This window comes from Streptomyces sp. NPDC055189 (assembly GCF_053606765.1).
The window spans coordinates 1-55,827 of sequence record NZ_JBSGSG010000033.1 but is presented as its reverse complement, the minus strand read 5'-3'; the positions used below and the strand labels follow the sequence as shown (position 1 = coordinate 55,827).

Sequence of the window (55,827 nt, the reverse complement as noted above, 5' to 3'; positions counted from 1 at the left end):
AAGTACCTGTACTGGTCCAACTAGTCTCGTCCGGAGATCCACACATTCCGTTAATGGGGGGTTTCTCATGGCGCTGTTCGGAAACGCGCACACGATCAATCCGGCGACCGCGCAGCAGGACTACGCGCGCCTGCTGGGCCACGGCGAGCAGGTGCAGGCGGCGTTCCTGCTGATCCGCGACACCATGCTCTTCACCGACCGCCGTCTCGTCCTCGTCGACAAGCAGGGGATAACCGGCAAGAAGGTCGAGTACCACTCGGTCCCGTACCGCAGCATCACGCATTTCTCGGTGGAGACCGCCGGGCACTTCGACCTGGACGCCGAGCTCAAGATCTGGATCTCCGGAACCCACGAGCCGATCCAGAAGACCTTCACCAAGGGCGTCGACATCTACGAGGTGCAGGCGATCCTTACGCAGTACGTGGCTCGCTGAGCAAACGGGAACACGAACCCCAGCAGTAGTTCGTAGTGCGAATGTCCGCTCTTCCTTTGCTGCCTTATTCTGGGCCGATGGGTAATACCGAGGCTGCCGAGGAAGAGCGGATGGGGGTCGCCGCCGCGCTGGTGCGTTCCTCGTTCCTGGTGAACGCCGTGTACGCCGAGTCGGCCAGGGAGTTCGGACTGACCGCCCAGCAGGGGCAGTTGCTCTGCGTACTGATGGGCCAGGCGTACGGCATGAGCGAGCTCGGCGCGGTCCTCGGACTCGCCAAATCGAGCCTCACCGGCCTGGTCGACCGCAGCGCCCAGCACGGCCTGGTCCGGCGCGAGCCGGACCCGCGGGACGGGCGGGCCGTGCAGGTCGTGCTCACCGCCAAGGGCAGCAACCTCGCCGACGAGTTCTACGCGGAGACCTGCCGCCGGATCGACCGGCTGCCCGCGGGCTTCGGCGACACAGATCGCGCGAAGCTCGCGGAGCTGCTCAGCCGGGTCGTGCGGGACAACAAGGTGCCCGTGGTCTTCGCCGACTAGCCCGGCCATAGCCATACGAGCGGGTCATGTCGTGCCGAACAGCTCCGCGAAGCGGCCCGTCAGGAGGTCCGTCCCCTTGTACTCGCTGACCGCCTCCGCGGGCAGCACCGTCGCCCCGTCGGGCGCTCCCATCTGGCCGATGCCGCCCTTCGGGCCCAGCGGGACCAGGATCGAGGGGTGGGGCGCCGGCCGGTACACGGCGGCCGGGCGCTCGCCGCGCACCCGGGCGCGGATGTTCTCCGCGATCACGTCGGCGTGCTTCATCGCGTTCGCCGCCATCTTGGCCTCGGCGAGGTCCGTGAGGTCACCGAGCGCGTAGATGTTGCTGTGGCCCTCGACGTTGAGCGACTCCGTCACCCTCACCTGGCCCTGCGGGGTGCGGGCGGCTGCCAGCGTCCCGCCGAGATAGTCGCCGTTGAGGCTCACTCCGTAGCAGCGGAACCAGATGTCGGCTGTGATCTCTCCCCCAGGCTCCCTCGTGGCGACGGTGAAGTTCTTCGTCTCGCCCGGCTGCGTCGGCGGCTCCTCCACCAGTCCCGTTCCCAGTCGTACGGTCACGCCCAACTCGGCCAACTGCCGGTGCAGTTCCGTACGTACCTCGGGCAGGAAACCCGGCATCAGCTGCTCGGCCGGATCGACGATCGTCACGTGCTTGTCCGGCCAGACCGCCGCTATCTCACCCGCGAGCTCCAGGCCGACCGGTCCCGCGCCGAGCAGCAACACCCGTTCGGCGCGGTCGAGTTCGCCGTGCGTGGCCCGCAGCTTCTCCAGCGCCTCGCTGGTCACGTCGGTGTCCGGCTTGGCGGGGAAGGGGTAGCCGGATCCCGACGCCAGGACCACGTAATCGGCGTCGATCCGCGCCCCCGAGGCGAGGATGACGCCCTCGCCGTCCACCGAGGCCGCCCGCTCGCGCACGACCCTGCCGCGCCGCAGCAGCTTGTCGTACGGGAAGAACATGTTGCCCGCCCAGTCCGGCTGGACCAGGGCCCGCAGCGATCCGGCCGCGTGCACGAACGCGTCCTTGGGCTCGACGAGCACTACATCGGTCTCCGCATCCAGGGCCTTGGCCACGGCGGAACCTCCGTAGCCTCCGCCGATGACAGCGACAGTACGAGTGACGGTACGAGTCATGACGTCCACTCCCATCCCAGCAATCAAGAAAGTAGTTCGCCCCACGAACAATATTAGTTCGTGGGGCGAACTTCAATCATGAATCCGGGAGCGGCGCGTCCGCTCAGGCCGTCGGCACGCGGTCCAGGAACCCGTGGACGGTACGGATCCGGCCGTCGTCGGCCAGCGTGATCACGTCGAATCCGGCGACGGGCGCGGACCCGTCCGCGGGCGACACGAGCTCCCACCCGAAGCGCGCGATGTCGTGGTGCCCGTCGACAGTGCCGAGTTGACGGAACTCGAACCCCGGGAACTGTTCGTGGGCTCCCTTGATCACGGCGGCGAGGGACGCGTGCCCGGAGACGTCGGCCAGCGGGTCCGTGTAGCTGCCGTCCTCGGTCCAGGCGGCGGCCACGGCCTTGTCGATGTTGTCGGCGCCCTCCACGTTCCAGGCCTCGAAGTAGCGGGCGACGGCGGTCTCGTACGCGGCGGTGTCGTGTGCGGTCATGGCGGGTCAGCCTCCTGTGAGGTGGTTGTTTCGTCGTGCCGGGGCGATGCCCCAAGACTGCCGAGTGGCCGCGCGGGGGTCGATTACGTCCGGGGTAATGCGGGTCGACTGCGGGTCGCTGGCGGTCCGGAAGCGTTCCCCGTGTCTTCTCACGCGGGTGCGTCTGTGCTTGCCTTAGGGCCCTTTGGGGGCTCTTTCGGTCGGCTGGACGGGAGTTGGGGTATGCGCAGGGCGTGGGTGGGCGGGGTGCTGGCCGCTGTGCTGCTCCTCGGGGCGTGCGGAGACCCCGGGTCGGACGGGGGCGAGCCTGCGGCCGCCCCGAAAGCGCCGGCCGCGGACCGCACCCCGGCTCCGCGCGACGCCCCCACCGGGTCGCCGTCGTCGACGACCCGGCAGCGTGTCGCAGAAAAGTCCCGCACAAAAGCCCCAAAAGTGCTCTATCTCGGGGACTCTCTTGCAATGGAGAACCAGACCGTCCTCGGCGACCAGCTCCGCGCCGAGCTCGGTGCCCGCTACACCAGCGCGCCCTACTCCGGCACCACCCTCTGCGACTACCTCGACGGCACCGGCAAGGACTCCCTCGTCCCCGACAAGGACAAGGCCGCCGCGCTGGTGCGCGAGCAGCGGCCCGACTACGTGGTGCTCCAGTTCTGGGGCAACGCGTGGGGCTATACGCCGTGCATGGACGGCATCACGTACGACAAGGCGCCCGCCAAGTACTTCGACCGGTACACCGCCGACGCGAAGGAGCTTGCCTCGCAGATCCGCGGCGCGGGCGGGTCGAGCCCGCCGCGCATCGTGTGGGTGCTGCAAGGCCCCGACCCGATCACGCCGGATCGCGTACGGCGCGTCAACGGCATCTACGAGGCGCAGGCCCGGGCCGCGGGCGGGATCGTCGCCGACGCGGGCCGCGCGGTCGCACCGGCGTCGGGCCGGCACACCTGGGTGGAGAAACTGCCGTGCACGTCGTACGAACGTGAGCACCCGGCGTACTGCACGGAGCCGGGCCGGGGTCGCACGGCGCTGCATCGCGGCGACGACTATCTGCACTTCTGCCTGGCGCCCACCACGGCCAAGTCCCGGCCCTGCCCGGCTCGTTCGCCGGGTATCCGGCGGATGGCCGCCGAGATCACCAAGGCTGTGGGGGCGGTGTCCTAGCGGCTACTTCAGGGTGTTGTTCGCTGCGGCTGCCACGAAGGTCGCGAAGGCGCGGGGGGTTGTGGTGAGGGCGGGGCCTTCGGGGTTTTTGCTGTCGCGGAGGGCTATGGCTCCTTCGCCGGGGGCGAATTCGATGCATTCGCCGCCGGTGTTGCCGCTGTACGTCGACTTACGCCATGCCGTGCCGTTGAGGGGGGCGCATTCGATGCATTCGCCGCCGCTGCTTCCGCTGTAGGACGACTTACGCCACCGCGCGCCCGTCAGGTCCTGGCTGGTCCCCATAACGTTCCTCCATCACGCGAGCGATCAGCGTGGCTGACTTCTCCCGCGAGAGGGCCGCGCCTTGCAGGCGAGCGTAGCCGAGCGAACGCTCCCAGATGACTTGCGGGTTGGCAGTCATGTGACCTGAGTCGTAGCTCTCCGAGTAGAACAAGTCGGGATCGCTCTCGAAGCGCAGAAGAGTGAACGACCCCATTACGGCTGCGTGTTGCCCAATGGAGAACGGCAGCACCTGGAGGTGCAGCCAAGGGCTGTCCCGGAAGGCCAACAAATGGTCGAGTTGCTCTCGCATGACCTCGTGACCCCCGATCTCACGGTGCAGCACTGCCTCGTCGAGGACGACGAACAGGGCAGGTGGACGCCCCCGCCCCAAGATCCGTTGCCGTTCCATACGCGCTGCCAGCAGCTCATCGAGCCGGTCCTGGTGCTCCACACCGAGAACCGCCCGCGCATAGCCTTCCGTCTGCAGGAGCCCGTAGACCAGTTGGCACTGATAGGCGGAGATGAACGTTGCCTTCGCCTCCATCTCGGCGAACGCCTGAAACCACGTAGGCAGCTGGCTCTTCAGCACCAACCCCACCAACCGCGAAAACACCCCGCCAGTCCCCAGCGCCGCATCCACGCGCTCGGAGAAATCCCTGGTCGGTACCTTCCTCGCCGTCTCGATCTGGCCCACCAGCGAGGCCGTACAGAAGATGCAGCCGCCCAGCTGGCCCTGGCTGAGGCCCGCCGCCTCGCGCAGGCGGCGGAGTTCTGCGCCGTAGTAGTCCAGCGGCGACGCGCTGGGGTCGAGGTCGCGGATGTTGACCATGCGGGGGCCACCCCTTCAACTCAACCAACGCCGTGCGGCGTGCAGTTCATCTGGTAGCCCAGCGTAATCAGTTGATTGCGATCCGGTGACGTGAATCACGTAAATGCCGAGGACCGAGGGGTAACCCGTTCGGCCCAATCCCGCTCGCGAGCCCCGTACGGCTGTCACACGCTGTGAATTCCTGGCGACACGAGAAGAGGTGCTCATGAGCGGCGACAGCGGCAGCAGCAAGGGCAGCCCGGGCAACGAAAGCGCATGGGCGTCGGGCGGGACGATGTTCGCCGGTGTCCTGATGCTGGTCAACGGCATCCTCGGCATCTTCGAGGGCATCGCGGGCATCGCGAAGGACGACGTCTACACGCGCATCGGGGACTACGTCTACAAGTTCAACCTCACCGCGTGGGGCTGGGTGCATCTGATCCTCGGCATCCTCGTGGCCGTGACCGGCTACGGGATTCTCAAGGGTGCGGCATGGGGCCGGGCGAGCGGTATCGCGCTGGCTTCGCTTGCCGTGGTCCTGCAGTTCCTGTGGCTGCCGTACCAGCCGATCTGGGCGCTGATCTCGATCGCGATCGCCCTCTTCGTCATCTGGGCGCTCTGCACGGACCACCCGGACCGTCACGCGGGCCACGGCGTACCGCCGGGCGGCGGGGCGGGGGCCGGTGGCTGGGGACCCAGGCCCACCTCCAGCGGGCCCGGTCCGTTCGCCGAAGGCCCCAGCGGCACCAATCCCGGCGGTACGGGCCCCACGCCTCCTCCCGCCGCCCACTGACCGGACCGCGAGGCAGTGGCAGCCACGGAGAAGCAGCCCCTGACGCCGCAGGCCCGCGCGCTGCTGCCGCTCGTCGTACCCGCCCTGCTCGTGGGGGTGGGGTCCAGCCTGATCCTGCTGCTGCTCAGCGTGGTCGCCGAGCGGTTGCAGGATCTGCTGTGGGACACGCTGCCGGACGCGGTGGGGGCCTCCGGGACATCGGCGGGGTGGATCATCGGGGTCCTTACGGCGGCGGGGTTCGTCGTCGGGCTCATCGTGTGGAAGGTGCCCGGGCACGCCGGGCCCGATCCGGCGACGCTGGGCCTTGTCGATCCGCCGCTGCCGGTGCGGGTGCTGCCGGGCATCGCGCTGGCCGTCGTGGTGGGCCTCGCGGGCGGCGTCAGTCTCGGCCCGGAGAACCCGATCACGGCGATCAACATCGCCCTCGCCTACGCGCTGGGCATGAAGGCCATGCCGCGTACGCCCGCGAGCGACTGGGTGGCCCTCGCGGCGGCCGGGACCATCGGCGCCCTCTTCGGTACGCCGGTCGCGGCGGCGCTCATCCTCTCCGAGACCGTCACCGCTCCGGGGCCCGATCCGAGACCGCTGTGGGACCGGCTGTTCGCGCCGCTGGTGGCGGCGGGTGCTGGGGCGCTGACCACGGTGCTCATCGCGCACCCGACGTTCCAGATCGACGTCGAGGCGTACGCGGGTCCGCGCTGGGGCGACGTGCTCTCCGCGATGGTCGTCAGTACAGGGGCGGCGGCGGCCGGGCTGTGCGCGGTGTACGCGTTCCCCTACCTCCACCGCGTCTTCCACCAGCTCGGACACCCCGTACTGATGCTGACCGTGGGCGGTCTCGTACTCGGCGTCCTGGGTGCGCTCGGCGGCCATCTGACGCTCTTCAAGGGCCTGGACGAGATGAAGGAGCTGACCGCGCACGCCGCCGAGCACGACGCGGGCAATCTGCTCCTTCTCGCCGTGGTCAAGCTGCTCGCGCTCTGCGTGGCCGCCACCTGCGGATTCCGGGGCGGACGGATCTTCCCCGCGGTCTTCGTGGGCGCGGCGCTCGGCATGCTCGCGCACGCCCTCGTCGACTCGGTGCCGCCCGCCCTCGCGATCACCTGCGCCATCCTCGGCGTCCTGCTCGCCACGACGCGGCAGGGGTGGCTGAGCCTGTTCACGGCGGCGGCCGTGGTGATGGACCTGGAGCTGCTGCCGGTGCTGTGCGTGGCGGCGCTGCCCGCGTGGCTGCTTGTGACGGGGCGGCCGGAGATGCTGATCAAGAGGGGCGGGCGGGAGCAGCCGGTGGCATGAGGGGGTTGCCTCCCGCCTCCGCGTCCCCGCGTCCCCGCGTCCCCGCGTCCCCGCAGCCCTCCCGTCCGGCTTTTGTGCCGTCAGAACGGGGCCGGGCCGCCGTTCGCCGCGACGGCGTCACGGACCGCTCGTACGAACTCCTCCAGGCGCGGGGTGCCTGCCGCGGCCGTACGCGAGATGAGCGCGACGTCGGCCGTCGGGACGTCGTGCAGGGGGACGAAGACGATGTCCGGCCGTGAGTAGTACTTCTCCACGGACGCGATGACCGGCGACACCCCCTGACCGGTGGCGACCAGCGTCATCAGCTCCTGGAACCCGGCGACCGACTGGCCGCGGCGGATCGGGAGCCCGCTGGGGGTGCGGGGCGGGACGTGGAAGTCCCACCAGTAGGCGGGGGCGCCGTTGACGACGCCGAAGAAGGTCTCGCCCGCGCACTCTTCGAGGGAGACGCTGGCGCGACCGGCGAAACGGTGGCCGAGGGGTACGGCGAGCATACGGGGTTCGTTGATCACGACGGGCCCGACGGTGAGGTCGGGCTCCTCCACGGGCAGGCAGGTGAACAGCACGTCGGCCTCGCCGCCGCGCAGCGCGCCGAGCGGGTCGCCGAACTGCGTCTCCCGCATCCGGACGTCGCAGTGCGGGCAGCGCTCGCGGAACTTCGCCAGGATCGCGGAGGTCAGCGAGCCGGCGCCCGACCCGAGGAAGGCGACGGTCAGCTCGCCGTCGACGCCGCGGGCCATGTCCTTGGCACGGGCGACGGCGGCTTCCATGCGCACGTGCAGCGGCGCCAGATCGTCGTAGAGCTGACGGCCCAGCGGGGACATCTCCACCTTGCGGCTCGTGCGCTCGAAGAGCGGGGCGCCGATCTTGCGCTCCAGCCTCTTCACGGTCTGGCTGACGCGGGCCTGGGAGAGGAGGAGGCGGTCGGCGGTGCGGCCGAAGTGGAGCTCTTCGGCGAGCGTCAGGAAGGTTTCCAGCTCTTGCCGTTCCATGTCCCTGCGCCACCCCGTCCGGCTGCGGTACGTCTGCCACGTGCCTGTTGTACGCCTCTGACCTGCATCTATAAGTCTGAGCGTGCCAATCGTTTCACGGATCGTCGTTGATCGGGGGTTGGCGGGGGCGGATCTTTGAGGAGTCCGGTCGAACGGACGGCGTTCCGCGTCTTCATCGCCTCAACTCCCTGGAGATTTTCATGCTTTCGCGTACTCGTACATCTGCTGCTGTTGCTGTTGCTGCCGCGCTCGCCCTGACGGCTGGTGTCGCTGTGACCGGCGCGCATGCTTCGGGCTCGGGTTCCGGCTCGGGTTCCGGCTCCGGGTCCGGGCCCGCCTGGTCCGCCGCCTGGGCCGCGTCGCCGCAGCGCGCCAGTACCGGCTTCAAGCCCAACTGGTCGGAGGACGGCTTCTCCGGGCAGACCCTGCGGCAGGTCGTGCGGGTGACCGCGGGCGGCGACAGAGCCCGCATCCGGCTCTCCAACGCGTACGGGACCTCGCCGTTGCACATCGCGGGGGCGACCATCGCGCGGACGGAGAAAGGGGCCGCCGTCGAGGAAGGCTCGGTGCGGAGGCTCACCTTCGGGGGGAGGCAGGGGGTGTCGATACCGGCGCACGGACAACTCTCCAGTGATGCGGCGAGCTTGGGGCTCAAGGCCTTCGAGTCGGTCACCGTGACGTTGCATCTGGCCCGTACGACAGGGCCCGCGACCTTCCACGCGCAGTCGTTCGCGACGAGTTACCGGGCGGAGGGGGAGCACACCGGGGACGTGGGGGCGGGGGCGTTCGATGAGACTTCGGAGTCCTGGTACTTCCTGTCGGGGGTGGATGTCACCGGTGCCACCGGCAAGAAGACGCGCCGTGGGAGTGGGAGTGGGGGCGAGGGTGGTGGGGGTGGTGGTGTCGTGCTGTTCGGCGACTCCATCACGGACGGCTTCGCCTCCTCCACCGATCGCAATCGCCGGTGGTCCGATGCGCTGGCCGAACGCCTTGCGCGGGCGGGGTCGCCCCGGCCGGTTCTGAACGCCGGTATCGGCGGGAATCTCGTCCTCAATGACTCGGCCTGGTACGGGGAGAGGGGGACGGCCCGGTTCGGTCGGGATGCGTTGGATCTGCCGGGGGTGGGGACTGTGGTTGTTCTTGAGGGGCTCAACGACATCGGGTTCAGCGAGAGCGATACGCCTACGTATAAGCCTGCGCCGGTGGTCAGCGCGGCTGAACTCATAGCGGGGCACCGGAAGTTGATCCGGGCCGCGAAGGCGAAGGGGGTTCGGGTGGTGGGGGCTACTCTGCTGCCGCTCGGGGGGTCTGATCACTATGGGGAGCGGGCGGCGAAGGTGAGCGATGAGTTCAATGAGTGGGTGCGGAATTCCGGGGAGTACGACGGGGTCGTGGACTTTGACCGGGCGTTGGCGGACCCTGCCGACGGGGAGCGGATTGCGCCTGAGTTCGACAGTGGGGATCACCTGCATCCGAATGATGCGGGGTATCGGGCGATGGCCCACGCGGTAGACCCGGCAGTGCTTTAGCCCCAGCCCCGCCCCTTCCCGGCTGCATCCAATTGCGGCTGCGCCGCGGGCCGCTCGGCGCAGGGGCCCGTGCCTTGTGCGTACCGTCATCACCGGCTTCGCCTAGTTCGTCCTCAAACGCCGGACGGGCTGGAAGTATCCGGCCGGGCTGGATACTTCCAGCCCGTACCCCGCTACCTCGGCGAGGCGATCGCCCTCGCGGCCACTACCTCCTGGCGGAGAGGTTCCAGGACGCTGTCCTGGGGGCCCGTGACGGTGAAGGACGTCGAGACCTTCTCCAGGGTTTCCGAGTCGCGCAGGCCCGTGGCCAGCTCGCGGAGTTGGCGGGCCACCTCACCCACCTCCGTGAGGGTCGGCTCCGCCGCCCCGTGGCGGATGCGGACCCGCGCTGCCGTGGTCGCGTCCACGATCCGCTCGACGGCGATGACCAGCGGCCACCACGCCGCCGCCCTCGCCCCCATGGGCGGTGGCTCGGTCAGGGCTCGTTGGAACTCCGTGCGGATGGTGGAGAGGTCCCGGTACAGGCCGCGCCGCATCCGCGCCCGCTCCGCCACGTCCACCGCCGTACCGAACGCGCTCTCCACGTACGACGCCACATCGGCGACCGCGTCCGCGAGGCGGTCGCCGATCCGCGTGTGCCAGCTCTCCGGCCACAGCAAGTACCCCGCCACCAGCGAAATCCCGCAGCCGATCAGGCTGTCGAGGAGGCGTGGTGCCACCAGGCCGAGGCCCTGGTGGTTCAGGACGTCCGACACGAGCAGGATCACCGGGGTGATCGCCGCCGTCTGGTAGCCGTAGCCGCGTGGTGTGAGCGCCGGGATCAGAGGCGCGAGGACCAGCATCACCGGTACGTCCCACCAGCCCCGCGGCACCTGGGAAAGTACCGCCGCCGCCACCACGAGCCCCGCCGCCGTGCCCAGCGCCCGCAGCACCGCCCGCGAGAACACCGAGCCGAAGTCGGGCTTGAGGACGAAGGTGACGGTGAGCGCCACCCAGTACGAGCGGGGCACCTCGATCAGGGACACCAGTGACTGCGCGATGCCGATGCAGAGGGCGAGGCGCAGGCCGTAGCGCCAGGATGCGCCGGAGAGGATGACGTTGCGGGCGGCTCGGCGCGCTCTGACGCGCAGGGCCGCCGGACGGCCCAGGCGGTCGTCGACGTTCACGATGCCGTGCGGGTCGGAGTCGTTGAGGAGTTCGGCGACGTGGCGCAGGGCGTGGGCGACCGCGTCCGCGGAGGGGTCCGGGGGTGGCGGGAGCACCGGATCGGCGATCGGGGTCGCCCTTGCCACCGCGTCCGCCAGGCGCCGCACCTCCGCGGGGAACTCCGGCGGCATCGGCACCCCGCACTGGTGCGCGGCGGGCGCGGCCTCGATGACGGGCGTGATCGCGTTCAACTGGGCGACCAGGCGGACCAGGTCCGGGTTACGGCCGTGGGCGCGGGTGCGGCGGGCCAGGACCAGGTCGTAGGACTGGTTGAGGGAGGCGGTGACTGCGGTGCGCGCCTCGTCGTAGCGCTCGGTGCCCGCCGCTTCGAGCAGCGCGGCGACGCTGCGGTAGGTCGCGGCGACGGCTGCCCGCTCGGGGATGCCGGACCGCAGCGGCCAGGCGAGGAGCGCGAGGAGGAGGACGAGCAGGCCGCCGCTCGTCATCAGGGCCGGGGCCAGCCACCATTCCCCCGGCATCGGAAGCCCCGCGCCCACCACGGAGTTGAGCAGCAGGAGCAGACCGGCGACGGACGCCACGGCGCCGATCGTGGACATCATCCCGGAGACCAGGGCGACCAGCGTGACGACGCCGACCGCGACCCAGCCGTGGCCGAAGACGAGCGAGCCGATGGTGACGCCGATCGCGCCGAAGAGCTGCGGGACCGCGATGTTGAAGATCCGCATGCGGTACGCGTCCGCCGTGTCGCCGATGACTCCGGACAGGGCGCCCATCGAGGCGAGCGCGCCGTACTCGGGCCGTCCCGCCGCGAGGCCGATGAGGAGGGGCAGGGTGAGGGCGATGGACGCGCGTGCCACCGCGGCCCACGGGATCGGCGCCGCCTGCGGCTTGAGCGTCCTGACCAGCCAGGGGGGTGGGGCGAGGGCGCTCAGCGCGCGAGGGCCCGGTGGGGCGGGTGGGTCGCGGCGGGGCATGGGGTCATTATTGCCGCTTCCGTTGCCGCTTTGCCCGGCCTGACCTGCGGCTGGGCTACGGCTCCGCGGCTTACTGCTTCGGCCTGTGCAGTGTCAGGTCCACCACCAGTGCCCGGTGGTCCGTGTCGCCGATGTCCAGGAAGCGGGCGTCGCTCGCCGAGAAGTCCGGGGTGGCCAGGACGTGGTCGATCTGGGTGCCGAGCGGCGACATCAGGTCCGCGGGCCAGCTTGCGGTGCGGGCGGAACCCGCGAGGCGGGCGGCATCGCGTACGCCGCCGGTGTCCAGGATGTCGCGGAACGCCGCGTGGTCCTGCGTGGCGTTGAAGTCCCCCGCGATGATGGTGGAGCGGTTCGCGCGCTTGCCCTCGGCGGCGTAGTCGCGGAGTTCGGCGAGTTCGGTGCGCCAGGTGCCGAGTTGCTTGGGCAGCGGCGGCATGGGGTGGGCGAGCTGTATGCGGACCTGGTGGCCGTCGTCCAGTTCGGCCACGGCACCGGGCATGCCGAGGGTGCCCGCGAGGCCGCTCGTCTTCTTCAGGGGCAGCTTGCTGACGATGACCGAGCCCTCGGCGCCGCCGGCCTCGCTCGCGGTGCGGTACGGGTAGTCGGAGCGGGGCAGTTCGTCGCGCAGGGTGTCCGAGCAGGTGTAGTCGCACTCCGGGACGAAGAGCAGGTCCGGCTTCTCCTCGCGGACGGCCTTGAGCAGGCCGCGGGTGGCCTGGCCGAACTGCACGTTCGACGCCATGACGCGTACGTCGGCCACTGCGGGGCCCTTCGGGTCGTCCGCCTTGCCGTACGGCTCCAGGAACCAGGCGACTCCGCCGAGGGCGATGACTCCCCAGACGAGGCCTACTCGCCAGCGGGACAGTGCGGAGAGGAGGAGGGCGGCGATGGTGGGGGCGAGGAGGAGGGGGAGGAAGGCGAGGAGTTGGGGGATGGGGGTGGGGCCGTCGGAGTCGGCGGTGCGGAAAGCTAGGAGGGTGGTTGTGCCTGCCAGCAGCAGGGCTGCCAGCCAGGCTGAGGGGCGGTGCCTTGGTCGCCTCTTCGCCTCCGGCTCGGGCCAGTCCTCTTGGGGTGCCGTCCTCGCTGCCGTTGCGCTGTCCAAGGCCGGCCTCTCCGTCTGGTCCGTCTGGCCCGACTGGGTCCTGCGTGGAATCTTCCCTTAGAGACGGCGGCGGGCCGGGGAGGGTTGCATTTTCCCCAACCCCGCCCCTTCCCGGCTGCATCCAATTGCGGCTGCGCCGCGGGCCGCTCGGCGCAGGGGCCCTGTGCCTTGTACGTACCGTCATCACCGGCTCCGCCGAGTTCGTCCTCAAACGCCGGACGGGCTGGAAGCACGGGATCACTCAGCCTGTCCGGCGATTGAGGACGAGCTCGGCGCAGCCGGTGATGGCGGGCGCCGAAAACGGGCCAGCAGCCACGTCGCCAGGGCCACTGCCAGACCCACCCCCAGGATTACCCACGCCGCCACGCTCAGCGACGACGTCAGCGCGTCGTACACCGCCTCCGCGGCCGGGCGGGAGACGTCCTTCGGGAGGTCGTCGAGGGTGAGGCCCCGGCCCACCGCTACCGCGATGGCCAGGACCGCCCCGCCGAGGGCCGCGCCCAGCGCCGTACCGATGACCGCCCTGCGGCGGCGTACCGCCAGGAAGATGCCGGCCACGGCAAGAAGCACCGCGGCGACCGGCAGCCAGAGGCCCGCGACCTGGAGCATGTGGAAGCCCTTTCCGAAGGGACCGAGGTCCGAGGACTGCATGAGCGTCACTTCGGTGTGCGTGACCGGGATACGGTCCGCGAACGGCACGCCGTCGTCGGCCAGTTGCTTCTTGACCTGCTCGGTGATGGGCGCGAGGTCGATGGTGACGGCGCCGCCGTCGGACTGGTCGGTCAGGGCCTCCTGCACTGCGGCATGCGCCTCGCGGTTGGCGGTCTTCCAGGCCGTCCTGAACGCCGGGGTCCCGGTGAAGGACCGCACCGCGTCCCGTACGAACGACTCGACGGTGCCCTGCAGCGGGCCCACGTCGATCTCCTTCATCGCCGCGTCCGTGACCGCGTCCGCCACCGCGTCCTGCACCGCGGAGTCCGAGGCGAGCGGCGCCATGGTGGCGACGTACTGATCGGCGTCCTCGATCTCGTACTTCGCCCAGGTGGAGAGCGCGCCGAGCGGCACCAGGACACAGGCGAGCACGAGCAGCACGGTGGACAGCGATCGTCTGAGCACGCACCCAAGATGAAACCCCGGCCGCGTGGAGCGCGACCGGGGTGCGTGCAGATGGGGCAACCATCTCCCACTCGGGGGATCTCCTACTTGCGGTTGTACAGGCGCATCGTCACCGGGCCGAAGACCGCCACGAGCAGCACCACCCAGCCCAGCGCCCACGCGAGGGACGCGTCCGGTGCCGTGCCCGCCATCAGTTCGCGGACCGCCGACGCGAGGTGCGTGATGGGGTTGTTGTTGACGAAGGCCTGCAGCCAGCCCGGCATCGTCTCGGGCTTCACGAAGATGTCGCTGAGGAACGTCAGCGGGAAGATCACCATCATGCTGACGCCCATCACGGACTTCTCGGTGCGCAGGAGGAGACCGAACATCGTCCATACCCAGGAGAACGCGAAGGAGAAGACCAGGAGCAGCAGTACGCCGCCCAGGACGCCGAGGACGCCGCCGTCCGGCCTGAAGCCCAGGATGATGCCGACCGTCAGCATGACGACGGACGCGATCGCGTAGCGCAGGGCGTCGCCCAGGAGGTAGCCGACCATCACCGACGGGCGCCAGATCGGCAGCGTACGGAAGCGGTCGAAGACGCCCTTCTCGATGTCGGTGTTGACCGAGACGCCCGTGTACATCGTGATCATGACGACGGACATCACGAGGATGCCGGGCAGCAGGTACTGGATGTACTCGGTCGGTGATCCGGCGAGCGCGCCCCCGAAGAGGTACGTGTACATCAGCACCATCATGATCGGGAACGCCGTCACGTCGAAGAGCTGCTCCGGCACATGCTTGATCTTGAGCATGGCCCGCCAGCCGAACGTCAGGGACGCGGCGAGCGCGCTGGGGCGCGGCGGCCGGTCACCGGCGATGAGCAGTTCGGCGAGGGACTCGGTGCTTACCGGCGCCAGATCCCGGGCCTCGGTGGGAGTGGTCGCAGTGCTCATGCCCTTGCCTCTTCCTTCGCCGTCGCCGTCTCCGTCGCTGTCTTCGTTGCGTGCCCGGGACTGCCCGTCAGGGCCAGGAACACCTCGTCCAGGCTGGGCTGGCCCAGCGCGAAGTTGTCCACGGTGATCCCCGCGCGGGCCAGTTCGGCCAGGGCGCGCGCCGCCTTCTCGGCGGCGCCCTTGTCGTCGCGCTCGCCGTCGCCGACGCGGGCGGTGAGGGCGACCGGGTCGGCCTCCAGCTGGACCTCCGCGTCGAGCGCGATCCGCAGCACCTGCGCGGCTTCCGCCCGCTGCCCGGCGTCGCGCAGCCGTACGTGCACCGAGCCCGCGCCGACCGATGCCTTCAGCTCGCCCTTGGTGCCCTCGGCGATGACCTTGCCGTCGTCGATGACGGCGATGCGGGACGCGAGGTGGTCGACCTCGTCCAGATACTGCGTGGTCAGCAGGACCGTCGTGCCGTGCGCGACGACCGCGCGGACGATGTCCCAGACCTGGTTGCGGCTCCGCGGGTCGAGGCCCGTCGTCGGCTCGTCGAGAAAGAGCAGGTCAGGGGTGTTGAGGATGGACGCGGCGATGTCGATGCGGCGGCGCATGCCGCCCGAGTAGTTCTTCACCTGGCGGGCGGCGGCGTCGCTCAGGCCGAAGGCTTCGAGGAGCTGTCCGGCCCTGCTGTACGCCGCCTTCTTGCCGTGGCCGGTGAGGCGGGCGAGGAGCACCAGGTTCTCGGTGCCTGTCAGGTCCTCGTCGACCGAGGCGTACTGCCCGGTGAGGCTGACCCTGCTGCGTACGGCGTCGGCTTCGCGCACGACGTCGTGGCCGAAGACGTGGGCGTCGCCGCCGTCCGGGCGCAGCAGGGTGGCGAGCATCTTCACGGTGGTGGTCTTGCCCGCGCCGTTCGGCCCGAGCAGGCCGTAGACCGTGCCGGCGGGGACGGTGAGGTCCACGCCGTCGACGGCGCGGTTGTCCCCGAAGGTCTTCACCAGGCCCGCGGTCTCGATGGCCACGCTGTTCATGTCGTACGCCCTCTCTGCGTCTCTCCGGGTCTCCGGGTCGTTACGAAGGCAGACCGTCCGCGAGGCGCAAACTCATCGTCCGGTGGAGCGTTGGCCCGAACGGGTGTTTGCTGGAGGTGGGGAGGAGAGGCGGAGGGGGGCGGGGGGAAAGAGGAGGTCGATCATGCGGACCACTCCGGCCCCGGGCCCGGGAAAGACCCGGGCCGCCCTGGGAACTCTTGCCACCGCGCTCCTGACCGCGGGCGCGCTGTCCCTCGGAGGTGCTTCCCCGGCATCCGCCGCGGCGCCACCCGCGCACAACGACCACGACGTGATCTGGGGGACGATCGTCGCCCCCTACGACCTGAAGATCCGGGACGCGCCGTCCACCGGCGCCTCGATCGTCGCGAAGCTGCCCGCGGAGAGCCAGGACCGCGTCGAGTGCCAGACGCGGGGATCGAGTGTCTGGGGCGATTCGACCTGGTACTGGCTGGGCGGGGTGCAGGGCTGGGCCAGCGCCGCGTACGTGGATGTCGGCGGGCAGCATGTGCCCAGCTGTGCGTCCTCCGACCCGTGCCAGGAGTACAAGCCGTGCTGGGACACGTGCCAGGGCGGCTACAACCGCTACCACTGAAGTCTGGAGGAACCGTCATGGCTCACACGGCACCCACCTCAGCGGCGGTACCGCACCTGTCCGGCGGCTCCGCCGTCAGCCGGCTCGGCACGGCCGCCCTGCTGCTCGGCGTCGTCTACGGCATCTGGGCGGCGGGCATCGCGCGCGACGCCGGGCCCATCACCACGGGCAACGTCCTGCTCGGCGTCGTGGCCGGAATCGTGGCCGCCGCGGTCTTCGTGGGCCTGCGCATGATCGCGCCGGGGCTTCCGCGCGAACTGCGGGCGGCTGCCTGGGCCGCCTTCGCCGGGATCGCGTTCGGCTATCTGTACAGCCTGACGGACGCGACCGTCCTGCGGTCCGTGTTCATGGCGCTCGGCGTGACGGGCGGGGTGTTCGCGTTCATGTTCTACCGGTACTACACGAGCGAGAAGTCGTAGAACGCCGCTGTGCCCGTCGGCGCCGAGCGCGCCGACGGGCACAGTGATCACTGCTTACGGACGGTCCGAGCCGAGGCTCAGCCGACCTTCTCCATTCTGTCCAGCTTGTCCAGCGCCTTCGCGAGACCGTTGGCCCACAACTGGTTGACCTTGGCCTTCTCGTTCGCGTCCGGCTGCGAGTTGGTGCACGAGGTGCCGGGGCCGCCGCCCGACATCAGCTCGCTGCACGGGCCTTCGTAGTGGTCGGGAAGGCCGAGGACGTGACCCGTCTCGTGCGCCGTCACACGGGTCGAGTCGTACTGCTGGTTCTGCGCGTAGTCGAGGAAGATGTAGCCGCTGCCGTGGCCGTCCGTGCTCGCGTACGAGCCGCGGGAGTCGTTGCCCTCGCGGTACTCGAAGCTCGCACCGCTGCTGCCCTCCTGGAGCTTCACGTTGGAGACGGCGCTGTTCCAGATGGAGGTGCTGCTGGCTATCTGCTGCGCGAAGGTCGGGGCACCGGAGGCGTCGTACACCACCGTGACCTGCTTCGTGCCGGGGTTGGCGGCGCGCTTCTCGGCGACCGACTTCAGGACGGCGTCGAAGAACGCCTTGTTGGCCGCCGCTTCCTCGCCGGACCCGGCGTAGTTCGCGTATCCGGCAGTGGTGGACGGCGCGGTGGGGGTCGCGGCCGTCGCGGATGTCGTGCCGAGGCCGGCGGCTGCGAGGCCGAGGACGGCAACGGCGGACAGGTAACGCTTGCTCATGTGGGGGGCTCCCTACTCGTTCCGTGAAAGGTGAACGGTTCGGTAACGGGAGTGTCGGGGAGCCCGGGGCCTCCGGGGATGATGGCAAGTGGTGATAGTGCCGGGCTATCGCCCTCCGTCCGCCAACCTTCCGGCGGGCTCCTCGTGTGCCCAACTCAGGTGGGTCACGTGGGGTTTGTGAGTCTGGTGCGGGGCCCTTTGCCGCTCTACGCTCACAGCCATGGAGCTCGAGGTGAGGCACCTCCGCGCGCTGTGCGCCATCGCCGACACCGGCAGTCTGCACAAGGCTGCGCGTCAACTCGGCATGAGCCAACCCTCGTTGACGACTCAGCTGCGCCGTATCGAGCAGGAGATCGGCGGCCAGCTCTTCGCCCGCGAGCGCACCGGCTGCCGCCCGACCCCGCTCGGCCGCATGGCCCTCAGCCGCGCCCGCCCCCTCGTCAGCGAGATGCGGGCGCTCATCAGCGAGACCAAGGCCGCCGCCGCGCACGCCGCCGAGGGCCCGCAGCTGCGCATCGGCTCCACGGCCAGCCGTGCCATACCGGGCTGGCTGCGCCGGCTTCGCGTGCGGCTGCCCGCCGCCACCGAGACCTCGCTCCAGATGGACGTCTCCGCGAACGCGCTGCTGCGCATGGTCGCGGGCGGGCAGCTCGACGTGGCCTTCGTGCACGAGGTGGAGGGGAGTCCGCTGCGGATGCCGGAGGGGCTGCGGTGGCGCGTACTGGTCGAGCGGGAGCCGCAGTTCGTCTTCCTCGCCGCCGATCATCCGGCCGCCGCGCAGCCCGTCGTCCGTCTCACCGACCTGGCCGCCGACCGCTGGATGGTGGACCCGACGGTGGACGGCGAGTGGGACGGGCTGATCCGGGTGCTCCGCGAGGCCGGGCTCAGCCCCCGTGTCCTGCACGGCGACTACCTCACCGCGGCCTCCCTGGTCGCCACCGGCGAGGTCGTCACGGTCTGCCAGCCGACCTCGCACGCGAGACCCGACATGGTGGTCCGGCCGCTGCACGGCGACCCGCTCGGCGTACGGCTGCTCGTGGCGGCCCGTACGGAGGGGGAGCTCGACGCGGTGTACGGGGAGCTGGAGGCCTCGTACTGGGAGGCGGCACGGCAGTCGCCCGCGTACGGGGAGTGGCTTGCGGGGAGAGCGGCGGCGGCGTGATCCCGGTGGCTCCGGTGGTCGTCGGGCGGCTCCGGTGACCTAAGTCCCCGACAACTGGTGACCTTCGGCCACACCGCATCTGACCTGCACTTTTAACCGTTTCACGGTTCCGCGTGACCATATGCGGCCGGTTGTTACGTTCCCTACGGATGACGCACACACGGCGCCCGTAGCTTCATGTCTGTCGCCGCCGCAAAGAGGCATAAAGACGGACAGTTCGACCGACCAGTCACAAGGGATCCGCTATGCGCGCCACCCGCCGTACCTTCCGCACCGCCGCCATCGCCACCGGAGCGATCGCCGCTCTCGCCGTCCCGACGACGGCGGCCTTCGCCGCCGACACCCCGCCGAACCCGCAGGGCCAGGTCGCGCCGGACGACCAGAACGGCCAGGACCAGACGGGGCAGGATCAGACGGGACAGGATCAGACGGGGCAGGACCAGGACAAGTCCAAGGACGCGAACGCGGACAAGGACGCCGACACGGGCACGGACACGGGCAGGGACACGGACACCGACACGCCTGAGCCCGGCAGCTGGGAGTCGCTCGGCGCCACGGACCTCGGCAAGGGCTGGACCGCGGACGTCGAGGTGAACGCCTCCGCGCGCACCGCCAAGGCCACGATCTCCCTGGACGGCGCCGCCAAGGGCTCGCTCACCGCCTACGAGAAGTCCGCGAGCACCACCATCGACGGCAACACCTTCACCCTGACCCCGGACGGCAAGGCCACCGCCAAGCTCGTGGACAAGGACAAGGACAAAGAGAAGGACAAGGACAAGCCCGTCCCCGGCGGCTGGGTCTCCAAGGGCACCACCGACCTCGGCAAGGGATGGACCGCGGACGTCGAGGTGAACGCGTCCGCACGCAGCGCCAAGGCCGAGATACGCCACGACGACTCCGCCAAGGGATCCCTGAAGGCGTACATCGACCCGGCGAAGACCAAGATCGACGGCAACACCTTCACGCTCTCCGCCGACGGCACCATCACCAGGACCGGTGCCAAGCCGACCCCGCCGAAGCCGGAGCCCAAGCCCAAGCCGGACCACAAGCGCACCCTGGTCCGCCAGTACACGAACCTCGGCGGCAGCGGCTTCGACGCGAAGGTCTACAAGGTCAAGAGCGGCTACGAGGCCGACATGATCGCCAAGTCCCCCGACACCGGCAAGAAGACCGTCTGGGACACCATCAAGCAGTCGGGGCACAAGCCCGCGTACGGCCAGCACAACGGCGCGCACTTCGTGCTCAACCCGGACGGCACCATGAAGGGCTGGACCGAGGGCAAGAGGCAGCACCACCAGAACGAGAACCAGAACCAGAACCAGACTCACACCCGGCCGCAGACCCCGCCGAAGAACGGCACCTCACACGTCGTCCCGAAGGGCGGCGTCAAGGCGGGCGCCGAGGGCGTGCACCCGGCGGGCGACAGCGCCCCGCTCATGGCGGCCGGCGGCGGAATGGCGGCGCTCGGCGCGGCGGGCCTCGGCTTCGCGCTGTACCGCGGCAAGCGGAACGACTGACCTGGCGGAAGCGGCGGTACGAGGATGGGGCACCCCCTTTAAGAGGGGGTGCCCCAGACGCGTACTACGGACGTGCGTCCCGCCCTCAGACGCCGATGTCGCTTCCGTCCTTGCGCCAGACGGAGACGACCGACGGACGGACGATCTTGCCCGCCCCGTCGGGCCACGCGCTCGCGGGCTTCTCGACGGACGCGCCGTCGACCTCGCCCGGGTGCTGCACGGAGACGAGCACGCGGCGGTCCTGGACCAGCGGGCCACAGGTCTCCGCGCCGGTCGGCATGGTCAGGAACTGCTTGAGCTCACCGCGCCGGTCGCCCTTGGTCGCGACGCCGAACAGGCCGTCGTGCGAGCCGAGTTGGTTGCCGTCGGTGGAGATCCACAGGTTGCCGTGCGGGTCGAAGGCGACGTTGTCCGGGCAGGAGATCGGGCTGACCTTGTCCTTCGGGAAGCCCGCGAAGTACGTGGCCGGGTCCTCGGGGTCGCCCGCGACGAGGAAGAGCGACCAGGCGAAGGTGGTCGATTCCGGGCGGTTGCGACGCTCGGTCAGTTCAAGAATCTGCCCGTGCTTGTTGAGGTTGCGCGGGTTGGCCTCGTCGGCGGCGGCCTTGCCCGCCTTGCCGCGGTCGGAGTTGTTCGTGAGCGCGACGTAGACCTTGCCGGTGTGCGGGGACGGCTCGATGTCCTCGGGGCGGTCCATCTTGGTGGCGCCGACCTTGTCACCGGCCTGGCGCGTGAAGACGTACACCTCTTCGGCGGTCATGCCCTCGACGTGCGAGACGGCGTGGCCCTTGGGGCCCGCGGTGGCGAGCGGGATCCAGACGCCGCTGCCGTCGAACTCGCCGTCGGCAGGGAGCTTGCCGGTGCCGTCGATGTCGCCCGCCGGGGAGTCGCCGGTCAGCTTGGCGACGTACAGGGTGCCCTCGTCGAGGAGCGTGAGGTTGTGCGCGTGCGCGGCCCGCGATTTCCCCTTGGCGACGCGCTTGCTGCTGACGAACTTGTAGAAGTAGTCGAACTTCTCGTCGTCGCCCATGTAGACCACGGGGCGACCGTCGTGCGTGAGACGCGGCTGCGCGGCCTCGTGCTTGAAGCGGCCGAGCGCGGTGCGCTTGCGCGGGGTCGATTCGGGGTCGTACGGGTCGAGTTCGACGACCCAGCCGAAGCGGTTGGCCTCGTTGGGCTCCTTGGCGAGGTCGAAGCGGTCGTCGAACCGCTCCCACTTGCGCTCGGAGGCGGCGCCGATGACGCCGTATCGCTTGAGGCGTGCGGCGGCGGTGGGCTCGGTGACCTTCTCCGCGTTGGCGAAGTACTGGTTGAAGTTCTCCTCGCCGTGCAGGGTCGTGCCCCACGGGGTGGTGCCGCCCGCGCAGTTGTTGAGGGTGCCGAGGACGGTGGTGCCGCGCCGGTCGGCCTTCGTACGGACGTACTCGCTGCCCGCGGCGGGGCCGGTGAGCCGGAACTCGCTGGTGACGGTGAGGCGGCGGTTGAGCTGATGCCGGCTGACGGCGCTCAGCTTGCCGCTCTTGCGCTCCTCCTCGACGACCACGACGGAGAGGCCGTGGGCGGCCCAGGCGATCTCGACCTGCTCGCGGGTGGGGTTCGCGGCGTCGTACCCCTTGAACATCAAAATCTCGTCGGTGTACTCGTGGTTGGCCACGAGGACCTGACGCCCGCGCTCGCGGTGCAGCGGAAGCAGGGAGAGGAAGTCGTTGTTGTACCCGAACTGTCCGGCCTGCGCCTTCGCGGTCTGCTTGTCCGGGTCGAAGGCGGGGGCGCCGCGGAGGATGGGCTCGCCCCAGCGGATGACGACGTTCTGGGCGTAGCCGTCCGGGATCGTGACGGTGTCGGCGGTGTTGGGCGCGACGGGCGTGAAGCGGAGACCGCGCGCCCCTTTTTTGCTCTTGTGCGACTCGGGTTTCTGAGGCGCGGCGGCCGTGGCCTCCGGGGCGGCGGGGTCGGCGATGACGGCGCTGCCCGCGGCGGTCGCCACGGTCACGACCGCGGCGGCGCGCATGATCGAGCGGCGGCTGAGCGCGCCCGCTATGACGTCGCCGACGTACTCGTTGTCGCTGGTGTTGGGCACCTCGTGGAAGCAGGCATCACCACACCGGAACCGGCAGGTCATGGCGGAACGGCCGCCGCTCCCCTGGTGCGAGGTGATGATCGGCAGCAGCTTGCGCACGGTTCCTCCGTTGTGTGGCGTTGCTCGAGCGTGGCTTGATTCCGCCGTGACGCTAGGCGCGGAGGTCGGCAGGGCGACGGCCTGAGAATGAACGGGAGGTGAACCGAGAGCGCACATAGGGCAGTTGACGTGCGGTTGACGTGCGACTGACGTGCGACTGACGTGCGGCGGAGGGTCTCGTGCGCGGTGCGGGTGACGGTTGGGCGACCCTCACCAAGATCGCCTATTGCGGCGGCTAACCTTACGTGTCCGCCCTGGCCAGGGGTTATCGGGAATCAACTCACGCGAAGGGGTGCACCCATGGGCATTCTGAGTGTCCTGCGGAACGCGTTCGGACGGTCTTCACGCAAGGGGGAGCAGGCTCCGGAGCCCGAGGCAGTTGCCTCGGAGGCTCCGGGGAGCACGGAGACCCCGGAGACCCGGGAGACCCGGGAGGCCACGGAGGCTGCCGCCTCCGCGAAGGTTCCGGCGCCGTCTTCCGAGCGGGTGCCTCCGGCGGTCGAGCCGAAGCCGGCTGTTCCGGCGCCGGCGTCCGAGCCTTCGCCTTCGGCGGTGGATGATCTTGTCGCTGCCGCGTTCGATCGCGACCGGGTTTCGGTCCCGTCCCCTTCTCCGGAGCCGGATCTCTCCTCTCCGGAGCGGGGGGCGGCGGCGCCTGAGCCTGAGCCGGAAACTGCTGCTTCCGAGCCGGAGGCTGCCCCCGAGGCGGTCACCCCGGAGCCGGAGCCGGAGCCGGAGCCTGAGCCCGCGGCTGCCGCCCCCGAGCCCGTGGCCCCGGAGCCCGAGGCCGTCGCCCCGGAGCCGAAGCCTGAACCGGAGACTGTCGCCCCCGAGGCAGTTCTTGCCGACGCCGCTGCCCCGGAACCGTCAGTTGTGCCCACCCGTCCCGCCGTGCGGGACGATTGCCCACAACAGGACACCCCCGCCGCTGCCGCCACCGAAACCACGCCGGAAGAGGCCGCGCCCGCTGTGGCCTCGCCCGAGGATGCCGCGCCCGCTGTGGGCAATCGTCCCGCTGGGCGGGACGGGTGGGCACAGCCCTCGACGCCGGGTGCCGATGAAGCGGCGGAAGCACCCGTGACCTCGGCGGAGCCGAAAACGCCGGTTGCCGATGAAGCAGCCGAGGCGCCCGCACCCCCGGCAGAGCCGGAGACGCCGGTTGCCGCGGAAGAGGCAGAAGCACCCGCACCCCCGGCAGAGCCGGAAACGCCGGTTGCCGCGGAAAAGACAGAAACCCCCGCCAGCCTCGCCACCGCGTACAAGGCGGCCGGCGCAGCTCTGAAGGAGAGGGAGCTGACCGGGGTCCGCGCCCCCGTGTACCTCGTGCTCGACCGCTCCGGCTCCATGCGCTCGTACTACAAGGACGGCTCCGCCCAGAGCCTGGGCGAGCAGGTCCTGGCCCTGGCCACGCACACCGACCCCGAAGCCAAGGTCAACGTCGTCTTCTTCTCCACCGAGATCGACGGCACCGGCACCCTCACGCTCCCCGAGCACGAGGGCCGTATCGACGAGATGCACGCGGCAGCGGGCCGAATGGGCCGCACCAGCTACCACGTCGCGATCGAAGAGGTCGTGGCCCACTACGAGAAGTCGGAGCACAAGGGCAGCCCCGCCCTCGTCGTCTTCCAGACGGACGGCCCCCCGGACGCGAAGGGCCCCGCCAACCAGGCCCTCGCGGACGCGGCCAAGCACCCCCTCTTCTTCCAGTTCGTCGCGTTCGGCGAGCACGAGGCGAAGGGCTTCGACTACCTCCGCAAGCTGAAGGCCGAGAACGCCGCCTTCTTCCACGCGGGCCCCACCCCCCGCGAGCTCACGGACGCCGAGCTCTACGAGGGCCTGCTCGCGGCCTGGCGCCCGTAACCCCCCACGCACCACGCCCCACGGGGTGGACCCTCCGGGGTCCACCCCCTGGAATCGAGGTGAATCGTCCCCTCCGGGGCCGTTAGGATTTCGACCATGGCGGCCACTGGATCCGAGAAGCAGGGGACGAGCGAAGGCGCAAAGGCGTTCTACGTATCGACCCCCATTTACTACGTCAACGACGCTCCTCACCTGGGCCACGCCTACACGACCGTTGCAGGGGACGTGCTCACGCGCTGGCACCGTCAGCGCGGCGAGAAGGTGTGGTACCTCACCGGCACGGACGAGCACGGTCAGAAGATCATGCGCACTGCCGAGGCGAACAACGTCACGCCCCAGGAGTGGTGCGACAAGCTCGTGGACGAGGCCTGGCGGCCTCTCTGGGAGCACCTGAACATCGCGAACGACGACTTCATCCGCACCACGGAGCGACGTCACACGGACCGCGTCCAGGAGTTCGTCCAGGATCTCTACGAGAAGGGCGAGATCTACAAGGGCGGCTACGAGGGCCCGTACTGCGTGGGCTGCGAGGAGTACAAACTCCCCGGCGACCTGATCGACGGCGAGGCGGGGGGCCCGTACGAGGGCCAGAAGCTCTGCCCCATCCACAAGAAGCCGGTGGAGCTCCTCAAGGAGGAGAACTACTTCTTCAAGCTGAGCGAGTACGGCCCCAAGCTCCTTGAGCACTACGCTGCCCACCCCGAATTCATCCAGCCGGAGTCGGCGCGCAACGAAGTCGTGAACTTCGTCAAGCAGGGCCTGCAGGACCTCTCCATCTCGCGCTCGACGTTCGACTGGGGCGTCAAGGTCCCGTGGGACGACAAGCACGTGATCTACGTCTGGGTCGACGCGCTCCTCAATTACGCGACGGCCGTCGGCTATGGAGCGGACGAGGAGAAGTTCAAGACAACTTTCCCCGCCGACGTCCACCTCGTCGGCAAGGACATCCTCCGCTTCCACGCGGTCATCTGGCCCGCGATGCTGATGGCGCAGGGCCTCCCGCTGCCGGGCCGCATCGCGGCGAACGGCTGGCTGATGGTCGGCGGCGAGAAGATGTCGAAGTCGAACCTGACGGGCATCAAGCCGCAGGACCTCACGTCGCACTTCGGTGTGGACGCGTACCGCTGGTACTTCCTGCGCGCCATCGCGTTCGGCCAGGACGGCTCGTTCTCCTGGGAGGACTTCTCCGCCCGCTACACGAGCGAGTTGGCGAACGACTACGGAAACCTCGCCTCGCGCGTGGCGGCCATGGTCGGCAAGTACTTCGGCGGCGCGCTTCCCGAGGCGACCTCGCCGGGTGCGGCCGAGCAGGCGGTGCAGGAAGGCCTGGTCAAGGCGGTCGAGACGGCTGACCTGAAGATCGGCGAGGAGCTGGACTTCCAGGCCGGCATCCTGGCGGTCTTCGCCTTCGTCAAGCAGGTCAACGGCTACATCACGGAGCAGGAGCCGTGGAAGGTGGCCAAGGACGAGTCCCCGGAGGGCAAGGCCCGCCTGGCTACGATCCTCTACACGGCGGCCGAGTCGCTGCGTGCCGTGGCCGTCCTGCTGAACTCGATCATGCCGGAGACCTCGCAGAAGCTGTGGGACTCGCTCGGCGCCGAGGCCTCGCTTGGCGCACTCGCCGAGCAGCAGGTCCAGGACGCGGGCACGTGGGGTCAGCTGCCGGTTGGTGCCACTGTGACGAAGGGTGCGGTGCTGTTCCCGCGCCTGGAGGAGCCGAAGCAGTCGTAAGCGATCGTAAGTGGTCGTTAACAGCAGTAAGTGGTCGTTAACGAGTGCACTGATCGACCCCGAACTGCTCTGAAAGGGCTCGCGATTGAACTCGCGGGCCCTTTCTTCTTGCCCAACTTGGCTGAATCATGCGGGTCAAATAGCGATACCGATCACATTCGACCAAAACTCACGTCGTCTTCACAGCATCGTACGTACGCTTCACTGTATGACCACGACTCCCGACACCCCGGACCGGCCGCGCCCAGCGGCCGAGGTGAACGAGGAGATACGTGCGCTCTGGCTGCGCACCGGCGGATATCTCCGCCCCGAGCAACACCTTGAGTACGAGAAGCTCGTCGCGGAGTGGGCAGAGGCGACGTCCGCTTCGGCGACCCACTCGCCTGCCGTCTGAACTCACGCCCGGCGGCCACGGATTCAGCTCCGTACGAACTGCGGATTCAGCCTCGTACGACCTGCGGATTCAGCTCCGCACGACCTTCCGAGCCCTCTCGTACGACCCGATGAGCCGCGCCAGCTGACGCCCCACCGCCCGTAGCGGCTCCTCGCTCCGGTTGACCTGGGCGGTCACCTCCGCGCCCTCGATGGCACTGATCACGGTGGTCGCCAGCTCGCGCGCGTCCGGCTCGTCGAAGCCGGAGCCGAGCAGTTTCTCCTCGACGAGACGCTCCCAACTCCCCAGCGCGGCGGCGCACACCCGCTGGATCTCCGAGTCCGTGCCCAGCGTCTCCAGGGCCGCGGCGGTGACGGGGCAGCCGTCGATCCAGCCGGATTCCCGCAGCCCCGCGGCGAGTTCGGCGGTGCACGCCTCGATCGCGGCGCCGGGGTCGTCGTCCCTGGTCAGCGCCGTGCGCAGCATCACCGCGAACTCCTCGCCGCTGTGCGTGATGGCGGCCACCGCGACGGCTTCCTTGCCGCCGGGGAAGAAGTGGTAGACGGAGCCGAGGGTGGCCTCCGCGTCCTTCGCGATCTGCTTGATGCCGGTGCCGACGTACCCCTGACGCTGCAGCAGCCGCGCGGCGGCGATGACGATGCGGTCGCGGGTGCCGACGGCGGGGACGGCGCCGGTGGAGGGGGTCTGAGCCATGGCACCAGCCTACCCCGCGACTAATTAGAGCGTTCGTTCCAGCGGCGTGCTACGTTTCCTCCACGCTCTGGATAGAGCGCTCGTTCTAGTCCCAGTCCCAGTCTCAGTCCGGGAGGACTCACATGAATGCCGCCCCTGCCTCTGCCCCTGCCCCCGTCACCCTCATCGGCCTCGGCCCCATGGGCCGTGCGATGGCAACGGCCCTGCTCGACAAGGGCCACCGGGTCACCCTCTGGAACCGCACCGCGTCCCGCGCCGACGACCTGGTGGAGCGCGGCGCGACGCTCGCCGCCACCCCCGAGGAGGCCGTCGCCGCCAACGATCTGGTGATCCTGAGCCTCACGGACTACGCCGCGATGTACACAATCCTCGAACCTGCGGCAGCGGCGCTTTCCGGCCGAACGATCGTCAACCTGAGCTCGGACACCCCGAAGAAGGCCCGCGAGGCGGCGGCCTGGGCCGCCGGGCACGGCGCCGCCCACCTCACGGGCGGCGTGCTCGTCCCGCCGCACGGCATCGGGAAGCCGGAGTCATCGACGTTCTACAGCGGCCCGCGCGAGGCGTACGACACGCACCGCGCGACCCTGGAGACGCTGACGGGCGAGACGGACTACCGGGGCGAGGACCCGGGCCTCGCGGCGCTGATGTACCAGCTCAACATGGTCATCTTCTGGACCAGCGTCTCCAGCTACTGGTACGCGGTCGCCCTGGCCAAGGCCAACGGCCTCTCGGCGGCGGACGTCCTCCCGTACGCCTCCGCGAACATGACCGGGATGCCGGAGTTCCTGTCCTTCTACTCGTCACGCATCGACGCGGGCAACCACGAGGGCGACGTGGACCGCCTGGCCATGGGCCTGGCCAGCATGGAACACGTGGTGGACACCCACATGGACTCGGGCGTGGACGCCGCACTGCCGACCGCCGTCGCCGACCTGTTCCGCCGCGGAATGGAGGCGGGCCGTGCGGCGGACAGCTTCTCCAGCATCGTGGAGCTGCTGGGTGCGAGTTCGGCATCGCGGAAGGGCTGACACCCCCTCGGCGTTCGAGGCCGACTACCTCACTGTCGAACGTACGGAAATCTATGCTGGCCGAGATAGACATTCGCCGGTGATGTGGCTATGGTTTCTCTCGTAGCCGAGATCGAGCAAGGCCCGGCAGAGACGAACTGCCGGTCAGCAGTACCGAAAGTGAAGTACGCAGGACGGTGCGGTGGCGGAGTTTCGAAGCCAGGGCTGTAGCAGGACGGCGACGAGACTGGCGACCGGGCCGGGTGGCCCGCAGTGCTCAGGGGCCGCCGCCAGCAGGACCAGCAGTACGCAGTTCCGCAAGAGAGCAAGTGATCCAAGAGGGAAGAACGGAGGAGCGAGGCGCCATCAGGATCGCCCGGACGGAATGTTGAGTCCGGGTACCGCAGGACATCGATAGTGAGGTGGTCTCCGGTCAAGCAACCGCGATCCCCGCAAGCCCGACGACTTCCAGGTCGGGTCGGCGGAAACAGTAGGCCGGTGCAGTAAGAGGGCCGGCAGATGGTGTAGCAGTTCCTTCGGGGCCCGGGTGCCAGTACGGCACCCGGGCCCCTCAACGCGTGTTCCAGAGAGGTGCAGATGACAGCAGACGACTCGTTCAACCGTCTCGATGACGACGACTACCCCGCCTACACCATGGGCCGGGCCGCCGAGATGCTCGGCACCACCCAGGGCTTCCTGCGCGCCATCGGCGAGGCCCGCCTGATCACTCCGCTGCGCTCCGCGGGCGGCCACCGCCGCTACTCCCGCTACCAGCTGCGCATCGCCGCCCGCGCCCGCGAGCTGGTCGACCAGGGCACACCCATCGAGGCCGCCTGCCGCATCGTCATCCTCGAAGACCAGCTCGAAGAAGCCCAGCGCATCAACGCCGAGTACCGCCGCGGTACGGCGCCCCCCACGGCGGTCTGAGCCGGCATCCGCCGACACCCCGGGCCAGAGCCCCCGAACCCCGGGCAAGCCGACCGCACGCGTCGCGATGACGCGCCGGTTGACGACGCACCGGTCGACGCCAGGTGGGCCTGATCCGGGGGCGGCGAAGCTGACGCAGGTCAGGCCGCCCCGGCCCGGACGTGACGTATGAGCGCCGCGAGCCCCTCCGGGGAGGCGTCGGCTCCTCCCGAGCAGGACGACTTCTGCCAGCAGATCACGGTGGCCATGCGCTCGCCGCACACTTCCTGCACGCCGCGCCAGCCTTACGTGCCGTCGTGCGTCTCGTCCGGGTCGACGCCCATCGTGATCGACCCGACGACGCCCCTGGCGATGTGCCCCTTGCGGTACTTCAGCTTCAGGAGGCCGTCCTGCGTGCCGCCTCCGCCGTAGATCGTGTCCTCGTCCAGCGTCGTGCGCTCCGTCGTGCTCGTGGAGTACGGAGCCACCTCCGCCGAGGCGAGGACCGCCGTCTCCGCGAAGAAGAACTGGCCCGTGTGGCAGGCGTGGCCGCCCTCGTAGCCGGCGTCGGTCATCTTGCCGTCCACGTGGACCTTGGTGTGGATGTGCACGGCGCGGCCCTGGTACCAGCCGGGGAAGACCGTGCGGAACTCCACGTAGCCGTGCTTGTCCGTGAGTTGCGTGCCCCGCAGGTAGCGCTCGTCGTCGGTGGGTTCTTGGTGACCGCCGCCTCCGCCCGGGCCGCCTGGGTCGCCGGAGGGCGGTGTTCCCGTGGGCGTGCCGGTCGGGGTTCCGGTGGGCGGAGTGCCGCCGCCGGGGCCGCCCCCGCTCATGGACTCGTACCCCGAGTAGAGCCCCAGCGCGTCGCAGTGCCAGATGTCCACGGCCGCCCGCTTCAGCGGCTTGCACGTGTCCGCGTCGATCACCTTGAGGCGCAGGGTGAAGGGGATGCCCTCCTTGTCCTCCGTGATGTCCCTGCGGATCTTGTCGGCGTCTATGTAGTACGGGCCCTCGGTCGTCTCGCCGGTCAGGCGGTAACACGTCTCCCCGGACGAGGAAGCCGTGGCCTCCGGAGCGTTGGCGGTGTCCGTGCCCTCCGCCGACGCGCTCGCCGCCACCGCGCCGCCCACGCCCACCGCCGCCACCGCGGCGCCCGTCGCGAGCACGACCTTACGGCGCGTCAGGTCCCGTTTGTGGGCGGGGCCTTGGGGTTTCTCCGGTTGCGTATCGCTGTTCTCTGTCATGTCCCGGACGCTAGGCAGCCCGCCTGTCAGGAGCGTGTGCGGAAACTGTGGATGCGCACAGCAAAGGGCCCGGAGCCAATGTGCGGTGACTCCGGGCCCAACTCGCCTTTCGGCGCGACTACTTGTCCGACTCACCCTTGTTCGAGGCGACCGGCTTGCGCAGCTGGATGTTCAGCTCGCGCAGGCGGCTCTCCTCAAGCTCCGAGGGCGCGCCCATCATCAGGTCCTGGGCGTTGCCGTTCAGCGGGAACGCGATCGTCTCGCGGATGTTCGGCTCGTCCGCGAGGAGCATGACGATGCGGTCGACGCCGGGGGCGATGCCGCCGTGCGGCGGGGCGCCGAGGCGGAAGGCGCGGAGCATGCCCGCGAACTCCCGCTCCACCGTCTCGGCTTCGTAGCCCGCGATCGCGAAGGCCTTGAGCATGACCTCGGGCTCGTGGTTACGGATGGCGCCGGAGGACAGCTCGATGCCGTTGCAGACGATGTCGTACTGCCAGGCGAGGATGTCGAGCGGGTCCTTCTCCTCCAGGTCCTTCATGCCGCCCTGGGGCATGGAGAAGGGGTTGTGGGAGAAGTCGATCTTGCCGGTGTCCTCGTCCTTCTCGTACATCGGGAAGTCGACGATCCAGCAGAAGCGGAAGACGCCCTCTTCGAAGTGGCCCGCGCGCTTGGCCGCCTCGACGCGCACCGCGCTCATGATCTTCGAGACCTCGTCGAACTCGCCCGCGCCGAAGAAGACCGCGTGGCCGGGAGCGAGGGAGAGGCGCTTGGTGAGCTCCTCGACGTTCGCCTCCGTCAGGAACTTCGCGATCGGGCCCGTCAGCGAACCGTCCTCGGCGACGCGCACCCAGGCAAGGCCCTTGGCGCCCTGCTCGACCGCGTAGTCACCGAGGCCGTCGAAGAACTTGCGGGACTGCGACGCCGTGTCCGGCACCGGAAGCGCGCGCACGTGCTTGCCCGCGAACGCCTTGAACTCGGAGTCCGCGAAGATGTCCGTGATGTCGGTCAGTTCGAGCTTCGCGCGCAGGTCGGGCTTGTCGTTGCCGTACTTCAGCATCGACTCGCGGAACGGGATGCGCGGGAAGGGGGAGGTCACCTCGCGGCCACCCCCGTACTCCGTGAAGATCTCCGTCATGAGCTGCTCGATGGGACGGAAGACGTCCTCCTGCTCGACGAAGGACATCTCGATGTCGAGCTGGTAGAACTCGCCCGGCGAGCGGTCGGCGCGCGCGTCCTCGTCGCGGAAGCACGGCGCGATCTGGAAGTAGCGGTCGAAGCCCGAGATCATGAGCAGCTGCTTGAACTGCTGCGGGGCCTGCGGCAGTGCGTAGAACTTGCCGGGGTTCAGACGGGAGGGGACGACGAAGTCGCGGGCGCCCTCGGGGGAGGTCGCGGCGAGGATCGGCGTCGCCATCTCGTTGAAGCCGAGGGCCACCATCTTCGAGCGGATCGAGGCGATGACGGACGAGCGCAGCATGATGTTGCGGTGCATGCGCTCGCGGCGCAGGTCCAGGAAGCGGTACTCCAGGCGCCGCTCCTCGTTCACGCCGTCGTCCGCGTTGATCGTGAAGGGGATCTGCTGGGCGGCGCCGAGCACCTCGACCTCGGCGGCCTCGATCTCGACCTCGCCGGTGGGCAGCTCGGGGTTCACGTTCTCCGAGCCGCGCGAGACGACCTTGCCGTCGATGCGGACGACCGTCTCCTTGGAGAGCTTGTCGAGCGTCTCGGCGGCGGCCGTGCCGGGGCGGGCCACCAGCTGCGTGATGCCGTAGTGATCGCGCAGATCGATGAAGAGGATGCCGCCCAGGTCTCGGCGATTGTGCAGCCAGCCGCTCAGCCGGACGTCGGAGCCGACGTCAGAGGCGCGGAGCTCGCCGCAGGTGTGGGACCTGTACCGATGCATCTTCGTTCATCCAGTCTTCGCGTATAGGGGAGAGAGCAGACAGGGCACAAGGCTACCGTCCGGGCGGAGATCGCTTTCCGGAATAACCCCCGGGCCGCCCTCGGAGGGCTCCCGCCACCCCCGGCGGTGGCGACTTGTCCACCGATCTTCCTAAAGTGGGTCAATGCGCACCGACGATCCCCTGCAGCCGGCGGGGGACGATCCCCTGCCTCCCGTACGGGACGTCCTCGCCGCCATCGCGACCGGCCTGTGGCGCTGGGACAACGCGGCCGGCACCGTCACGCTCGACGCCGAGGCGGCCCGGCTCCTCGGGCTTCCCCCGCGCGCCCAGGTCCTCACGGAGGCGGGCGTGCGCTCCCGCTTCCACCCCGTCGACTGGAACGAGATCGACGGCGTCGTCCAGCTCGCCGTCGCCGAGAGCACCCTGGCCGAGGCCCGCCTGCGGATCATGAACGACCAGGGGCGGGTCATCCGCATCGTGCGCAGCCGCTCCAAGCCGATCATCGACGAGGCCACCCAGTCGTACGAGCTCATCGGCACCCTCCAGGAGGTCAGCGAACCCCCGCCGGGCGCCGCGGCACGCACCCCTGTCACCGGAGACTGGCGGCGCTCCCGTGAGGCGTTTCTGCTGGACGCGGGGCGCGCGCTCGCCGAGGCGCGGTCGACCGAGGAGGTGCTCCGGGTCGCCAGCGGGCTCTCCATGCCGGGGTTCTCGCCGGACGGACTCGGTGTCTTCGGGGTCGAGGGCGACCGACTCAAGATCATCGGGCATTACGGGCACCAGCCGGGCGACGACCTGCCCTTCTCGGCGATGCCCCTGGACACGGACTATCCGGCCGCCGAGGTGGTGCGCACGGGCCGCGCGGTCTATCTCTCCTCGCCCGAGGAGTACCACCGCCGCTTCCCCGCCACCTGGCCGCTGGCCCAGCCCTTCGAGCGGCAGTCGTGGGCGTTCCTGCCGCTGACCGTCGCAGGGCGCACGATGGGCGCCTGGCTGGCCGCCTTCGCCTACCCCGTCTCGTTCACGCCGGACGAGCGCTCCGTCCTGACGACGGTGGCCCGGATGCTGGCCCAGGCCCTGTCGCGGGCCGGGGTCGCCGAGTCGGAGCGGGAGCTCACGGAGGGCCTCCAGCGCTCGATGCTGCCGCTGCTCGGACCGCGCATCCCGGGGATGACGGTGGCCGCGCGCTATGTGCCGACCGGCGGCGGACTCCAGGTGGGCGGCGACTGGTACGACATGATTCCGCTGCCCAGCGGCCGCATCGCCTTCGTCATCGGGGACGTCCAGGGGCATGACGTACGGGCGGCGGGCCTGATGGGGCAGCTGCGGATCGCCCTGCGCGCATACGCCTCCGAGGGCCACCGCCCGGACGCCGTGCTCTCGCGTGCGACGCGCTTCCTCGCGGGGATCTCGGACGGCATCACGATCGGCTCCGACGGCGACGACCACGGGGGCGACGGCTCCGACCCGCGCTTCGCGACCTGCCTCTACGTGGAGGCCGACCCGGTCACCGGCATCCTGGAGATCGCCCGCGCGGGCCATCCCGAGCCCGCGATACGGATGAGCGACGGAACGATCCTGCTCCGCCCCACGGCGGGCGGCCTGCCGCTCGGCATCGACCCGGACGCGGACTACCCCACGACCCGCCTCGTCCTGGAGGCCGGCGAGACGATGCTGGTCTGCACCGACGGCCTCATCGAGACCGGCGGCCACGACCTGGACAGCGGCTGGAAGCGGATCCGCAAGATCCTGGAGGAGCACGGCGGCGGGGACGGCGACGAGGACCTCGAAGCGCTCGCCGACACCCTCGTGCAGGCCGTGCACGGGCCCTCCTCGCACTACACGACCGGGCCCCTGGTGGACCGCCGCGAGGACGACATAGCGGTCCTGCTGCTGCGCAGGTCCGGCCACCCCGCCCACCGCACGCCCGCCCGCCGCACCGTCCTGACGGTCGCGCAGGCCGAGCCGGAGCGCATCGCGGGGGCGCGGCGGCACGTGCGGGAGCTGCTGCACGACTGGGCGGTGGCCGATCAGGTCGACTCGGCGGTCCTGATGGTCTCCGAGATGATCACCAACGTACTCGTGCACACGGACGGCGACGCCCTGCTCGTCGCCGAGGTCATCGGGGAGCCGGGCGAGCGCAGGCTGCGGGCCGAGGTGTCGGACGGCAGCGACGACCTGCCGCACAAGCGCCACCCCGGCGAGCTGGCGTCGTCCGGCCGGGGCCTCGTCCTGATGGAGCTGCTCGCCGACGAGTGGGGCGTGGAGCCCAGGGGCGAGGGCAAGAGCATCTGGTTCGAGCTCTACGAGGGTGCCGCGGGGCCCTCCGCCGACCCCTCCGAGGCGTTCGCCCTGGACGAGCCGGACGGGCCGGACGGGCCGGACGGGCCCGACCCTGCCAAGCCCTCCGGATAGCGCTCCCGCAGCTCCGAGATCACCCCGAACACGGCGGCGGTCACCGGCACGGCGAGCAGCATCCCCAGAATCCCCGCCACGGACGCCCCGGCGGCGATCGCCAGCATGACGACCGCCGGGTGCATCTGCACGGTCCGCGACTGGATCACCGGCTGGAGCACATGTCCTTCGAGGACCTGCACGGCGAGCACGACGCCCAGCGCCCACAGCGCGATGACGAACCCGCGGTCGGCGAGGGCGACCAGGACGGCGACGGCGCCGGAGATGAAAGCACCCAGATAGGGGATGTAGGCGCCGATGAACACGAGTGCGCCGAGCCCCCACGCCCCCGGCACCCCCAGGATCAGGAGCCCGATGGTGATGCAGACGGCGTCGATCAGGGCGATGAACGTGGTCCCGCGCATGAAGCCCTCGACGGCCTCGAAGGCTCGGCGGCCCATCGCCTCGACGATGTCGGCCGTGCCGCGCGGGGCGAGCGAGCGCATGGAGCCCATGGCCCGGTCGGAGTCGCGCAGGAAGAAGAAGACGAGCAGCAGCGCGAGCACGGCCATGGCGGTCATCTCGCCGACGACGCTGAGCCCGCTGAGCACTCCGGATGCGGCGGAACCGCCGAACTTGCCGAGCAGCTCCTTGGCGTTGGACGCCATGTCGTCCAGGGACGTCCCCGCCGCCCCGAAGTGGTCGGAGAGGTCGGTCGCGGCCTGCTTCAGGGAGGCGATGATCTGGTCGCCGGTATCCATCAGGGCCCTGACCACGATGTACACCGCGCCGCCGACGACCGCGACGACGGCCGCGCAGGTGAGCCCCGCGGCCAGCGAGCGCTGCACCTTCATCTTCAGGAGCCAGCGGTAGACGGGCCCCAGGAGCGCCGTGCCGAGGAGGGCGAGCAGCACCGGAGTGGCGGCCGCCTTGAAGGTGACGAAGAGCCAGATCGCCACGGCGGCCACACCGGCGACGAGCAGGAGGACCGCGCACCAGGCGGCGGTACGACGTGCGGGCTCGGGCAGAAGGGTGCTCACCCTTCTACCCGAGCATGGGCGGTGTGCCGCCGCACGTTATGTACGGCTACATGCCGTGCACGGCCGGAACCGTGCCGAGCAGGCCCTTCTGGAAGTCCTCGAAGGCCTGCTGGAGCTCGGCCTGACTGTTCATCACGAACGGGCCGTAGTGCGCCATCGGCTCGCGGATGGGCTGCCCGCCGAGCAGCACGACCTCCAGGTCGGGGGTGTGCCCGTCCTGCTTCTCGTCCGCGCGGACGGTCAGCGCGGAGCCCGCGCCGAAGACCGCCGTCTGGCCCATGTGCACCGGGCGGCGCTCGGCACCGACCGAGCCGCGCCCGGCGAGGACGTACGCGAGGCCGTTGAAGTCCTCGCGCCAGGGCAGCGTGACCTCGGCGCCGGGGCGCACCGTCGCGTGGATCATCGTGATCGGCGTGTGCGTGACGCCGGGGCCCTGGTGCCCGTCGAGCTCACCGGCGATGACGCGGAGCAGCGCGCCGCCGTCGGGGGAGGTGAGCAGCTGGACGTGGCCGCCGCGGATGTCCTGGTAGCGGGGGTCCATCATCTTGTCGCGCGCGGGCAGGTTCACCCACAGCTGGAGGCCGTGGAACAGGCCGCCGGACTGGACGAGGGACTCCGGCGGCGCCTCGATGTGGAGCAGGCCGCTGCCGGCCGTCATCCACTGGGTGTCGCCGTTCTGGATGGTGCCGCCGCCACCGTTCGAGTCCTGGTGGACGAACGTTCCGTCGATCAGGTACGTGACGGTCTCGAAGCCGCGGTGCGGGTGCCAGGGAGTCCCCTTCGGCTCACCGGCTCCATAGTCCACCTCACCCATCTGGTCCATCATGATGAACGGGTCGAGGTACTTGTAGTTGATCCCGGCAAAGGCCCGGCGCACCGGGAAGCCCTCGCCCTCGAAGCCGCTCGGCGCGGTCGTCACGCGGAGCACGGGGCGGGCCACGGCATCGGCGGACGCGGCCACACGGGGCAGGGTCAGCGGGTTCTCGACGGTCACAGCGGGCATGTCGGTGCCTCCTTCTTCGTACGTCCACTTTAGTTGAACGTAGAACTTCTTGCCACCGGGAACGGCGAGAGCCCGGAGGAAATTCCTCCGGGCTCGGGAAGGCAGGGGCCCCGAAGGGGCGGGGGAACCGCGCGGCTCAGCCGTACATCCGGCGCATCGCGAAGTCGACCATCTGCTCGACGGCCTTGGCGTCGAAGACCATGCGGTGCTCGCCCTCCATGTCGAGGACGAAGCCGTAACCGGTGGGGAGGAGGTCGATGACCTCGGCACCCGTGATCACGAAGTACTTGGACTCCTTGCCCGCGTACCGGCGCAGCTCCTTGAGCGACGTGAACATCGGGATCACGGGCTGCTGGGTGTTGTGCAGGGCGAGGAAGCCGGGGTTGTCGCCTCGCGGGCAGTAGACCTTCGACGTGGCGAAGGCCTGCTGGAAGTCCTCGGCGGACATCGAGCCCGTGGTGAAGGCGCGCACCGCGTCCGCGAGGGACGGGGGCGACGGCTCGGGGTAGAGCGGGGGCTGCTGGGCGTACCCGCCCGCGCCGCCCGGCATCTGCTGCGGCGGCGGCTGCGGGGGTGCGTAATGCTGCCCGGCGCCCGCTTGTTGGTCGTAGCCGTACATGGGGGCAAGGGTACCGAGGCCGGACGGGGCGCTGCTCACACTTGGGGGATCAGGGGTTGCTTCTTATTACCGGCGGGTAGCATTATCGGTAGCTACTAACAGGTACGTGGTTTTTTCCAGCCCTCCCGAACCCAACGGAGCCGTCGCCATGGGGCACTACAAGTCGAATCTCCGCGACATCGAGTTCAACCTCTTCGAGGTGCTCGGCCGCGACCAGCTGTACGGCACCGGCCCGTTCGCGGAGATGGACGTCGACACCGCCAAGAGCATCCTCGAGGAGCTCCGCCGCCTCGCCGAGAACGAGCTGGCCGAGTCCTTCACGGACGCCGACCGCAACCCTCCGGTGTTCGACCCGGAGACCAACACCGCGCCGGTCCCGGCGTCCTTCAAGAAGAGCTACCAGGCCTTCATGGACTCCGAGTACTGGCGCCTCGGCCTGCCCGAGGGCATCGGCGGCACGACCGCCCCCCGCTCCCTGATCTGGGGTTACGCGGAGCTGCTCCTCGGCGCCAACCCGGCCGTGTGGATGTACTCCTCCGGTCCGGCGTTCGCGGGCATCCTGCACGACGAGGGCAACGAGGCGCAGAAGAAGATCGCCGCCATCGCCGTCGAGAAGCAGTGGGGCTCGACGATGGTCCTGACCGAGCCGGACGCCGGTTCGGACGTGGGCGCGGGCCGCACCAAGGCCATCAAGCAGGAGGACGGCTCCTGGCACATCGAGGGCGTGAAGCGCTTCATCACGTCCGGTGAGCACGACATGTCGGAGAACATCCTCCACTACGTCCTCGCCCGCCCCGAGGGCGCAGGACCCGGCACGAAGGGCCTCTCGCTCTTCCTCGTCCCGAAGTACGAGTTCGACTGGGAGACCGGCGAGCTGGGCGAGCGCAACGGCGTCTACGCCACGAACGTCGAGCACAAGATGGGCCTCAAGGCGTCCAACACGTGCGAGATGACGTTCGGCGACCGCCACCCCGCCAAGGGCTGGCTGATCGGCGACAAGCACGACGGCATCCGCCAGATGTTCATGATCATCGAGTTCGCCCGCATGATGGTCGGCACGAAGGCCATCGCGACGCTCTCGACGGGCTACCTCAACGCCCTGGAGTACGCCAAGGAGCGCGTGCAGGGCCCGGACCTGGCCCAGTTCATGGACAAGACGGCCCCCAAGGTCACCATCACGCACCACCCGGACGTACGCCGCTCGCTGATGACGCAGAAGGCGTACGCGGAGGGCATGCGCGCCCTGGTCCTGCACACCGCGGCCGTCCAGGACGACATCCAGATCAAGGAGGCGGAGGGCGAGGACGCGTCGGCGCTGATCGCCCTGAACGACCTCCTGCTCCCGATCGTCAAGGGCTACGGCTCGGAGAAGTCGTACGAGCTGCTTTCGCAGTCTCTCCAGACGTTCGGCGGCTCGGGGTACCTCCAGGAGTACCCCATCGAGCAGTACATCCGTGACGCCAAGATCGACACCCTCTACGAGGGCACGACCGCCATCCAGGGCCAGGACTACTTCTTCCGGAAGATCGTCCGTAACCAGGGTGCCGCGCTGAACGGCCTCGCCGAGGAGATCAAGAAGTTCCTCGCGGTCGGCACGGGCGGCGAGGGCCTGGCCGGGGCCCGCGAGGAGCTTGCCAAGGCCGCGGTCGAGCTGGAGGCCATCGTCGGCGTCATGCTGACGGACCTCGCGGCCACGGAATCGGACGTCAAGTCCATCTACAAGGTGGGCCTCAACACGACCCGCCTCCTGATGGTCTCCGGCGACGTCGTCGTCGGCTACCTCCTGCTGCGGGGCGCCGCTGTCGCCGCCGAGAAGCTCCCGACTGCCTCCGCCAAGGACAAGGCCTTCTACGAGGGCAAGATCGCCGCGGCCAAGTTCTTCGCCACGAACGTCCTGCCGGGCGTCGCGAACGAGCGGAAGCTCGCCGAGGGCGTGGAGCTGGACCTGATGGAACTGGACGAGGCGGCGTTCTAGCCTCCACGGTTCCACGACACGGCCCGCGCCCGGTACTCCGGGGGCGGGCCACTTGTCGTATGCGGGGCAATCGGGCGGGTGGGAGGGAGACATCCGCCGCGAAGCGGCGGTACATGCACCCCGGATACGGGCAGATCCGGTACAGAACCTCCCGGAAAAGGCGCCCCACGCCAGAGAAAACCGCTAGCTAGGCTGGAAGCCATGAGCACACCTGCCCGCTTCGACCGCGGCCTCTCCGACGACCTCATCACCTTCCTTGCGGCAAGCCCCTCCCCGTATCACGCCGTGGCGAGCGCCGCGGAGCGGCTGGAGAAGGCCGGCTTCCGGCAGGTCGAGGAGACCGACGCCTGGGACGGTTCGACCGGCGGGAAGTATGTGCTGCGCGGCGGCGCGATCATCGCCTGGTACGTCCCCGAAGGGGCATCCGCGCACACCCCGTACCGCATCGTCGGCGCCCACACCGACTCCCCCAACCTCCGCGTCAAGCCGAAGCCGGACGCCGGCGCGCACGGCTGGCGGCAGGTGGCCGTCGAGATCTACGGCGGCCCGCTGCTCAACTCCTGGCTCGACCGCGACCTCGGCCTCGCGGGCAGACTCTCGCTGCGGGACGGCTCGACGCGCCTGGTGAACATCGACCGGGCGCTGCTGCGTGTCCCGCAGCTGGCCATCCACATGGACCGCGGAGTGGTCGCCGACGGTCTCAAGCTCGACAAGCAGAAGCACATGCAGCCCATCTGGGGCCTCGGCGACGACGTGCACGGAGGCGACCTCATCGCCTTCCTGGAGGAGGAGTCGGACCTCGCCCCCGGCGACGTCACCGGCTGGGACCTGATGACGCACCCCATCGAGGCCCCCGCCTACCTCGGCCGCGACCGCGACCTCATCGCGGGCCCGCGCATGGACAACCTGCTCTCCGTGCACGCCTGTACGTCGGCGCTCGCCTCCGTCGCCACGGCGGACGACGCCGACTCGCTGCCGTACATCCCCGTGCTCGCCGCCTTCGACCACGAGGAGAACGGCTCCCAGTCCGACACGGGCGCGGACGGCCCGCTGCTCGGAAGCATCCTTGAGCGGTCCGTGTTCGCCCGCGGCGGCTCGTACGAGGACAAGGCCCGCGCCTTCGCCGGCACCGTCTGCCTCTCCTCCGACACGGGCCACGCCGTGCACCCCAACTACGCGGAGCGGCACGACCCGACGCACCACCCCCGCGCCAACGGCGGCCCGATCCTCAAGGTCAACGTCAACAACCGGTACGCGACGGACGGCGCCGGACGTGCCGTGTTCGCCGCCGCGTGCGAGAAGGCCGGCGTGCCCTTCCAGAGCTTCGTCTCGAACAACGCGATGCCCTGCGGCACGACGATCGGCCCGATCACCGCCGCCAGGCACGGCATCAAGACCGTCGACATCGGCGTCGCGATCCTCTCGATGCACAGCGTGCGCGAGCTGTGCGGGGCGGACGATCCGCACCTGCTCGCCAACGCGTTGGTGGCGTTCCTCCAGGGCTGAGGGGCTCTTGGGGCCAGGGCCTGAGGGGTACTCAGGACCGCTGCCTGAAGGGCGATTTCCGCTTCCCGGTGTGACTGTGCCGGGCCCGGGTACCCGGAGGCCCTGCCACGACTTAGGGAGGCGGTCCACATGGGCCTGGGCGGATGCATACTTCTGATCGCCGCGGGCGCCATCCTCGCGTTCGCCACCGACTGGGAGATGGACGGCATCAATCTCACCGTCACCGGTCTGATCATGATGGCCGTGGGCGTGATCGGTGTCGCCGCGTTCACCAACGCACGCCGCAAGACGGTCGTGCCGCCGGGCGCGACGGTGGTCGAGACGGAAAGCGACCACCACCGCCACGGCTTGTGACAGCTCCACCCGTTCGTCGTCGCAGGGCCCGGCAGCCACCTCAATGGCCGCCGGGCCCTGCGTCATGACGCCACGTCACGGTGAACTCCCCCGGCTTTGTCCGGTGCCATGCGCGCCAGGGGGTACTCATGGCTCCATGAAACTTCTCGTACGGGACCGACTGCTCGGCATCGGTGACGACTACTGGATCGAGGACGACGAGGGCCAGAAGGTCTTCCTCGTCGACGGCAAGGCGATGCGCCTGCGCGAGACCTTCGAGCTCAAGGACATGCAGGGCCGTGTCCTCATCGACATCCACGCCAAGATGCTGTCGCTGCGCGACACGATGGTGATCGAACGGGACGGCGATGCGCTGGCCAAGGTCAAGCGCAAGCGCCTCTCGCTGCTGCGCAACCACTACCGCGTGGAACTGGTCGACGGCACGGAACTCGACGTGAGCGGCAAGATCCTGGACCGGGAGTTCGCCATCGAGTACGACGGCGAACTCCTGGCCGACATCTCCCGCCGCTGGTTCCGGGTCCGCGACACCTACGGCCTGCAGATCGTCCGGGATGACGCCGACGCGTCCCTGCTCCTGGCCATCGCGGTCTGCGTGATCCGCCTGGCGGAGAAGGAGCGGGGCGACGACGAGAGGCCCTAGCCGCTGTGCCCTGCCCGCCGAGGCTCAGCGCGGCGGCGCGTCCACTCCCAGCAGCCGGTCCTTCAGCGCGGGGAACTGCTCCCGCGTGGCCGCGACCTTGGAGATGTCGAGGTCGACGGTGAGGACCTCCTCACCGTCCCCCGCCTCGGCGAGCACCTCGCCCCAGGGGTCCACCACGACGCTGTGCCCCGCCTGGGGGACCCCGGCGTGCGTACCCCCGGTGCCGCAGGCAAGGACGTACACCTGGTCCTCGACGGCCCGCGCCCTGGCGAACAGCGTCCAGTGCTCCCGCCGCCGCGCCGGCCACCCCGCGGGCACGACGAACATCTCGGCGCCCGCGTCGACAAGCCCCCGGAAGAGCTCGGGGAAGCGGAGGTCGTAACAGGTGGCGAGCCCGATCGCCGCGGCGGGCGTCCGCACAGTCACCAGCTCGCTGCCCGCCCCCATGAGGACGGCCTCGCCCTTGTCGAAGCCGAAGCGGTGGATCTTGCGGTACGAAGCGGCGAGCGAGCCGTCGGGCGAGAAGACGAGCGAGGTGTTGTAGAGCTCCCCGGACGCGTCCCGCTCCGGGACGGACCCCGCGTGCAACCAGACACCCGCGTCACTCGCGGCCTTGGCCATCGCCTCGTACGTGGGCCCCTCAAGGGACGTCTCGAGGGACTCCGCCTCGCTCGCGAACGTCTCGTACGCGAAGGCGCCCGTGGTCCACAGTTCGGGAAGGACGACGAGTTCCGGCCGATCACGCTCGGCTACTTCTCGTACCAGTGAAGAGACCCGCGAGCGACGGGAATTGACCGTTTCGCCCTCGTCTACGGCGATCTGGATGAGGGAGGCGCGCACACTACCACCGTCCTGGCATTCGAGCCGTCAACACGGGCCTACGATCGTCACACGAAAGCACTGCCGGGGTGCCTGTGGGCAGCGTAACTTAGCGTCTCAGACACCCACCGCCCGCGTACGACCGTCGAGGGGTCCCGTGAGTCTCCATCCCAGCCTGCAAACCTACGCCGACGCCTGGACCCAATCCGTATCAGCCATATCCGAGCTGGTCTCACCGCTCGCCGAGGGAGAGTGGAACTGGGCCACGCCCTGCCCCGGCTGGTCGGTGCGGGACATCATTTCCCATGTCATAGGCCTGGACTGCGAGATGCTGGGCGACCCGCGGCCCATCCACACCCTGCCCCGCGATCTTTACCACGTGAAGACCGAGGGCCAGCGCTACATGGAGATGCAGGTCGACGTCCGGCGCCACCACACCGCGCCCGAGATGACCTCCGAGCTGGAGTACACGATCATCCGCCGCACGCGTCAGCTGCGGAACGAATCGCGCGACCCCTCCCACAAGATCCGCGGGCCGCTCGGCACCGAGCAGACCCTCGAACTGGCCACGCGGATGCGCGCGTTCGACGTCTGGGTGCACGAACAGGACCTGCGTACGACGCTGCGGAAGCCCGGAAACCTGGACTCCCAGGGGGCGTTCGTGGCGCGGGACCTTCTGCTGCACGGGCTGGCCAAGGTGGTCGCCAAGAACGCCGAGGCACCGGTGAATTCGGCGGTCGTCTTCGATGTCAGCGGCCCCGTCGAATTCCTGCGCACGGTCCGGGTTGACGCCGAAGGCCGGGCCACGGTCGACAGCGCCCCCTCGCTCGGCCCGCTCGCCACGCTGAGCCTGGACTGGGAGACGTACTTCCGCCTCGCCTGCGGCCGCATCTCGTACGCGTCGGTGGCCGACCGGATCAAGGTCGAGGGCGATCACGGTCTCGCCGAGGCGATCCTGCGGGAGTTCGCGGTCACGCCGTAGCCCGGCCCGCCCGTGTCCTGCCGCGTTCCCCCGCTTCCTTCCGCGTCCCGCCGCCTTCTCTCTCAGACGGGGACGTGCACGGCCTCCACGCGGCTGGCGACAAGCCGCTCCTTCTCCCTGCGCACCGCGCGCGTCCGCAGCCGCAGGATCTGGCTGAGGCCCACCGCTTCGAGGACGAAGACGGCGGAGAAGGCGATCCGGTAGTTGTCGCCGGTCGCGTCCAGGAGAACGCCGATGGCGAGCAGCGTCGTCATGGAGGCGACGAAGCCGCCCATGTTCACGATGCCGGACGCGGTGCCCTGCCGCTCCGGCGGATTCGCGGGCCGCGCGAAGTCGAAGCCGATCATGGACGCGGGGCCGCAGGCGCCGAGCACCGTACAGAGAGTGATGAGCAGCCACATCGGGGCGTGGTCGCCCGGATAGTGGATGGTGAGCGCCCACATCGTGGCCGTCGCCGCGACGGTGCCGATCGCGAGAGGCGTGCGTGCCGCGTGGTGCCGGGCGACGATCTGGCCGTAGACCAGGCCCACCACCATGTTGGACAGCACGACGAGGGTGAGCAGCGTCCCGGCCGTGGCGGGCGTGAGCCCCTGCGCCTCGACGAGGAACGGCAGGCCCCACAGGAGCAGGAAGACCATCGCGGGGAACTGCGTGGTGAAGTGCACCCAGAGGCCGAGCCGGGTGCCGGGCTCGCGCCAGCTCATGGCGATCTGCTTGCGCACGAAGGCCCCGCCGGTGTGCCGCACGGGCTCCGGGGCGTATCCCTCGGGGTGGTCCTTGAGGAACAGCGTCATCAGTACGAGGACGACGACACCGCAGAGCGCGCTGCCGGCGAAGGCCGCGGTCCAGCCGACGGAGTGCAGCAGCCGGGCCAGGACGAGGGTGGAGACGAGGTTGCCCGCCATGCCGACGAGACCGGCGAGCTGGGCGACCATCGGGCCGCGCCGGGCGGGGAACCAGCGGGTGCCGAGGCGCAGCACGCTGATGAAGGTCAGCGCGTCACCGCAGCCGAGCAGCGCGCGGGAAGCGAGCGCCATGCCGTACGAGGGCGAGAACGCGAAGCCGAGCTGTCCGAGCGTGAAGAGCACGACTCCGATGGTCAGCACGCGCTTGGTGCCGAGCCGGTCGACCATCAGGCCGACGGGTATCTGCATGCCCGCGTAGACGAGCAGCTGGAGGATCGAGAAGGTCGAGAGCGCGGACGCGTTGACGTGGAAGCGGTCGGCGGCGTCGAGACCGGCGACGCCGAGCGAGGTCCGGAAGATGACGGCGACGAAGTAGACGGCGACGCCGATGCCCCAGACGAGCATGGCCTTCCTGCCGCCGGGAGGGTCGCCGGGCAGTGAGACGGGGGCGGAGGCCGAACTCATCGAGACCTCCGGTAACGGGTGGGCGGGTGGGAAACATGCCGCGAAGCGGCAAAAGAAAGATCAGCGACGGCGGACGCATGCCGGTCAAAGAGCAGCCTCATCGAACATCGCCCCGAGCAAGATTCTGGAACCACCCGACATGCCGGGAGACCACCGCCTCGGCCGCTCCCACGTCCCCTGACGTCAACGCGTTCAGGAGTTCCTCGTGCTCGGCGAGCGTCTTGGCGATCCGGTCGGGGTGGGAGTGCATCACGGCGACACCCATCCGCAGCTGCCGGTCACGGAGCTGGTCGTAGAGGCGGGCCAGGATTTCGTTGCCGCCGCTGCGCACGATCTCGGCGTGGAAGCAGCGGTCGGTCACGGCGGCAGCGGAGAAGTCCCCGGCCGCGGCCTGCTCGCGCTGCTGGCGAAGGAGCTCCTCCAGGCGGGCGATCAGCGCCGGAGGCGCCGGCACCGCCTTGCGCACCGAGTGCGTCTCCACCAGGAGCCGCGTCTCGACGACGTCGGCGATCTCCTGCACGGACACCGGCAGGACCAGTGCCCCCTTCTTGGGGTAGAGCCGCAGGAGCCCTTCGACCTCCAGCTTCAGGAGCGCCTCGCGCACCGGGGTGCGGGACACCCCGACCGCCTCGGCGAGCTCGCCCTCGGTGAGCAGCGTGCCCCCCTCGTAGCGGCGGTCGAGCACGCCCTGCTTGACGTGCGCGTACACGCGCTCGGCGGCGGGTGGCTGCTTGAGGGTCCGGGTGGGGGACGAGGCGGGTGCGACTGGCATGCGCACAGCATAGATACAACACGTACCCATGAGGTCGTCCATTCCACGATCCGGACATCACCCTCATCGGCGTGCATCCATTCGCCACTCTCGTGAGTCTTAGTATCGAGCGGCACCCTCATGTGGCCGCATTCCAGGGGCATTTGGGCATTTGGAGAATAAAAAACTTGAAAACCCCCATCAAGGGCATTCGCCGCGCATCAGCCGTAATCGTCACCGCGGGTGCGGTATTCGCGGGCGGAGCCCTCACGACCCCGGCCCACGCGGCCGCGCTGCCGAAGCCGTCGATCGCCGCCAAGGGCGGCTTCGTGATGAACAACGGCACCGGCAAGACCCTCTACACGAAGGCCGCGGACACCCGCCGGTCCACCGGCTCGACCACCAAGATCATGACGGCGAAGGTGGTGCTGTCCCAGTCGAACCTGAACCTTGATTCCAAGGTGAAGGTCGAGAAGGCCTACAGCGACTACATCGTCAGGAACACCGCCTCGTCCGCCCGGCTGATCGTCGGCGACAAGGTCACCGTCCGCCAGCTCCTGTACGGCCTCATGCTGCCGTCCGGCTGCGACGCGGCGTACGCACTCGCGGACAAGTTCGGCAAGGGCTCCACCCGCGCCGCCCGCGTGAAGTCATTCATCGGCAAGATGAACGCCCAGGCCAGGAGCCTCGGCATGACGAACACGCACTTCGACTCCTTCGACGGCATCGGCAACGGAAGCAACTACTCCACGCCCCGCGACCTGACGAAGCTCGCCAGCAGCGCGATGAAGAGCTCCACGTTCCGTACGGTCGTGAAGACGAAGTCGACGAAGCAGAAGGTCACCACGAAGAGCGGTGGCTACCGCTACATGTCGTGGTCGAACACGAACAACCTGCTCAGCAGCTACAGCGGCGCCATCGGCGTGAAGACCGGCTCAGGCCCGCAGGCGAAGTACTGCCTGGTCTTCGCCGCGACGCGGAACGGCAAGACGGTCATCGGCACGGTCCTGACCTCGACGTCCTCCGACGCCCGCACGAAGGACGCGAAGAAGCTGATGGACTACGGCTTCAAGAAGTAGCCCTTGGCAGTACCTGCGCGGCCCTTCGCGGTGCGTGCGCCGACGGGGCCCCGCCACTGACTGTGGCGGGGCCCCGTCGGCGTATGTGTCGCTAGGCCCGGGTCAGCTACGCCCGGGGCGTTAGCTATGCCCGGGGCGTCAGCTACGCCCAGGTCATGAGGCGCTTGGGCTGCTCCAGGATCGCCGCCACATCGGCGAGCACCTTGGAGCCGAGCTCGCCGTCGACCAGGCGGTGGTCGAAGGAGAGCGCGAGCGTCGTCACCTGACGCGGCTTGACCTTGCCCTTGTGGACCCAGGGCTGGAGCTTGATCGCGCCGACCGCGAGGATCGCGGACTCGCCCGGGTTCAGGATCGGGGTGCCGGTGTCGACGCCGAAGACGCCGACGTTCGTGATGGTGACCGTGCCGCCCTGCATCGCGGCGGGCGACGTCTTGCCGTCGCGGGCCGTGGAGACCAACTCACCCAGGGACTCGGCCAGTTCGGGCAAGGTCTTGGCCTGCGCGTCCTTGATGTTCGGGACGATCAGACCGCGCGGGGTGGCCGCGGCGATGCCCAGGTTCACGTAGTGCTTCCGGACGATCTCCTGGTTCGCCTCGTCCCAGGCCGCGTTGACGTCCGGGTTGCGCCGGATCGCCACGAGCAGCGCCTTGGAGATGAGCAGGAGCGGGTTGACCCGCAGGCCGGCGAAGGCCTTGTCCTGCTTGAGCTCCTCGACCAGCTTCATCGTCCGCGTCACGTCCACCGTCACGAACTCCGTGACGTGCGGCGCCGTGAAGGCCGAACCGACCATCGCCTGGGCGATGGCCTTGCGGACGCCCTTGACCGGGATGCGGGTCTCGCGGGCGCCGCTGCCCGCTCCGGAGAGGGAGACGGAGGCGGGGGCGGAGGCGGGAGCGGAGGCGGGAGCCGCGGCTTCGGCTTCCGCTGCCACCGGCTGGGGTGCGGAGGCGGGGGCCGGGGCGTAGGCGGGTGCGGGGGCGGTGGGTGCGGCGGCCGGAGCCACTGCCGCGTGCACGTCCTCGCGCGTGATGATCCCGTCGGGGCCGGACGGGATGATGACCGTGAGGTCGACTCCCAGGTCCTTGGCGAGCTTGCGCACCGGCGGCTTGGCCAGCGGGCGGGTGCCCGCGGGGGCGGCCGCGTCGGCGGGAGCGGCGGGGGCTGCTGGAGCGGCAGGGGCGGCAGGGGCGGCGGCTGCCGTGCCGGAGCCGTTCAGCTCGGCCTGGACCGCCGCCGCGTAGTACGTACCGGCGGCCGCGGCCTGGTCCTGCGCCGACTTGCGCGCGCGGCGCTTCGTCGAGGACTCGGCGACCCCATAGCCCACGAGCACGGGCTGGCGGCCCGCGGGAGCGGCTTCCTCCTCGGGGGCGGATTCCTCCGCCGGAGCGGGAGCGGCGTCCGACACCGGGGCGGCGTCCGACTGGGCGGGCGCACCGCCGCCGGACACGTCCACCGCGATGATCACCTGGCCCACATCGACCGTGGTGCCTTCGGGGAAGCGCAGTTCGCTCACCACGCCGTTGAACGGGATGGGCAGCTCGACGGCGGCCTTGGCCGTCTCGACCTCGCACACCACCTGCCCGTCGGTGACCGTGTCGCCCGGCGCCACGAACCACTTGAGGATCTCGGCCTCGGTGAGCCCCTCGCCCACGTCGGGCATCTTGAACTCGGCCAGCGCGGTGTCTGTCATCGTCGTCACGACCCTCTCCCTCAGTACGCCAGCGAGCGGTCGACAGTGTCGAGCACCCGGTCGAGGCCCGGCAGGTACTCCTCTTCCAACCGCGCCGGCGGATACGGCGCGTGGAAGCCGCCGACCCGCAGCACGGGAGCTTCGAGGTGGTAGAAGCAGCGCTCGGTGATGCGCGCGGCGATCTCCGCGCCCGTGCCCAGGAAGACCGGGGCCTCGTGGACCACGACGAGCCGCCGCGTCTTCTCGACCGACGTCTGCACCGTGTCGAAGTCCATCGGCGACATGGAGCGCAGGTCCACGACCTCCAGGGACTTGCCCTCCTCGGCGGCGGCCGCGGCGGCCTCCAGGCAGACCTTCACCATCGGGCCGTACGCAGCGAGCGTCAGGTCCGTGCCCTCGCGGGCGACCTTTGCCTTGTGCAGCGGCGCGGGGATGGCCTCGGTGTCGACCTCGCTCTTGTCCCAGTAGCGCCGCTTCGGCTCGAAGAAGATCACCGGGTCGTCGCTCTGGATGGCCTGCTGCATCATCCAGTAGGCGTCCGACGAGTTCGAGGGCGAGACGACCTTGAGCCCCGCCACGTGCGCGAACAGCGCCTCGGGCGACTCGCTGTGGTGCTCGACCGCGCCGATCCCGCCGCCGTACGGAATGCGGATGACGACCGGCATCTTGATCTTGCCGAGCGCGCGGGCGTGCATCTTCGCGAGCTGCGTGACGATCTGGTCGTACGCCGGGAAGACGAAGCCGTCGAACTGGATCTCCACCACCGGGCGGTAGCCCCGCAGGGCCAGGCCGATGGCCGTGCCGACGATGCCGGACTCGGCGAGCGGGGTGTCGATGACACGGTCCTCGCCGAAGTCCTTCTGCAGCCCGTCCGTCACCCGGAAGACGCCGCCGAGCTTGCCGACGTCCTCGCCCATGATGAGGACCTTGGGGTCGGTGTCGAGCGCCGTACGCAGCGATTCGTTGATCGCTTTGGCAAGCGGAAGTTTCTGAACGCCCATGGTCACTTACCGCCTTCGTCCGCGAACGACGCCTGGTACGCCTGGAACTGCGCGCGCTCCTCGTCGACCAGCGCATGCCCGTCCGCATACGCGTTCTCGAAGATCGCCATCAGATCCGGATCCGGCATCGCCCGCACCACCTCTCGCACTCGCTTTCCCAACGCTTCGCTCTCCGCATCGAGTTCCGCGAAAAATCCCTCATCAGCGTGACCCTCGGCCTCGAGATAGGTCCGCAGGCGCAGGATCGGGTCCTTGGCCTCCCAGGCCTCGCGCTCGTCGTCGCTGCGGTACTTGGTGGGGTCGTCGGAGGTGGTGTGCGCGCCCATGCGGTAGGTGAACGCCTCGATGAGCGCCGGGCCCTCACCCGTACGCGCCCTCTCCAGGGCCCACTTGGTGACGGCGAGGACGGCGAGGACGTCGTTGCCGTCGACCCGCACGCCGGGGAAGCCGAAGCCCTGCGCGCGCTGGTAGAGCGGCACGCGGGTCTGCTTCTCGGTGGGCTCGGAGATCGCCCACTGGTTGTTCTGGCAGAAGAACACGACGGGGGCGTTGTAGACCGCGGAGAAGGTGAACGATTCGGCGACGTCACCCTGGCTGGACGCGCCGTCACCGAAGTACGCGATCACGGCCGAGTCCGCACCGTCCTTGGCCACGCCCATCGCGTAGCCGGTGGCGTGCAGGGTCTGCGAGCCGATGACGATCGTGTACAGGTGGAAGTTGTTGGTGTTCGGGTCCCAGCCGCCGTGGTTCACGCCGCGGAACATGCCGAGCAGATTGGTCGGGTCGACCCCGCGGCACCAGGCGACGCCGTGCTCGCGGTAGGTCGGGAAGACGTAGTCGTCCTCGCGGGTGGCGCGGCCCGAGCCGATCTGGGCGGCCTCCTGGCCGAGCAGCGACGCCCACAGGCCCAGCTCGCCCTGGCGCTGCAGGGAGGTGGCCTCGGCGTCGAAGCGGCGGGTGAGAACCATGTCGCGGTACAGGGCGCGCAGCTCGTCGGCGGTGATGTCCGCGACGTACGAGTCGTACACAGCGTTGTCCGCGTGCTTGACCCGCTTGCCCTCAGGGGTCAGCAGCTGGACAAGCTGGGGTTCCGTGCTTTCCGTGCTCTTCTTCGGCGCGGCCTTCTTGGCGCTTGCGCGCTTGCCGCCGCTGGTCGTGCTGCGGCGCGGTGTGCGCGCGGCGGTGCTCTCCACGGTCACGTGTGCTCCTCCGTCGGTCCGGCCCCCGGGATTACCGGGTAAGCCAGTGCGGCTCGCCTGATCCGTGCCCGCGCACGGGGTGGGTGCGACTCGGCCGGGAACAGGCGTGACAGGTGCCCCGGCGAGCGCCCTGCACAATGCACGTTACCCAGTGCTTCCCAATTCTGTGAAACCCCATCTGACCTGCGAATTTGCTTGGATTTCCAAGTATCTGACTGCTTGGATTTCCGAGTAAATCCAGAAAGTCGGGAACAGTTCCTGGTCACAGCACTGATCACAGCCTGGCAGGGGGCCGGAACACCGGCACGTTATCCCGGCCACCCCGTGGACGGGAAGGGTTCAGCCAGGGCACCGGTAGAGATCGTGTGTGAGACTGGCTCCGTGCGCGAAGACGGAAAAATTACGGTATTTCTCCTCGACGACCATGAAGTGGTGCGGCGAGGAGTCCATGAGCTGCTCTCCGTGGAGTCCGACATCGAGGTCGTCGGCGAGGCGGGCACGGCGGCGGACGCCCTGGTCAGGATCCCGGCGACCCGACCGGACGTGGCCGTTTTGGACGTGCGCCTCCCGGACGGCAGCGGAGTCGAGGTCTGCCGCGAGATCCGTTCGCAGAACGAGGACATCAAATGCCTGATGCTCACCTCGTTCGCGGACGACGAGGCGCTCTTCGACGCGATCATGGCCGGTGCTTCCGGCTATGTCCTGAAGGCCATTCGCGGCAACGAACTTCTCTCCGCGGTACGTGATGTGGCCGCCGGAAAGTCCCTGCTCGACCCGGTCGCCACGGCCCGTGTCCTGGAGCGGCTGCGCGACGGAAACACCCCCAAGGGCGACGACCGCCTGTCGAACCTCACGGACCAGGAACGCAAGATCCTGGACCTGATCGGCGAGGGCCTGACCAATCGGGTGATCGGCGAGCGACTGCACCTCGCCGAAAAGACGATCAAGAATTACGTGTCCAGCCTGCTTTCGAAGCTCGGCATGGAGCGGCGCTCGCAGGCGGCGGCCTACGTGGCCCGTATGCAGGCGGAGCAGAATCACTGAACGTGATTCCGGATTCTGTTTCCGTGACGCGAAACGGGACTTACGTCCCCGTCCCGTAGGGGCGTGCTCCCCTTCCCCGGCCCCACGCCGGTGCCGGAGGGTGGATGCATGCCCACCGACGATCAACAGGACGAACGGCTCGCCTTCGAACTGCTCGGCCGCACCGACTACGGCCGGGTCGCGACCAGCATGCGCGCGCTGCCCTTCCTCGCCGCGGCCCGCCACGTCGTCGTGGACGGGCGCATCCTGCTGCGGATGCACAAGGGGTACGGGTACCACGAGGCCTGCATCGGCAGCGTCATCGCCTACGGGGCGGACAACCTCAGCGCCGAGACCGCGCGCACGGGGCAGTGGACCGTGCAGTTCGTCGGGCTCTGCGAGGTCATCGAGCCGACCAACGACGAGCTGGAACTCTTCGGCCCCGGTCCGCACTACGTGGACGGCGAGCTCTACGACCCGGTCTACCTGCGACTGGAACCGCAGCTGGCCACGGTGCACACCCTGCAGCGCGGCCAGGAGCGGCAGTTTCAGCGGCATGCGGTGAGCCCGTGAGCCCGTGAGCCCGTGAGCCCGTAGAGCTCCTCTTCCGGCTACCGACATACGCACGCGCGCGTGGCGCCCTTCCGGGCTCCACGCGCGCGTGCTGATGCGTAGGGGGCTGTCGGCGGCCGCTCAGCCGCCTTCGTTGCCCGCGACGACTCCGCCTTCGGTACCGCCGTCCGTCGCCGGCGGGTCCTCGCTCTCCGGAGGGCTCTCTTCCCCGGTGGGCGTCGGCGGGTCCTCCGACGTCTGGGTGGGGTCGTCCGTCGGCTCCGTCGGGTCGTCCGACGGCTCGTCCTCGGTGGGCGAGTTCGGCGTGGTCGGGCCGGTGGTGTTCGGCTGGGACGGGCTCCAGTCGCCCTGACCGCCCGTGCCGTCGCCGGGCTCCGCGGTGTCCTCGTCCGAGGTCTCCTCATCGGAGGACTTGCTCGGCTTCTGCGTCTCCGACTGCTTCGTCGGTGACTTCGTCGGGGTGTCCGTGTCCTTCGACTTCTTGTCGTTCGCCGACAGCGCGAACGCGACACCCACGGCGATCGCGATGACCGCGAGGACGGCGAAGATCCACATCTTGCCCCGGCCGCCCCGGCCGTTGCCGTCGCGGTGACCGCCCTCGAAACCGCCGTCGTCGCCCGGCGGACGCAGCATGGCGCCCGGGATCTGTGCGGTTCCGGAGTCGCCGGGGTGCTGCATCGCGGTGGTGCCCGCGACGCCCATCGCCGGGGTGCTGCCGCCCTCGTGCATGCCCGCGACGTCGACGGGTCCGGTGTTCCAGGTTCCGGTGTGGCTGCCCTGCTCGTGCAGCATCTGCAGCCCGTACTGGACCAGACCGCGCATCTCCTCGGCGGTCTGGAAGCGGTCGTCCGGGTCCTTGGCGAGCGAACGCATCACCAGGCCGTCCAGCTCCGGCGGCGCCGCGTCCGAGGTCTCGGACGGCGGCACCGGGATGTCCTGGACGTGCTGGTAGACCACGGAGAGCGGCGTCTCGCCGGTGAACGGGGGACGCAGCGCGAGGAGCTCGTAGAGCAGACAGCCGGTCGCGTAAAGGTCGGAGCGGTGGTCGACGGCCTTGCCGAGCGCCTGCTCCGGGGAGAGGTACTGGGGCGTGCCCATGACCATGCCGGTCTGCGTCATCGTCGACTGCGCGCCGTGCAGGGCACGGGCGATGCCGAAGTCCATCACCTTCACCGCGCCGGTGTTGGTGATGATCACGTTCGCGGGCTTGATGTCGCGGTGCACGATGCCGTGCTGGTGCGAGTACGCGAGCGCCTCGAGCACCCCGGAGACGATGATCAGGGCCTGCTCGGGCCCCGGCGCCTCGGCGTTGAGCAGCAGGTCGCGGATCGTCCGGCCTTCGACGATCTCCATGACGATGTACGGGACGACGCTCGGCCCGACGACGTCCTCGCCGGAGTCATAGACCGCCACCACCGCATGGTGGTTGAGTCCCGCGACCGACTGGGCCTCGCGCGTGAAGCGGGCCTTGGAGACCGGGTCCTCGGCGAGGTCGGAGCGGAGCAGTTTGACGGCGACCGTACGACCGAGGCGTACGTCCTCGGCCGCGAACACCTCTGCCATGCCGCCCCGGCCGAGTCTGTGGGTAAGCCGATATCGGCCATCCCCTACAAGCCCGTTGTTGCCCCACAACTCAGGCGCATCCGACATACCGCCGCCAGTCGCCTCGGGGTCGGACGGGCCCTGAGCGCGCTGCGTCTGTGCCATCAGTCCTCGCCGTCGTTTCTGGTCGTGGTGCTTGGTGGTACTGGGGGATCCCCGCCGGGCCACGCTACAGCCTTCGCGCACCGCGGCGGTCCGAGGTGGACCGGACATCAAACCCGCCGGGTGCCCCCGCGCGCAAACTTGTAACGCTTCCGAGACGCTTCTTGCGCGTACGGTCACGGAACGGGCATCGAGCTTGACGTGTCCGTGCCCTCGGGCAGACTTGGCCAGGAATAGCGGGAATCGATCACCGATCGCGGAGCCGTCCGGCACACCGCGCCGATGGGGGACGCACGACATGAGCAGCCAGGACGGCGCACAGGGACGGTATGCGGGGCGCTCGCTGGCCGGTGGCCGGTACCAGCTGCGCGATCTTCTCGGTGAAGGCGGCATGGCCTCCGTTCACCTGGCGTACGACTCCGTGCTCGACCGTCAAGTCGCGATCAAGACGCTTCACAGCGAGCTCGGCCGCGAACAGTCCTTCCGCGAGCGCTTCCGCCGCGAGGCCCAGTCGGTGGCCAAGCTCACTCACACGAACATCGTCTCGGTCTTCGACACCGGCGAGGACGAACTCGACGGCGCGACGATGCCGTACATCGTCATGGAGTACGTGGAGGGCAAGCCGCTCGGCTCCGTGCTCGACGCCTCCGTCTCGCAGTTCGGTGCGATGCCGAGCGACCAGGCACTGAAGATCACCGCTGATGTGCTCGCCGCTCTTGAGATCAGCCACGAGATGGGCCTGGTCCACCGCGACATCAAGCCCGGCAACGTGATGATGACGAAGCGCAACGTCGTCAAGGTCATGGACTTCGGCATCGCCCGCGCCATGCAGTCCGGCGTCACCTCCATGACGCAGACCGGCATGGTCGTCGGCACCCCCCAGTACCTCTCGCCGGAGCAGGCGCTCGGCCGCGGCGTGGACGCCAGGTCCGACCTCTACTCCGTCGGCATCATGCTGTTCCAGCTGACCACCGGGCGGCTGCCCTTCGAGGCGGACTCGCCGCTGGCCATAGCGTATGCGCACGTCCAGGAGGAGCCGGTCGCTCCGTCCTCGATCAACCGCTCGCTGCCGCCCGCGGTCGACGCGATCGTCGCCCGGGCGCTGAAGAAGAACCCGAACGAGCGTTTTCCGACCGCCGAGGCGATGCGCGACGAGTGCCTGCGCGTCGCCCAGTCCTTCCAGGCGGCCGCGCCGAGCATCGTGCCGGGCGCCCAGACGGCGAGCGGCGGAGGCGTCGGTGCGGCGGTCTTCCCGCCGGTCGACTCCTCGCTCCCGCAGCAGGGGAACGTCCAGACGCCGTACCAGCCGGGTTCCTACGGGCCGCCCACGCCGGCCCCCGGTCCCGTGACCCCGGGCTACGGCTACCCGCAGCAGGGCGGCTACCAGACCCCGGCGCCCACGAACGCGTACGCCCCGCAGGCCGCGCAGACCCCGCCGCCGTACACGCTCTCTCCGCAGCAGGGGCAGACGTCCGCGCACGGGCAGGGCGGCGGATCCGGCTCGGGCGGCGGCAGCGGCAAGCGGAACATGCCGGTGATCGTCGGCTCGATCGTCGTCGCGCTCCTTGCCATCGGCGGGCTGATCACGGCGATTTCGCTGAACGGCGACGACGAGGGCGGCAAGGGCGCCGAGGGCAAGGAGTCGAACGCGCCGGTGGCGGGGTACCGCGGTCCGGACCGGTCGAAGACGATCGAGACCGAAGAGTGCACCGATCCCGATACGGCGTACAACGACGAGAACAAGATCAAGGTCCCCGACTTCACGTTCAGGGACTGGAAGTCGGTGCAGAAGTGCCTGCAGGCTGCCGGCTGGCAGTTCGACAAGAGGGACTTCGACGAGAACACCTACGGTAAGGACACCGTCATGCGGCAGTCCCCGAAGGAAGACTCCGACATCGACCCGGACGACGTGAACATCCAGTTCGACATCTCTACGGGCAACCCCGCCTGAGTGCCTCGACCCTGATTCGGTCTGATGCGAAGGGCCCGGTCACCTCGTGAC

At 69.6% G+C, this 55,827-nt stretch carries 51 protein-coding genes and 1 pseudogene (1 of these 52 only partly in view); 26 read left to right on the top strand and 26 right to left on the bottom strand.

The window, feature by feature from the left end; genetic code table 11:
* From ACWFR3_RS23425 to ACWFR3_RS23415, 3 genes are all read left to right on the top strand, one after another.
* Positions 1-24: the 3' portion of a YncE family protein gene (locus tag ACWFR3_RS23425; protein WP_453736557.1), read on the top strand. Its footprint begins 1,914 nt before the window's first position; 24 of the gene's 1,938 nt are visible here — the last part of the coding sequence; the start codon falls outside the window, past its left edge; it ends in the stop codon at positions 22-24.
* 43 nt (positions 25-67) lie between these two features.
* On the top strand, positions 68-433 hold the full coding sequence (locus tag ACWFR3_RS23420; RefSeq protein ID WP_361190664.1) for a PH domain-containing protein: 366 nt from the start codon (positions 68-70) through the stop codon (positions 431-433).
* Between the two features lie 110 nt (positions 434-543).
* On the top strand, positions 544-969 hold the full coding sequence (locus ACWFR3_RS23415; RefSeq protein ID WP_453736582.1) for a MarR family winged helix-turn-helix transcriptional regulator: 426 nt from the start codon (positions 544-546) through the stop codon (positions 967-969).
* 24 nt (positions 970-993) lie between these two features.
* Here the strand turns inward: ACWFR3_RS23415 and ACWFR3_RS23410 are convergent, their stop codons facing one another.
* A complete protein-coding gene (locus ACWFR3_RS23410) occupies positions 994-2,100 on the bottom strand; it encodes an NAD(P)/FAD-dependent oxidoreductase (protein ID WP_453736556.1) in 1,107 nt (368 codons plus the stop codon).
* Positions 2,101-2,203: 103 nt separating this feature from the next.
* Positions 2,204-2,587: a nuclear transport factor 2 family protein gene (locus ACWFR3_RS23405; protein WP_453736555.1), complete on the bottom strand. Its 384-nt coding sequence runs from the start codon at positions 2,585-2,587 to the stop codon at positions 2,204-2,206.
* Between the two features lie 222 nt (positions 2,588-2,809).
* Between ACWFR3_RS23405 and ACWFR3_RS23400 the strand changes: the two genes are divergently transcribed.
* Positions 2,810-3,745, top strand: coding sequence for an SGNH/GDSL hydrolase family protein (locus ACWFR3_RS23400; RefSeq protein ID WP_453736554.1), 936 nt, complete (start codon positions 2,810-2,812; stop codon positions 3,743-3,745).
* Positions 3,746-3,748: 3 nt separating this feature from the next.
* On the opposite strand, the gene ACWFR3_RS23395 is transcribed toward ACWFR3_RS23400, so the two are convergent.
* Complete coding sequence (locus ACWFR3_RS23395; protein WP_453736553.1) at positions 3,749-4,027, bottom strand: DUF397 domain-containing protein; 279 nt, start codon at positions 4,025-4,027, stop codon at positions 3,749-3,751.
* Positions 3,987-4,835 carry a helix-turn-helix domain-containing protein gene (locus tag ACWFR3_RS23390; protein ID WP_453736552.1) on the bottom strand — a complete coding sequence of 283 codons (849 nt, stop codon included), beginning with the start codon at positions 4,833-4,835 and terminating at the stop codon, positions 3,987-3,989. Before ACWFR3_RS23390 ends, ACWFR3_RS23395 begins: the two co-directional genes overlap by 41 nt.
* Before the next feature lie 205 nt (positions 4,836-5,040).
* On the opposite strand from ACWFR3_RS23390, the pseudogene ACWFR3_RS23385 reads away from it, so the two are divergent.
* Positions 5,041-5,442, top strand: a pseudogene (locus ACWFR3_RS23385) (DUF7144 family membrane protein); the annotation flags it as partial.
* Positions 5,443-5,622: 180 nt separating this feature from the next.
* Complete coding sequence (locus ACWFR3_RS23380; RefSeq protein WP_453736551.1) at positions 5,623-6,903, top strand: ion channel protein; 1,281 nt, start codon at positions 5,623-5,625, stop codon at positions 6,901-6,903.
* A gap of 80 nt (positions 6,904-6,983) precedes the next feature.
* Here ACWFR3_RS23380 and ACWFR3_RS23375 read toward each other — a convergent pair whose 3' ends face one another.
* Positions 6,984-7,895: a LysR family transcriptional regulator gene (locus ACWFR3_RS23375; protein WP_453736550.1), complete on the bottom strand. Its 912-nt coding sequence runs from the start codon at positions 7,893-7,895 to the stop codon at positions 6,984-6,986.
* A gap of 200 nt (positions 7,896-8,095) precedes the next feature.
* Between ACWFR3_RS23375 and ACWFR3_RS23370 the strand changes: the two genes are divergently transcribed.
* A complete protein-coding gene (locus tag ACWFR3_RS23370; protein ID WP_453736549.1) occupies positions 8,096-9,424 on the top strand; it encodes an SGNH/GDSL hydrolase family protein in 1,329 nt (442 codons plus the stop codon).
* Between the two features lie 173 nt (positions 9,425-9,597).
* Here the strand turns inward: ACWFR3_RS23370 and ACWFR3_RS23365 are convergent, their stop codons facing one another.
* From ACWFR3_RS23365 to ACWFR3_RS23345, 5 genes are all read right to left on the bottom strand, one after another.
* Positions 9,598-11,565, bottom strand: a complete 1,968-nt coding sequence (locus tag ACWFR3_RS23365; protein ID WP_453736548.1) for an FUSC family protein — start codon at positions 11,563-11,565, stop codon at positions 9,598-9,600.
* Positions 11,566-11,635: 70 nt separating this feature from the next.
* Positions 11,636-12,667 (bottom strand): endonuclease/exonuclease/phosphatase family protein, encoded by a 1,032-nt coding sequence (locus tag ACWFR3_RS23360; protein WP_453736547.1) that lies wholly within the window; start codon positions 12,665-12,667, stop codon positions 11,636-11,638.
* Positions 12,668-12,904: 237 nt separating this feature from the next.
* Positions 12,905-13,783, bottom strand: coding sequence for a hypothetical protein (locus ACWFR3_RS23355; RefSeq protein ID WP_453736546.1), 879 nt, complete (start codon positions 13,781-13,783; stop codon positions 12,905-12,907).
* Positions 13,784-13,866: 83 nt separating this feature from the next.
* Positions 13,867-14,718 (bottom strand): ABC transporter permease, encoded by an 852-nt coding sequence (locus tag ACWFR3_RS23350; protein WP_453736545.1) that lies wholly within the window; start codon positions 14,716-14,718, stop codon positions 13,867-13,869.
* Positions 14,715-15,731: an ATP-binding cassette domain-containing protein gene (locus tag ACWFR3_RS23345; protein ID WP_453736544.1), complete on the bottom strand. Its 1,017-nt coding sequence runs from the start codon at positions 15,729-15,731 to the stop codon at positions 14,715-14,717. Before ACWFR3_RS23345 ends, ACWFR3_RS23350 begins: the two co-directional genes overlap by 4 nt.
* A gap of 163 nt (positions 15,732-15,894) precedes the next feature.
* On the opposite strand from ACWFR3_RS23345, the gene ACWFR3_RS23340 reads away from it, so the two are divergent.
* Together ACWFR3_RS23340 and ACWFR3_RS23335 are read left to right on the top strand one after the other, a co-directional pair.
* Positions 15,895-16,344: an SH3 domain-containing protein gene (locus tag ACWFR3_RS23340; RefSeq protein ID WP_453736543.1), complete on the top strand. Its 450-nt coding sequence runs from the start codon at positions 15,895-15,897 to the stop codon at positions 16,342-16,344.
* A 17-nt stretch (positions 16,345-16,361) separates the two neighbouring features.
* Positions 16,362-16,763 (top strand): hypothetical protein, encoded by a 402-nt coding sequence (locus ACWFR3_RS23335; RefSeq protein WP_453736542.1) that lies wholly within the window; start codon positions 16,362-16,364, stop codon positions 16,761-16,763.
* Between the two features lie 77 nt (positions 16,764-16,840).
* Here the strand turns inward: ACWFR3_RS23335 and snpA are convergent, their stop codons facing one another.
* Complete coding sequence (gene snpA / locus ACWFR3_RS23330; RefSeq protein WP_453736541.1) at positions 16,841-17,506, bottom strand: snapalysin; 666 nt, start codon at positions 17,504-17,506, stop codon at positions 16,841-16,843.
* A 220-nt stretch (positions 17,507-17,726) separates the two neighbouring features.
* Between snpA and ACWFR3_RS23325 the strand changes: the two genes are divergently transcribed.
* The gene (locus ACWFR3_RS23325; RefSeq protein ID WP_453736540.1) at positions 17,727-18,668 is read left to right on the top strand and encodes a LysR family transcriptional regulator; all 942 of its coding nucleotides are present in this window, start codon (positions 17,727-17,729) and stop codon (positions 18,666-18,668) included.
* Positions 18,669-18,913: 245 nt separating this feature from the next.
* Positions 18,914-20,185 (top strand): hypothetical protein, encoded by a 1,272-nt coding sequence (locus ACWFR3_RS23320; protein ID WP_453736539.1) that lies wholly within the window; start codon positions 18,914-18,916, stop codon positions 20,183-20,185.
* A gap of 85 nt (positions 20,186-20,270) precedes the next feature.
* On the opposite strand, the gene ACWFR3_RS23315 is transcribed toward ACWFR3_RS23320, so the two are convergent.
* Positions 20,271-22,364 (bottom strand): PhoX family protein, encoded by a 2,094-nt coding sequence (locus ACWFR3_RS23315; RefSeq protein WP_453736538.1) that lies wholly within the window; start codon positions 22,362-22,364, stop codon positions 20,271-20,273.
* A 1,077-nt stretch (positions 22,365-23,441) separates the two neighbouring features.
* Between ACWFR3_RS23315 and ACWFR3_RS23310 the strand changes: the two genes are divergently transcribed.
* The 3 genes from ACWFR3_RS23310 to ACWFR3_RS23300 all read left to right on the top strand — a co-directional run bounded on the left by ACWFR3_RS23310 (position 23,442) and on the right by ACWFR3_RS23300 (position 26,349).
* Positions 23,442-24,224, top strand: coding sequence for a VWA domain-containing protein (locus ACWFR3_RS23310; protein WP_453736537.1), 783 nt, complete (start codon positions 23,442-23,444; stop codon positions 24,222-24,224).
* Positions 24,225-24,320: 96 nt separating this feature from the next.
* Positions 24,321-25,955: a methionine--tRNA ligase gene (gene metG / locus ACWFR3_RS23305; protein ID WP_453736536.1), complete on the top strand. Its 1,635-nt coding sequence runs from the start codon at positions 24,321-24,323 to the stop codon at positions 25,953-25,955.
* Between the two features lie 208 nt (positions 25,956-26,163).
* Positions 26,164-26,349, top strand: a complete 186-nt coding sequence (locus ACWFR3_RS23300) for a hypothetical protein (RefSeq protein ID WP_365859230.1) — start codon at positions 26,164-26,166, stop codon at positions 26,347-26,349.
* Between the two features lie 69 nt (positions 26,350-26,418).
* Here the strand turns inward: ACWFR3_RS23300 and ACWFR3_RS23295 are convergent, their stop codons facing one another.
* Complete coding sequence (locus ACWFR3_RS23295; protein WP_453736535.1) at positions 26,419-27,042, bottom strand: TetR/AcrR family transcriptional regulator; 624 nt, start codon at positions 27,040-27,042, stop codon at positions 26,419-26,421.
* Positions 27,043-27,164: 122 nt separating this feature from the next.
* On the opposite strand from ACWFR3_RS23295, the gene ACWFR3_RS23290 reads away from it, so the two are divergent.
* Together ACWFR3_RS23290 and ACWFR3_RS23285 are read left to right on the top strand one after the other, a co-directional pair.
* Entirely contained in the window at positions 27,165-28,070 is a 906-nt protein-coding gene (locus tag ACWFR3_RS23290; protein ID WP_453736534.1) for an NAD(P)-dependent oxidoreductase, read from the top strand.
* Positions 28,071-28,646: 576 nt separating this feature from the next.
* Positions 28,647-28,976 carry a MerR family transcriptional regulator gene (locus ACWFR3_RS23285; protein WP_453736533.1) on the top strand — a complete coding sequence of 110 codons (330 nt, stop codon included), beginning with the start codon at positions 28,647-28,649 and terminating at the stop codon, positions 28,974-28,976.
* A 140-nt stretch (positions 28,977-29,116) separates the two neighbouring features.
* Here ACWFR3_RS23285 and ACWFR3_RS23280 read toward each other — a convergent pair whose 3' ends face one another.
* The 3 genes from ACWFR3_RS23280 to aspS form a co-directional block, all read right to left on the bottom strand.
* Positions 29,117-29,248, bottom strand: a complete 132-nt coding sequence (locus ACWFR3_RS23280; RefSeq protein ID WP_453736532.1) for a hypothetical protein — start codon at positions 29,246-29,248, stop codon at positions 29,117-29,119.
* A gap of 12 nt (positions 29,249-29,260) precedes the next feature.
* Positions 29,261-30,199 (bottom strand): intradiol ring-cleavage dioxygenase, encoded by a 939-nt coding sequence (locus tag ACWFR3_RS23275; protein ID WP_453736531.1) that lies wholly within the window; start codon positions 30,197-30,199, stop codon positions 29,261-29,263.
* A gap of 118 nt (positions 30,200-30,317) precedes the next feature.
* Entirely contained in the window at positions 30,318-32,102 is a 1,785-nt protein-coding gene (gene aspS / locus ACWFR3_RS23270; RefSeq protein ID WP_453736530.1) for an aspartate--tRNA ligase, read from the bottom strand.
* A gap of 163 nt (positions 32,103-32,265) precedes the next feature.
* Between aspS and ACWFR3_RS23265 the strand changes: the two genes are divergently transcribed.
* Positions 32,266-34,518, top strand: a complete 2,253-nt coding sequence (locus ACWFR3_RS23265) for a SpoIIE family protein phosphatase (RefSeq protein WP_453736529.1) — start codon at positions 32,266-32,268, stop codon at positions 34,516-34,518.
* Here the strand turns inward: ACWFR3_RS23265 and ACWFR3_RS23260 are convergent.
* From ACWFR3_RS23260 to ACWFR3_RS23250, 3 genes are all read right to left on the bottom strand, one after another.
* Positions 34,407-35,537 (bottom strand): AI-2E family transporter, encoded by a 1,131-nt coding sequence (locus tag ACWFR3_RS23260; protein ID WP_453736528.1) that lies wholly within the window; start codon positions 35,535-35,537, stop codon positions 34,407-34,409. The two genes, ACWFR3_RS23265 and ACWFR3_RS23260, sit on opposite strands and share 112 nt — an antisense overlap.
* A gap of 46 nt (positions 35,538-35,583) precedes the next feature.
* Entirely contained in the window at positions 35,584-36,540 is a 957-nt protein-coding gene (locus ACWFR3_RS23255) for a pirin family protein (protein ID WP_453736527.1), read from the bottom strand.
* A 136-nt stretch (positions 36,541-36,676) separates the two neighbouring features.
* On the bottom strand, positions 36,677-37,159 hold the full coding sequence (locus ACWFR3_RS23250) for an SseB family protein (protein ID WP_453736526.1): 483 nt from the start codon (positions 37,157-37,159) through the stop codon (positions 36,677-36,679).
* Positions 37,160-37,307: 148 nt separating this feature from the next.
* Here ACWFR3_RS23250 and ACWFR3_RS23245 point away from each other — a divergent pair, with 148 nt between their 5' ends.
* The 4 genes from ACWFR3_RS23245 to ACWFR3_RS23230 all read left to right on the top strand — a co-directional run bounded on the left by ACWFR3_RS23245 (position 37,308) and on the right by ACWFR3_RS23230 (position 41,634).
* A complete protein-coding gene (locus ACWFR3_RS23245; RefSeq protein WP_453736525.1) occupies positions 37,308-39,134 on the top strand; it encodes an acyl-CoA dehydrogenase in 1,827 nt (608 codons plus the stop codon).
* A 201-nt stretch (positions 39,135-39,335) separates the two neighbouring features.
* Positions 39,336-40,640: a M18 family aminopeptidase gene (locus ACWFR3_RS23240; RefSeq protein WP_453736524.1), complete on the top strand. Its 1,305-nt coding sequence runs from the start codon at positions 39,336-39,338 to the stop codon at positions 40,638-40,640.
* Positions 40,641-40,769: 129 nt separating this feature from the next.
* A complete protein-coding gene (locus ACWFR3_RS23235) occupies positions 40,770-40,994 on the top strand; it encodes a DUF6458 family protein (protein ID WP_453736523.1) in 225 nt (74 codons plus the stop codon).
* A gap of 136 nt (positions 40,995-41,130) precedes the next feature.
* On the top strand, positions 41,131-41,634 hold the full coding sequence (locus ACWFR3_RS23230) for an LURP-one-related/scramblase family protein (protein ID WP_453736522.1): 504 nt from the start codon (positions 41,131-41,133) through the stop codon (positions 41,632-41,634).
* 24 nt (positions 41,635-41,658) lie between these two features.
* Here the strand turns inward: ACWFR3_RS23230 and ACWFR3_RS23225 are convergent, their stop codons facing one another.
* A complete protein-coding gene (locus tag ACWFR3_RS23225; RefSeq protein ID WP_453736521.1) occupies positions 41,659-42,474 on the bottom strand; it encodes a carbon-nitrogen family hydrolase in 816 nt (271 codons plus the stop codon).
* Between the two features lie 136 nt (positions 42,475-42,610).
* Here ACWFR3_RS23225 and ACWFR3_RS23220 point away from each other — a divergent pair, with 136 nt between their 5' ends.
* A complete protein-coding gene (locus tag ACWFR3_RS23220; RefSeq protein ID WP_453736520.1) occupies positions 42,611-43,435 on the top strand; it encodes a maleylpyruvate isomerase family mycothiol-dependent enzyme in 825 nt (274 codons plus the stop codon).
* 62 nt (positions 43,436-43,497) lie between these two features.
* On the opposite strand, the gene ACWFR3_RS23215 is transcribed toward ACWFR3_RS23220, so the two are convergent.
* Positions 43,498-44,805, bottom strand: coding sequence for an MFS transporter (locus ACWFR3_RS23215; protein ID WP_453736519.1), 1,308 nt, complete (start codon positions 44,803-44,805; stop codon positions 43,498-43,500).
* Positions 44,806-44,902: 97 nt separating this feature from the next.
* Complete coding sequence (locus ACWFR3_RS23210) at positions 44,903-45,577, bottom strand: GntR family transcriptional regulator (protein ID WP_453736518.1); 675 nt, start codon at positions 45,575-45,577, stop codon at positions 44,903-44,905.
* Positions 45,578-45,744: 167 nt separating this feature from the next.
* Here ACWFR3_RS23210 and ACWFR3_RS23205 point away from each other — a divergent pair, with 167 nt between their 5' ends.
* The gene (locus tag ACWFR3_RS23205; RefSeq protein ID WP_453736517.1) at positions 45,745-46,635 is read left to right on the top strand and encodes a D-alanyl-D-alanine carboxypeptidase family protein; all 891 of its coding nucleotides are present in this window, start codon (positions 45,745-45,747) and stop codon (positions 46,633-46,635) included.
* Between the two features lie 142 nt (positions 46,636-46,777).
* Here ACWFR3_RS23205 and ACWFR3_RS23200 read toward each other — a convergent pair whose 3' ends face one another.
* Genes ACWFR3_RS23200 through pdhA form a run of 3 tightly spaced genes read right to left on the bottom strand, consistent with a single transcriptional unit; the run spans position 46,778 to position 50,525 of the window.
* Positions 46,778-48,334, bottom strand: a complete 1,557-nt coding sequence (locus ACWFR3_RS23200; protein ID WP_453736516.1) for a dihydrolipoamide acetyltransferase family protein — start codon at positions 48,332-48,334, stop codon at positions 46,778-46,780.
* An 11-nt stretch (positions 48,335-48,345) separates the two neighbouring features.
* Positions 48,346-49,326, bottom strand: a complete 981-nt coding sequence (locus tag ACWFR3_RS23195) for an alpha-ketoacid dehydrogenase subunit beta (protein ID WP_453736515.1) — start codon at positions 49,324-49,326, stop codon at positions 48,346-48,348.
* A gap of 2 nt (positions 49,327-49,328) precedes the next feature.
* Positions 49,329-50,525 (bottom strand): pyruvate dehydrogenase (acetyl-transferring) E1 component subunit alpha, encoded by a 1,197-nt coding sequence (gene pdhA, locus ACWFR3_RS23190; protein WP_453736514.1) that lies wholly within the window; start codon positions 50,523-50,525, stop codon positions 49,329-49,331.
* 381 nt (positions 50,526-50,906) lie between these two features.
* Here pdhA and ACWFR3_RS23185 point away from each other — a divergent pair, with 381 nt between their 5' ends.
* Together ACWFR3_RS23185 and ACWFR3_RS23180 are read left to right on the top strand one after the other, a co-directional pair.
* Positions 50,907-51,569: a response regulator gene (locus tag ACWFR3_RS23185; RefSeq protein ID WP_249588831.1), complete on the top strand. Its 663-nt coding sequence runs from the start codon at positions 50,907-50,909 to the stop codon at positions 51,567-51,569.
* 108 nt (positions 51,570-51,677) lie between these two features.
* On the top strand, positions 51,678-52,121 hold the full coding sequence (locus tag ACWFR3_RS23180; RefSeq protein ID WP_453736513.1) for a pyridoxamine 5'-phosphate oxidase family protein: 444 nt from the start codon (positions 51,678-51,680) through the stop codon (positions 52,119-52,121).
* Positions 52,122-52,241: 120 nt separating this feature from the next.
* Here ACWFR3_RS23180 and ACWFR3_RS23175 read toward each other — a convergent pair whose 3' ends face one another.
* Positions 52,242-53,828 (bottom strand): protein kinase domain-containing protein, encoded by a 1,587-nt coding sequence (locus ACWFR3_RS23175; protein ID WP_453736512.1) that lies wholly within the window; start codon positions 53,826-53,828, stop codon positions 52,242-52,244.
* Positions 53,829-54,123: 295 nt separating this feature from the next.
* On the opposite strand from ACWFR3_RS23175, the gene ACWFR3_RS23170 reads away from it, so the two are divergent.
* Positions 54,124-55,776 (top strand): protein kinase domain-containing protein, encoded by a 1,653-nt coding sequence (locus tag ACWFR3_RS23170; RefSeq protein WP_453736511.1) that lies wholly within the window; start codon positions 54,124-54,126, stop codon positions 55,774-55,776.
* Positions 55,777-55,827: the final 51 nt, after the last annotated feature.

What these genes read in the sequence shown, in the direction of transcription:
- ACWFR3_RS23195 (WP_453736515.1), bottom strand. Translation starts at nt 49,326, where the DNA reads ATGGGCGTTCAGAAACTTCCGCTTGCCAAAGCGATCAACGAATCGCTG.
- ACWFR3_RS23365 (WP_453736548.1), bottom strand. Translation starts at nt 11,565, where the DNA reads ATGCCCCGCCGCGACCCACCCGCCCCACCGGGCCCTCGCGCGCTGAGC.
- ACWFR3_RS23345 (WP_453736544.1), bottom strand. Translation starts at nt 15,731, where the DNA reads ATGAACAGCGTGGCCATCGAGACCGCGGGCCTGGTGAAGACCTTCGGG.
- ACWFR3_RS23285 (WP_453736533.1), top strand. Translation starts at nt 28,647, where the DNA reads ATGACAGCAGACGACTCGTTCAACCGTCTCGATGACGACGACTACCCC.
- ACWFR3_RS23255 (WP_453736527.1), bottom strand. Translation starts at nt 36,540, where the DNA reads ATGCCCGCTGTGACCGTCGAGAACCCGCTGACCCTGCCCCGTGTGGCC.
- ACWFR3_RS23405 (WP_453736555.1), bottom strand. Translation starts at nt 2,587, where the DNA reads ATGACCGCACACGACACCGCCGCGTACGAGACCGCCGTCGCCCGCTAC.
- ACWFR3_RS23240 (WP_453736524.1), top strand. Translation starts at nt 39,336, where the DNA reads ATGAGCACACCTGCCCGCTTCGACCGCGGCCTCTCCGACGACCTCATC.
- ACWFR3_RS23390 (WP_453736552.1), bottom strand. Translation starts at nt 4,835, where the DNA reads ATGGTCAACATCCGCGACCTCGACCCCAGCGCGTCGCCGCTGGACTAC.
- ACWFR3_RS23320 (WP_453736539.1), top strand. Translation starts at nt 18,914, where the DNA reads ATGCGCGCCACCCGCCGTACCTTCCGCACCGCCGCCATCGCCACCGGA.
- aspS (WP_453736530.1), bottom strand. Translation starts at nt 32,102, where the DNA reads ATGCATCGGTACAGGTCCCACACCTGCGGCGAGCTCCGCGCCTCTGAC.
- ACWFR3_RS23325 (WP_453736540.1), top strand. Translation starts at nt 17,727, where the DNA reads ATGGAGCTCGAGGTGAGGCACCTCCGCGCGCTGTGCGCCATCGCCGAC.
- ACWFR3_RS23275 (WP_453736531.1), bottom strand. Translation starts at nt 30,199, where the DNA reads ATGACAGAGAACAGCGATACGCAACCGGAGAAACCCCAAGGCCCCGCC.
- snpA (WP_453736541.1), bottom strand. Translation starts at nt 17,506, where the DNA reads ATGAGCAAGCGTTACCTGTCCGCCGTTGCCGTCCTCGGCCTCGCAGCC.
- ACWFR3_RS23235 (WP_453736523.1), top strand. Translation starts at nt 40,770, where the DNA reads ATGGGCCTGGGCGGATGCATACTTCTGATCGCCGCGGGCGCCATCCTC.
- ACWFR3_RS23335 (WP_453736542.1), top strand. Translation starts at nt 16,362, where the DNA reads ATGGCTCACACGGCACCCACCTCAGCGGCGGTACCGCACCTGTCCGGC.
- ACWFR3_RS23180 (WP_453736513.1), top strand. Translation starts at nt 51,678, where the DNA reads ATGCCCACCGACGATCAACAGGACGAACGGCTCGCCTTCGAACTGCTC.
- ACWFR3_RS23340 (WP_453736543.1), top strand. Translation starts at nt 15,895, where the DNA reads ATGCGGACCACTCCGGCCCCGGGCCCGGGAAAGACCCGGGCCGCCCTG.
- ACWFR3_RS23295 (WP_453736535.1), bottom strand. Translation starts at nt 27,042, where the DNA reads ATGGCTCAGACCCCCTCCACCGGCGCCGTCCCCGCCGTCGGCACCCGC.
- ACWFR3_RS23410 (WP_453736556.1), bottom strand. Translation starts at nt 2,100, where the DNA reads ATGACTCGTACCGTCACTCGTACTGTCGCTGTCATCGGCGGAGGCTAC.
- ACWFR3_RS23290 (WP_453736534.1), top strand. Translation starts at nt 27,165, where the DNA reads ATGAATGCCGCCCCTGCCTCTGCCCCTGCCCCCGTCACCCTCATCGGC.
- ACWFR3_RS23250 (WP_453736526.1), bottom strand. Translation starts at nt 37,159, where the DNA reads ATGTACGGCTACGACCAACAAGCGGGCGCCGGGCAGCATTACGCACCC.
- ACWFR3_RS23170 (WP_453736511.1), top strand. Translation starts at nt 54,124, where the DNA reads ATGAGCAGCCAGGACGGCGCACAGGGACGGTATGCGGGGCGCTCGCTG.
- ACWFR3_RS23210 (WP_453736518.1), bottom strand. Translation starts at nt 45,577, where the DNA reads ATGCCAGTCGCACCCGCCTCGTCCCCCACCCGGACCCTCAAGCAGCCA.
- ACWFR3_RS23265 (WP_453736529.1), top strand. Translation starts at nt 32,266, where the DNA reads ATGCGCACCGACGATCCCCTGCAGCCGGCGGGGGACGATCCCCTGCCT.
- ACWFR3_RS23375 (WP_453736550.1), bottom strand. Translation starts at nt 7,895, where the DNA reads ATGGAACGGCAAGAGCTGGAAACCTTCCTGACGCTCGCCGAAGAGCTC.
- ACWFR3_RS23350 (WP_453736545.1), bottom strand. Translation starts at nt 14,718, where the DNA reads ATGAGCACTGCGACCACTCCCACCGAGGCCCGGGATCTGGCGCCGGTA.
- ACWFR3_RS23420 (WP_361190664.1), top strand. Translation starts at nt 68, where the DNA reads ATGGCGCTGTTCGGAAACGCGCACACGATCAATCCGGCGACCGCGCAG.
- ACWFR3_RS23300 (WP_365859230.1), top strand. Translation starts at nt 26,164, where the DNA reads ATGACCACGACTCCCGACACCCCGGACCGGCCGCGCCCAGCGGCCGAG.
- ACWFR3_RS23175 (WP_453736512.1), bottom strand. Translation starts at nt 53,828, where the DNA reads ATGGCACAGACGCAGCGCGCTCAGGGCCCGTCCGACCCCGAGGCGACT.
- ACWFR3_RS23230 (WP_453736522.1), top strand. Translation starts at nt 41,131, where the DNA reads ATGAAACTTCTCGTACGGGACCGACTGCTCGGCATCGGTGACGACTAC.
- ACWFR3_RS23400 (WP_453736554.1), top strand. Translation starts at nt 2,810, where the DNA reads ATGCGCAGGGCGTGGGTGGGCGGGGTGCTGGCCGCTGTGCTGCTCCTC.
- ACWFR3_RS23415 (WP_453736582.1), top strand. Translation starts at nt 544, where the DNA reads ATGGGGGTCGCCGCCGCGCTGGTGCGTTCCTCGTTCCTGGTGAACGCC.
- ACWFR3_RS23245 (WP_453736525.1), top strand. Translation starts at nt 37,308, where the DNA reads ATGGGGCACTACAAGTCGAATCTCCGCGACATCGAGTTCAACCTCTTC.
- ACWFR3_RS23395 (WP_453736553.1), bottom strand. Translation starts at nt 4,027, where the DNA reads ATGGGGACCAGCCAGGACCTGACGGGCGCGCGGTGGCGTAAGTCGTCC.
- ACWFR3_RS23370 (WP_453736549.1), top strand. Translation starts at nt 8,096, where the DNA reads ATGCTTTCGCGTACTCGTACATCTGCTGCTGTTGCTGTTGCTGCCGCG.
- metG (WP_453736536.1), top strand. Translation starts at nt 24,321, where the DNA reads ATGGCGGCCACTGGATCCGAGAAGCAGGGGACGAGCGAAGGCGCAAAG.
- ACWFR3_RS23215 (WP_453736519.1), bottom strand. Translation starts at nt 44,805, where the DNA reads ATGAGTTCGGCCTCCGCCCCCGTCTCACTGCCCGGCGACCCTCCCGGC.